At 46.3% G+C, this 57,671-nt stretch carries 56 protein-coding genes (2 of these 56 cut by a window edge); 2 read left to right on the top strand and 54 right to left on the bottom strand.

All coding sequences use genetic code 11. The features are described from left to right. From rnhA to K401_RS0124170, 13 genes are all read right to left on the bottom strand, one after another. Positions 1-367, bottom strand: the 5' portion of a protein-coding gene (gene rnhA, locus K401_RS0124230) for a ribonuclease HI (RefSeq protein WP_024295374.1). Its footprint begins 110 nt before the window's first position; 367 of the gene's 477 nt are visible here — the first part of the coding sequence; its start codon is at positions 365-367; the stop codon falls past the left edge of the window. Positions 368-382: 15 nt separating this feature from the next. Beyond that, positions 383-1,984, bottom strand: coding sequence for an MBL fold metallo-hydrolase RNA specificity domain-containing protein (locus K401_RS0124225; RefSeq protein WP_024295373.1), 1,602 nt, complete (start codon positions 1,982-1,984; stop codon positions 383-385). Between the two features lie 44 nt (positions 1,985-2,028). Continuing rightward, a complete protein-coding gene (spoIVA, locus tag K401_RS0124220) occupies positions 2,029-3,504 on the bottom strand; it encodes a stage IV sporulation protein A (protein WP_024295372.1) in 1,476 nt (491 codons plus the stop codon). Between the two features lie 250 nt (positions 3,505-3,754). After that, complete coding sequence (locus K401_RS0124215) at positions 3,755-5,392, bottom strand: xylulokinase (protein ID WP_024295371.1); 1,638 nt, start codon at positions 5,390-5,392, stop codon at positions 3,755-3,757. Positions 5,393-5,407: 15 nt separating this feature from the next. Continuing rightward, positions 5,408-6,916 carry an FGGY-family carbohydrate kinase gene (locus K401_RS0124210; protein WP_024295370.1) on the bottom strand — a complete coding sequence of 503 codons (1,509 nt, stop codon included), beginning with the start codon at positions 6,914-6,916 and terminating at the stop codon, positions 5,408-5,410. 1 nt (position 6,917) lies between these two features. Then, positions 6,918-7,772, bottom strand: a complete 855-nt coding sequence (locus K401_RS0124205; RefSeq protein ID WP_024295369.1) for an L-ribulose-5-phosphate 3-epimerase — start codon at positions 7,770-7,772, stop codon at positions 6,918-6,920. A 53-nt stretch (positions 7,773-7,825) separates the two neighbouring features. Then, positions 7,826-8,899 carry an alcohol dehydrogenase catalytic domain-containing protein gene (locus tag K401_RS0124200; RefSeq protein WP_024295368.1) on the bottom strand — a complete coding sequence of 358 codons (1,074 nt, stop codon included), beginning with the start codon at positions 8,897-8,899 and terminating at the stop codon, positions 7,826-7,828. A 22-nt stretch (positions 8,900-8,921) separates the two neighbouring features. Further along, on the bottom strand, positions 8,922-10,034 hold the full coding sequence (locus K401_RS0124195) for an ABC transporter ATP-binding protein (RefSeq protein ID WP_024295367.1): 1,113 nt from the start codon (positions 10,032-10,034) through the stop codon (positions 8,922-8,924). 1 nt (position 10,035) lies between these two features. Continuing rightward, positions 10,036-11,187, bottom strand: a complete 1,152-nt coding sequence (locus K401_RS0124190; RefSeq protein WP_024295366.1) for an ABC transporter ATP-binding protein — start codon at positions 11,185-11,187, stop codon at positions 10,036-10,038. Between the two features lie 13 nt (positions 11,188-11,200). Further along, on the bottom strand, positions 11,201-12,055 hold the full coding sequence (locus tag K401_RS0124185; protein ID WP_024295365.1) for a carbohydrate ABC transporter permease: 855 nt from the start codon (positions 12,053-12,055) through the stop codon (positions 11,201-11,203). Positions 12,056-12,074: 19 nt separating this feature from the next. Further along, entirely contained in the window at positions 12,075-12,992 is a 918-nt protein-coding gene (locus K401_RS0124180; RefSeq protein ID WP_024295364.1) for a carbohydrate ABC transporter permease, read from the bottom strand. Between the two features lie 32 nt (positions 12,993-13,024). Continuing rightward, entirely contained in the window at positions 13,025-14,512 is a 1,488-nt protein-coding gene (locus K401_RS0124175; protein ID WP_024295363.1) for an ABC transporter substrate-binding protein, read from the bottom strand. Positions 14,513-14,742: 230 nt separating this feature from the next. Continuing rightward, entirely contained in the window at positions 14,743-16,290 is a 1,548-nt protein-coding gene (locus K401_RS0124170; protein WP_024295362.1) for a response regulator transcription factor, read from the bottom strand. A gap of 88 nt (positions 16,291-16,378) precedes the next feature. On the opposite strand from K401_RS0124170, the gene K401_RS0124165 reads away from it, so the two are divergent. Further along, the gene (locus tag K401_RS0124165; RefSeq protein ID WP_024295361.1) at positions 16,379-18,142 is read left to right on the top strand and encodes a cache domain-containing sensor histidine kinase; all 1,764 of its coding nucleotides are present in this window, start codon (positions 16,379-16,381) and stop codon (positions 18,140-18,142) included. Positions 18,143-18,226: 84 nt separating this feature from the next. Here the strand turns inward: K401_RS0124165 and K401_RS0124160 are convergent, their stop codons facing one another. The 9 genes from K401_RS0124160 to K401_RS0124120 form a co-directional block, all read right to left on the bottom strand. After that, positions 18,227-18,937 (bottom strand): ABC transporter ATP-binding protein, encoded by a 711-nt coding sequence (locus tag K401_RS0124160; RefSeq protein ID WP_024295360.1) that lies wholly within the window; start codon positions 18,935-18,937, stop codon positions 18,227-18,229. A gap of 13 nt (positions 18,938-18,950) precedes the next feature. Further along, positions 18,951-19,709, bottom strand: a complete 759-nt coding sequence (locus K401_RS0124155) for an ABC transporter ATP-binding protein (protein ID WP_024295359.1) — start codon at positions 19,707-19,709, stop codon at positions 18,951-18,953. Positions 19,710-19,711: 2 nt separating this feature from the next. Then, the gene (locus K401_RS0124150) at positions 19,712-20,788 is read right to left on the bottom strand and encodes a branched-chain amino acid ABC transporter permease (RefSeq protein WP_024295358.1); all 1,077 of its coding nucleotides are present in this window, start codon (positions 20,786-20,788) and stop codon (positions 19,712-19,714) included. A gap of 9 nt (positions 20,789-20,797) precedes the next feature. Continuing rightward, positions 20,798-21,679 (bottom strand): branched-chain amino acid ABC transporter permease, encoded by an 882-nt coding sequence (locus K401_RS0124145; RefSeq protein ID WP_024295357.1) that lies wholly within the window; start codon positions 21,677-21,679, stop codon positions 20,798-20,800. Positions 21,680-21,779: 100 nt separating this feature from the next. Further along, positions 21,780-23,003, bottom strand: coding sequence for an ABC transporter substrate-binding protein (locus tag K401_RS0124140; protein WP_024295356.1), 1,224 nt, complete (start codon positions 23,001-23,003; stop codon positions 21,780-21,782). Positions 23,004-23,222: 219 nt separating this feature from the next. Continuing rightward, positions 23,223-24,233: an NAD(P)H-dependent glycerol-3-phosphate dehydrogenase gene (locus K401_RS0124135; protein ID WP_024295355.1), complete on the bottom strand. Its 1,011-nt coding sequence runs from the start codon at positions 24,231-24,233 to the stop codon at positions 23,223-23,225. Positions 24,234-24,248: 15 nt separating this feature from the next. Continuing rightward, a complete protein-coding gene (gene plsY, locus K401_RS0124130; RefSeq protein ID WP_024295354.1) occupies positions 24,249-24,890 on the bottom strand; it encodes a glycerol-3-phosphate 1-O-acyltransferase PlsY in 642 nt (213 codons plus the stop codon). 1 nt (position 24,891) lies between these two features. Next, the gene (gene der / locus K401_RS0124125; protein ID WP_024295353.1) at positions 24,892-26,220 is read right to left on the bottom strand and encodes a ribosome biogenesis GTPase Der; all 1,329 of its coding nucleotides are present in this window, start codon (positions 26,218-26,220) and stop codon (positions 24,892-24,894) included. A gap of 100 nt (positions 26,221-26,320) precedes the next feature. Next, positions 26,321-27,706: a DUF512 domain-containing protein gene (locus tag K401_RS0124120; RefSeq protein WP_024295352.1), complete on the bottom strand. Its 1,386-nt coding sequence runs from the start codon at positions 27,704-27,706 to the stop codon at positions 26,321-26,323. Between the two features lie 204 nt (positions 27,707-27,910). Here K401_RS0124120 and K401_RS0124115 point away from each other — a divergent pair, with 204 nt between their 5' ends. After that, the gene (locus K401_RS0124115; RefSeq protein ID WP_024295351.1) at positions 27,911-29,092 is read left to right on the top strand and encodes a ribose-phosphate pyrophosphokinase; all 1,182 of its coding nucleotides are present in this window, start codon (positions 27,911-27,913) and stop codon (positions 29,090-29,092) included. Positions 29,093-29,177: 85 nt separating this feature from the next. Here K401_RS0124115 and pgeF read toward each other — a convergent pair whose 3' ends face one another. The 32 genes from pgeF to K401_RS0123945 form a co-directional block, all read right to left on the bottom strand. Beyond that, on the bottom strand, positions 29,178-30,035 hold the full coding sequence (gene pgeF / locus K401_RS0124110; RefSeq protein ID WP_024295350.1) for a peptidoglycan editing factor PgeF: 858 nt from the start codon (positions 30,033-30,035) through the stop codon (positions 29,178-29,180). 11 nt (positions 30,036-30,046) lie between these two features. After that, on the bottom strand, positions 30,047-30,397 hold the full coding sequence (locus K401_RS0124105; RefSeq protein ID WP_029695223.1) for a YraN family protein: 351 nt from the start codon (positions 30,395-30,397) through the stop codon (positions 30,047-30,049). A gap of 13 nt (positions 30,398-30,410) precedes the next feature. Continuing rightward, on the bottom strand, positions 30,411-31,052 hold the full coding sequence (gene rnhB, locus K401_RS0124100; protein WP_024295348.1) for a ribonuclease HII: 642 nt from the start codon (positions 31,050-31,052) through the stop codon (positions 30,411-30,413). Between the two features lie 75 nt (positions 31,053-31,127). Continuing rightward, the gene (gene ylqF, locus K401_RS0124095; protein WP_024295347.1) at positions 31,128-31,970 is read right to left on the bottom strand and encodes a ribosome biogenesis GTPase YlqF; all 843 of its coding nucleotides are present in this window, start codon (positions 31,968-31,970) and stop codon (positions 31,128-31,130) included. Between the two features lie 9 nt (positions 31,971-31,979). Further along, the gene (lepB, locus tag K401_RS0124090; RefSeq protein WP_024295346.1) at positions 31,980-32,531 is read right to left on the bottom strand and encodes a signal peptidase I; all 552 of its coding nucleotides are present in this window, start codon (positions 32,529-32,531) and stop codon (positions 31,980-31,982) included. Between the two features lie 77 nt (positions 32,532-32,608). Beyond that, positions 32,609-32,956, bottom strand: a complete 348-nt coding sequence (gene rplS / locus K401_RS0124085; protein ID WP_024295345.1) for a 50S ribosomal protein L19 — start codon at positions 32,954-32,956, stop codon at positions 32,609-32,611. A gap of 139 nt (positions 32,957-33,095) precedes the next feature. Then, a complete protein-coding gene (gene trmD / locus K401_RS0124080) occupies positions 33,096-33,842 on the bottom strand; it encodes a tRNA (guanosine(37)-N1)-methyltransferase TrmD (protein ID WP_024295344.1) in 747 nt (248 codons plus the stop codon). Positions 33,843-33,864: 22 nt separating this feature from the next. Continuing rightward, positions 33,865-34,374, bottom strand: coding sequence for a ribosome maturation factor RimM (gene rimM, locus K401_RS0124075; protein ID WP_024295343.1), 510 nt, complete (start codon positions 34,372-34,374; stop codon positions 33,865-33,867). 72 nt (positions 34,375-34,446) lie between these two features. Beyond that, positions 34,447-34,674 (bottom strand): KH domain-containing protein, encoded by a 228-nt coding sequence (locus K401_RS0124070; RefSeq protein WP_024295342.1) that lies wholly within the window; start codon positions 34,672-34,674, stop codon positions 34,447-34,449. A 15-nt stretch (positions 34,675-34,689) separates the two neighbouring features. Beyond that, on the bottom strand, positions 34,690-34,932 hold the full coding sequence (rpsP, locus tag K401_RS0124065; RefSeq protein ID WP_013272775.1) for a 30S ribosomal protein S16: 243 nt from the start codon (positions 34,930-34,932) through the stop codon (positions 34,690-34,692). Positions 34,933-35,012: 80 nt separating this feature from the next. Beyond that, positions 35,013-36,362, bottom strand: coding sequence for a signal recognition particle protein (ffh, locus tag K401_RS0124060; protein WP_024295341.1), 1,350 nt, complete (start codon positions 36,360-36,362; stop codon positions 35,013-35,015). Positions 36,363-36,373: 11 nt separating this feature from the next. Then, positions 36,374-36,724, bottom strand: a complete 351-nt coding sequence (gene ylxM, locus K401_RS0124055) for a YlxM family DNA-binding protein (RefSeq protein WP_024295340.1) — start codon at positions 36,722-36,724, stop codon at positions 36,374-36,376. A gap of 55 nt (positions 36,725-36,779) precedes the next feature. Continuing rightward, positions 36,780-37,481 carry an alpha/beta fold hydrolase gene (locus K401_RS0124050; protein WP_024295339.1) on the bottom strand — a complete coding sequence of 234 codons (702 nt, stop codon included), beginning with the start codon at positions 37,479-37,481 and terminating at the stop codon, positions 36,780-36,782. 9 nt (positions 37,482-37,490) lie between these two features. Beyond that, on the bottom strand, positions 37,491-37,856 hold the full coding sequence (locus K401_RS0124045) for a VOC family protein (RefSeq protein ID WP_024295338.1): 366 nt from the start codon (positions 37,854-37,856) through the stop codon (positions 37,491-37,493). Next, complete coding sequence (locus K401_RS33275; protein ID WP_166435293.1) at positions 37,853-38,005, bottom strand: hypothetical protein; 153 nt, start codon at positions 38,003-38,005, stop codon at positions 37,853-37,855. The genes K401_RS0124045 and K401_RS33275 overlap by 4 nt, the downstream gene beginning before the upstream one ends. Positions 38,006-38,153: 148 nt before the next feature. Next, positions 38,154-39,443 (bottom strand): serine--tRNA ligase, encoded by a 1,290-nt coding sequence (serS, locus tag K401_RS0124035; protein WP_024295337.1) that lies wholly within the window; start codon positions 39,441-39,443, stop codon positions 38,154-38,156. 155 nt (positions 39,444-39,598) lie between these two features. Continuing rightward, positions 39,599-40,438: a pyridoxamine kinase gene (locus tag K401_RS0124025; protein ID WP_024295336.1), complete on the bottom strand. Its 840-nt coding sequence runs from the start codon at positions 40,436-40,438 to the stop codon at positions 39,599-39,601. A gap of 8 nt (positions 40,439-40,446) precedes the next feature. Continuing rightward, the gene (locus K401_RS0124020) at positions 40,447-41,034 is read right to left on the bottom strand and encodes an ECF transporter S component (RefSeq protein WP_024295335.1); all 588 of its coding nucleotides are present in this window, start codon (positions 41,032-41,034) and stop codon (positions 40,447-40,449) included. A 93-nt stretch (positions 41,035-41,127) separates the two neighbouring features. Further along, entirely contained in the window at positions 41,128-41,796 is a 669-nt protein-coding gene (locus tag K401_RS0124015) for a thiamine diphosphokinase (protein ID WP_029695221.1), read from the bottom strand. Positions 41,797-41,837: 41 nt separating this feature from the next. Beyond that, a complete protein-coding gene (gene rpe, locus K401_RS0124010) occupies positions 41,838-42,500 on the bottom strand; it encodes a ribulose-phosphate 3-epimerase (RefSeq protein WP_024295333.1) in 663 nt (220 codons plus the stop codon). Between the two features lies 1 nt (position 42,501). Next, positions 42,502-43,380, bottom strand: coding sequence for a ribosome small subunit-dependent GTPase A (gene rsgA, locus K401_RS0124005; RefSeq protein ID WP_024295332.1), 879 nt, complete (start codon positions 43,378-43,380; stop codon positions 42,502-42,504). Between the two features lie 10 nt (positions 43,381-43,390). After that, on the bottom strand, positions 43,391-45,550 hold the full coding sequence (gene pknB, locus K401_RS0124000) for a Stk1 family PASTA domain-containing Ser/Thr kinase (RefSeq protein ID WP_034620136.1): 2,160 nt from the start codon (positions 45,548-45,550) through the stop codon (positions 43,391-43,393). Beyond that, positions 45,547-46,290 carry a Stp1/IreP family PP2C-type Ser/Thr phosphatase gene (locus K401_RS0123995; RefSeq protein WP_024295330.1) on the bottom strand — a complete coding sequence of 248 codons (744 nt, stop codon included), beginning with the start codon at positions 46,288-46,290 and terminating at the stop codon, positions 45,547-45,549. The genes pknB and K401_RS0123995 overlap by 4 nt, the downstream gene beginning before the upstream one ends. Before the next feature lie 145 nt (positions 46,291-46,435). Beyond that, complete coding sequence (rlmN, locus tag K401_RS0123990; RefSeq protein ID WP_024295329.1) at positions 46,436-47,509, bottom strand: dual-specificity RNA methyltransferase RlmN; 1,074 nt, start codon at positions 47,507-47,509, stop codon at positions 46,436-46,438. A gap of 96 nt (positions 47,510-47,605) precedes the next feature. Next, on the bottom strand, positions 47,606-48,949 hold the full coding sequence (gene rsmB, locus K401_RS0123985) for a 16S rRNA (cytosine(967)-C(5))-methyltransferase RsmB (RefSeq protein WP_156945315.1): 1,344 nt from the start codon (positions 48,947-48,949) through the stop codon (positions 47,606-47,608). Continuing rightward, on the bottom strand, positions 48,939-49,655 hold the full coding sequence (locus K401_RS0123980; protein ID WP_029695219.1) for a zinc metallopeptidase: 717 nt from the start codon (positions 49,653-49,655) through the stop codon (positions 48,939-48,941). The genes rsmB and K401_RS0123980 overlap by 11 nt, the downstream gene beginning before the upstream one ends. Before the next feature lie 2 nt (positions 49,656-49,657). Next, positions 49,658-50,647: a methionyl-tRNA formyltransferase gene (gene fmt / locus K401_RS0123975; RefSeq protein WP_024295326.1), complete on the bottom strand. Its 990-nt coding sequence runs from the start codon at positions 50,645-50,647 to the stop codon at positions 49,658-49,660. A 2-nt stretch (positions 50,648-50,649) separates the two neighbouring features. Then, positions 50,650-51,147: a peptide deformylase gene (gene def / locus K401_RS0123970; RefSeq protein WP_024295325.1), complete on the bottom strand. Its 498-nt coding sequence runs from the start codon at positions 51,145-51,147 to the stop codon at positions 50,650-50,652. Positions 51,148-51,269: 122 nt separating this feature from the next. Beyond that, positions 51,270-53,498, bottom strand: a complete 2,229-nt coding sequence (gene priA, locus K401_RS0123960) for a replication restart helicase PriA (protein WP_024295324.1) — start codon at positions 53,496-53,498, stop codon at positions 51,270-51,272. 54 nt (positions 53,499-53,552) lie between these two features. After that, positions 53,553-54,923 (bottom strand): UDP-N-acetylmuramoyl-tripeptide--D-alanyl-D-alanine ligase, encoded by a 1,371-nt coding sequence (locus K401_RS0123955; protein WP_024295323.1) that lies wholly within the window; start codon positions 54,921-54,923, stop codon positions 53,553-53,555. A 125-nt stretch (positions 54,924-55,048) separates the two neighbouring features. Continuing rightward, positions 55,049-56,524 carry a UDP-N-acetylmuramoyl-L-alanyl-D-glutamate--2,6-diaminopimelate ligase gene (locus tag K401_RS0123950; RefSeq protein WP_024295322.1) on the bottom strand — a complete coding sequence of 492 codons (1,476 nt, stop codon included), beginning with the start codon at positions 56,522-56,524 and terminating at the stop codon, positions 55,049-55,051. 12 nt (positions 56,525-56,536) lie between these two features. Further along, positions 56,537-57,671: the 3' portion of a formate--tetrahydrofolate ligase gene (locus K401_RS0123945; RefSeq protein WP_024295321.1), read on the bottom strand. It continues 536 nt past the right edge of the window; only the last 1,135 of its 1,671 coding nucleotides appear in the window; the start codon falls outside the window, past its right edge — the gene reads right to left on this strand; its stop codon occupies positions 56,537-56,539.

Genomic DNA, 57,671 nt, shown 5'->3' with positions numbered 1-57,671 from the left:
TCACCTGATGGGGTTCCATGGCTTTTAACAGCCTTTCCCACAGATCAATGTTCTTTACAGGACCGCTTTTGCCCCTCTTCCAGTTGTTTTTTATCCAGTTTTCGATCCAATGCTGGTTAAACGCGTCCGTCACATATTTGGAATCAGAGTATAGTTCCACCTGGCAGGGCCTGGTAAGAGCTTCCAGACCCGCAATGGCTGCCATGAGTTCCATACGGTTATTGGTGGTTTTTACATATCCTGCTGACATGGTTTTTTCGTGGAGCTGCCCTTTGGAATCCGTAAACTGCAAAACCGCGCCATAGCCTCCAGGCCCGTCAGGATTTCCTCTTGCAGCTCCGTCGGTAAATAATAGTACTTTCGTCACTTTCTGTTGTTCTCCTTATCTATCCCATTTATCACATAATGAATTAATCTGATCTGCAAATTTGGCAAGATCTTTATTGGCCCCGCCTTCATTATGACGGATAACCTGCAAAAGCCTTTCGCCGGCAGCAAAAAGCCTTCCATAGACTCCCACCGGCCTTTTTGAGATCTCCGGTGCCTTGGCTACTGCAACGCCCTCTGTTTCATTCAGCCATCTGCCAGCGGAAAGGTCATAAACAGATCCTGAGTGAGGAGCTTTTACCTTATATCCGTAATCCTTTTCAAGGAGCTGCTCAAAGGAGTTGCAAACCAGATCATCGCCGTGGACCAGAAATACTTGTTGCGGTTTTTCTTCAAATGCGTTCAACCAGGCAATCAGTCCTTCCCTATCTGCGTGGGCACTCATCCCATCCATCTGTTCTATATGGGCCTCCACCTGAATGGTTTCGCCAAACAGCCTTACTTCGCTGCTGCCCTCGATCAGGCTTCTTCCCAAGGTCCCTATGGACTGGTACCCGGTAAAAACGATGGTGCATGACCGTTTCCATAAATTATGCTTTAAGTGATGCCGGATACGGCCGGCATCGCACATGCCTGCCGCTGATATGATCACTTTTGGTTTTGAATTAAAATTAATGTTCTTGGACTCTTCGCTGGTAACCGACAGTTTAAGGCCTGGAAAGGATATGGGGTTAATGCCTTTCATTACCAGTTCCTTTGTCTCTTCATCATAGCAGTCTACCAGGTTATCTTTGAAAACCTGAGTTGCTTCCACCGCCAGAGGGCTGTCGACATAAACCTCAAACCCGTCATGCCCGGTAATCAGCTTTTCCGCCTTGATACGGCGGAACATATAAAGGAGTTCCTGGGTCCTTCCCACTGCAAAAGCAGGTATCACCACGTTTCCGCCTCTGTCCAGGGTCTCCTGGACAATGCCTGCAAGAATGGAAACATGGTCCGGGATCACACCGTGAAGCCTGTCGCCGTAGGTGCATTCCATGACCGCATAATCCGCTTCCTTTATGTACTGAGGATCGCGGATCAGGGGTTTATTCTTGTTGCCGATATCACCGGAAAATACGATTTTTCTGGAAACTTTTCCTTCTGTGATCCAGATTTCAATAGAGGCGGAACCAAGAAGATGGCCTACGTCTGTAAAACGGATTGTAAAGCCCTCTTCCAGTTCCACCTTTTCATTGTAATTGTAGGAATGAAACAGCTCCAATACGCCCATGGCATCATTGATCCCATACAGGGGTTCTTCTTCCGGGAGGCCTGCCCGTCTGGCTTTTCTGTTTTTCCATTCGGTTTCAGCCTCCTGAATGTGAGCGCTGTCCTTCAGCATAATGCCGCAAAGGTCGGCAGTTGCAACGGTAGAAATCACCCGACCCCGAAAGCCTCTTGCATAAATAAAAGGAAGCATCCCTGCATGATCGATGTGGGCATGGGTCAGAAGAACGTAATCGATTTCCGCAAAGCTGACCGGCAGATCCACATTTTCAAATTTATCAATCCCCTGCTCCATACCGCAGTCCACAAGGATTTTAAAACCGGCAGCTTCCAAATAATGACAGCTCCCGGTTACCTCGCGGGCTGCGCCGATGAACATTAATTTCATATAAGCCCTCCTTTTGTACCTGTTTTTTCTATTATACCATTAATTTAGATAATAATGCAAATCATACCGCCATTACTATCATTAATAATTTTTTGGAGGGTGTCCTGAAGTTTTATTTGACAGTCTTCCGTAAGCTGGGAGACTTTAGCCTGAATGCCGTCTTCCACGATCTGTTCAATGGATTTTCCGAAAATATTGGTATTCCATATTCCTTCTTCGCTTTCTCTTGCATTTTCTTTGATATAGGCGATCAAGTCCTCTGCCTGCTGTTCGCTTCCCACAATAGGAGCGATCTCCGTCTGGATATGAGCCTTGATGAGATTGATGGAAGGAGCCTCTGCACGCATTTTTACGCCGTATTTATTTCCGTGCTTGATCACTTCCGGTTCATCCAGGATGATCTCGGACCGTTCCGGAGTCACAATTCCATACCCTTTAAAGCGTACCTGACTCATGGCCTGATTGACCTTTTCATATTCTGCCTTCATTTTTGCAAGCTCGCTTAAGGTCTGCATTAACTGATATTCTCCCTCAATGGGAAGCCCTACGTAATCGCTTAAAATCTGATAATAATAACTGTCATCCACATCCATTGCAACGGAAACGCTTCCATCCGCCATATTCATGTTCTGAACCTTGATGGACCGGACACTGTCCGCTGATCCGTCAAATAATTCGGAGGATACGTCCTTCATATGGGAGACTTTTTTAACCATATCCTTTGCGGCCTGGATGACCTGGGCTTTCAGCCAATGGGTTGCAGGGAGGATTTCAAGCCATTTTGGAATGAAGAAATCCATCTCTGTCACGGGGAATTCCTTTAACACCCGTTCCAGGATGTTGTTCACGTCATCTTTTTTCAGCTGTTCACAGTTAATGGGCATGACCGTCACCCCATATTTCTGACTGATATCCTTTGAGAGGGCTGTGGTTTCATCAGAATATGGCTTGGAAGAATTAAGCAGGATGATAAACGGTTTTCCCAGATTTTTCAGTTCCTGAACGGTGCGTTCTTCCGCTGCTATGTAGTTGGGACGCTTCAATTCCCCGATGGAACCGTCTGTAGTGATGACCACACCAATGGTGGAATGGTCATTGATGACCTTTCTGGTTCCGATTTCCGCTGCTTTTGTAAAAGGAATCTCATAATCAAACCAGGGAGTTTTTACAAGCCGCTCTTCGTCGTTTTCAATGTGGCCGGCAGCACCGTCTACCATAAAGCCGACGCAGTCGATTAAGCGGACTTTTGTTTCGATCTCATCTCCCAGGCGGATAACGGCAGCTTCCTTTGGGATGAATTTTGGTTCCGTGGTCATGATGGTTTTTCCTGCCGCGCTCTGGGGCAGTTCGTCCCTTGTCTGAGTTTTCTGGTGTTCATCCTCCATGCCCGGCAGAACCATTAATTCCATAAAACGCTTGATAAAAGTCGATTTTCCTGTTCTTACCGGCCCCACAACTCCAATGTAGATTTCTCCGTTGGTTCGGGCTTTGATATCATTGTATACGTTATAATTGTCCATAAAGATTCCCCCTTCTGTGCTGTTATACTATATGCATGGGAGAAAGGATTATTCCCTTTTCTTTTTCACCCAGCTTCCTGGATAGATCCATATGATTCCTGCTCCCTTCTGCTATTCTGTTTAGACCGGCAATAATGGAAAAAAGTAAGGATGGCAAAGCCGTTTTTACACTTCTTTTGCCATCCTTTATAATCTTGTTGTGCTGATTTTTATGGTTCTCTTTTCATGCTTTTTGCATTTGAAATGGAACTTACCTGATTCGGTTAAACTCATTGGAAAAAGGCTTCATCACTTCTACAGCTGCCCGTTCTATGGCCAATCCTCCGGTATAACGCTCCATAAATATCTCAAATCCGGCTGTATCCTCAGGATCCGGCATTACCTGGTTTCCGCTCTCGCCGGAAAATACCCGGTTTTCAAGATAATGCTCCAATGTTTCTCCTTCTTCCCTGTGAATCATATAGGAAGCCAGCAGAGCAATTCCCCAGGCTCCCCCTTCCCCGGCTGTGTCCATAACGGAAACCGGCACATTCATCGCCGCTGCCATCACGCTTTGCCCCACGCCTTTTGTCTTAAACAGGCCTCCGTGACCAAACACCAGGTCCAGTTTTACCCCCTCCTTCTTAAAGAGGATATCCATCCCTGTTTTTAATGCACCTAAAGAGGTAAACAGATGGACCCTGATAAAATTAGCCAGGTTAAACCGGCTGTCAGGCATGCGTACAAACAAGGGCCTTCCTTCGTCAAATCCGGTGATATGCTCTCCCGCTAAGTAACCGTAGGATAAAAGTCCACCGCAGTCCTTATCTCCTGTCAATGCCAGATTATATAACACGGAAAACACATATCCGGTCTCCGCCTTATAACCCATTTCATCCAGAAATTCTCCAAATAAAGATATCCATGCGTTTAAATCTGAAGTACAGTTGTTGCAATGTACCATTGCCACCAGATCACCGGCAGGGGTGGTGACTAAGTCAATTTCCTCATAAACATGGGCCAGCTCCTTTTCCAGTACGATCATGGAAAATACACTGGTGCCTGCGGACACATTGCCGGTCCTTGGTCTCACACTGTTGGTGGCCGCCATTCCTGTTCCCGCATCACCTTCCGGAGGGCAAAGGGGAACGCCGTACTTTAGCTGACCGGAAGGATCCAGAAGTCCGGCGCCTTCCGGAGACAGGACGCCGGCATTTTCCCCTGCTGATAATACCTTTGGAAGTATATCATGAAGCTTCCAGGAATATCCCGTGTCTGCAGCCAACCGGTCAAACTGATCCAGCATACGGCTGTTAAAATCCCTGGTTTGGATATCTATGGGAAACATCCCGGAGGCATCTCCTACTCCCAAAACTTTTTGTCCCGTAAGAAGCCAGTGAACATAACCGGATAAAGTCGTCATAAAACCCATATCCTTCACATGGTCCTCCTGGTTCAGCATGGACTGATACAAATGGGCAATGCTCCATCTCTGAGGAATGGGATAAGCAAAAATTTCCGTCAGCCTGGCAGAGGCCTCTCCGGTTATGGTATTACGCCAGGTCCGGAAGGGAGCAAGCTGCCTGCCATACTTGTCAAACACCAGATACCCATGCATCATGCCGCTGATTCCAAGAGAACCTAATACCTTCAGCTCCACACCGTATGTTTTCTTTACATCCTCTGCCAGATTCCTGTAGCAGCCGGTAAGGCCCCTTTTCACTTCCTCCAGGCTGTACGTCCAGACCCGGTCCTCAAACCGGTTTTCCCAGTCATAGCCTCCGCAAGCAAGAGGAATATGATTTTCCCCGATGAGCACAGCCTTGATTCTGGTAGAACCAAGTTCAATCCCCAAAGAAGCTCTTCCGTTTTCAATGGCTTCCCTGATTGCAGAAACATCCAAATCCATAAGCCGTCCTCCCCCTTACACAGTAAACAACGGCCAGACCATGTCAAGAGCTTCTTTGACTGCCGTATACTTTTTAAATTTTTTTAAATAAATTTTGTGTTTTTCCATATCCGGCATTACCTTTTTCTCCACATGAACCATATTCCGGGCCGCCTCTTCATAATCTGTGAATCTTCCGGCAGCCACAGTGGCAGCCATAGCGCAGCCCAATGCTCCCAGTTCCTTTGCTTTGATGGTTTCAATGGGAATCCCCAGAACATCCGCAAACATCTGGACCCATACCGGGGAATTCACAACTCCGCCTGCCATACGGATGGCTTCCGGTTTTTCCCTTACTTTAAGAAGCTTATCGATGTGGGTTTTATGGGAATAGACGACCCCTTCATAAACAGCCCTGATGATGTGGGCATTTTTATGATATGTAGTCAGCCCCACCAGACTTCCCTTGCCCAAGGGATGGGCATTGGAGCTGTATAGGAAGGGCAGGAAATATACGTCGCACTCTTCCGGCAGAACAGACTGAACCTGACGGCTTAAAAAGTCATATTTACTTTCCCCATCCTGCCTCCCGCTGAAATCAATCAGGTTATCCATACACCATTCTAAGTTTCCCGCCGAGGTGGCACTGCACTCTTCCAGGAGATAATACCCTGGTATGGCAAAAAGGGAATTCATGGCAACCGGCCCATGGAGCACCGGTTTTTCCGCAATAAATTCATTGATGCTCCAGGTACCTGCGATGGTGCAAAGCCGTTCCGGCTTTGTAATATCCATTGCAATGGCACAGGCATCAATATCAAACATCCCGCCTGCTACAGGTGTTCCTTCCAAAAGGCCGGTTCTTTCGGCAGCTTCACAAGTCAGCTTCCCGCACAGATCATGGGAATACTTAAGGGGAGCCAGCTTTTCATACACTTCTCCGATCCCATAGCTTTCCAATAGTTCTCTGTCAAATACCTTATCCCGCACATTGAGAAGACCGGAGCCGGATATATCGGTGGCTTCACAATAGGCTTCCCCTGTGAGCCGGAAACGGATATAGTCTTTCACCGAAAACACCCACAGGATCTTGTCATAAACGTCTCTGTTATGATCCTTCAGCCATGCAAGCAGGGCTGCCTGCTGACAGGGCATCAGCTGCTGGCATATCCGCTCATATATATGGTCAAAAACTCCGTTCTTATACCATTTTTCCGTATATTCCCAGGCCCTTGTATCAGTGGATACGATTCCCCTGTAAGCCGGGCGTCCATCCCTGCCCCAGGCGTAAAGGCCCTTGCCGTGCCCGCACACGGATACTCCAATGATATCAGCAGGATTAATACCGGCATGTTCCACTGCCCCCTTCATGCAGATAAGGTTATTCTCCCACAATAGATCCATATCCCGCTCCGTATAACCGGATTTAGGAGTTTCTATCGGCGTACCGGCCGAAAAAGCACTGATCTGATTTCCCTTAAGGTCAAATAAAGCGGCCTTTGTCATAGTACCTCCGTTATCCAGACCCATTACATATTGTTTCATCTCACACCTCCCCTGCGTAAGCAGCATCCAGATGCCCTTTTAAAAACCGGTTGTTTTTTTTAAGGGTATCACGGTAATCCCCTTCACCTGTATACCAGAATTCCGCTACGTACCGGTTGATCCCTAACTGTCTGGTCTTTTGGATGACTTTTTCAAAATCCACCTGACCCTCCCCATAGGGAATCTCCCGGAACTTTCCTGGCAGAGTTTCCTTTAGATGAACCGAACAGATATGGCTGCGCCCGCATTCTAAATCCCGGTATATATCATCGGTCCCATTCCATATATTTCCCACATCAGGGTATACGGAAAGATAGGGCATTTTTGTCTGATCCACGTAATACATGGCTTTTTCAACCGTATTCATAAACTCGTTTTCCATGGTTTCAAATCCAACGGTGACTCCATGGGCAGAGGCATACTCCATGCACAGCATTAAATTACTCAGAAATTCTTTCCTGGTTTCTGCTGAGGATGTCTCCCCATAATAACAATCATACCCCTGTGCCTGTATGATGCGTATTCCCATTTTTACAGCAAAATCCACACACTTTTTAAAAAGCTCCACAGCTGCTTCTGCCGCCCCCTCAAGAAGGCTGCCCAGCGGGAACTTTCGCTGGGCACTAAAGCAGATGGATTCAAACCGGATGCCAGTATCCAGCGAAAGGGATTGAAGCATCAGAATCTTTGCATCGCCAAAATTAAGCCGATTGATTTTTTCTTCGGTTTCATCGATACTCATTTCAATAAAGTCATACCCTGTATCTTTTGCTGCTTTCAGCTTTTCTTCAAAGGATAACTCTCCCGGCATGCTTTTTTCATACAAGCCTAACCGATAAACTCCATGACTAGTCATAATCCTTCCCTTACCTTACTAAGCGGATAATCACAATCCGCTTTGCTGCCTGGTTAAAATTTAATAGCTACCTTAAAGTCGCCGTACTTGCCTCCGGCATATTCAAACGCCTTTTCCCATTCTTCAATGGGGAATGTGTTTCTGATAACACCGTCTGTCTTTAAATTGCCGTTTGTTATGTTTTCAATGACAAAGGGATAGCAATAAGGACTTAAGTGGGCACCTGCAATATCCAATTCCTTCCGGTCGCCGATGATGGACCAGTCCACAGTGGCAGGTTCTGAAAATACGCTGAATTCTACGAAACGTCCCAGCTTTCTGATCATGGAAAGTCCCTGCACCACACTGGAAGGATGGCCGGTGGCCTCGATATAGATATCGCATCCATAACCTTCTGTTAAATCCATGACCGTTTTCACTGCATCCGTTTTCCCTGGATTCAGCACCAGATCGGCACCAAATTCTTTTGCTTTCTGCAGCCTGTCATCCATCATATCAAGGACGATCAGTTTGGCCGGGTTTTTCATGCGGGCATAAGTGACCATCCCAAGTCCCAGAGTTCCGGCCCCTGAGATTACCACAACATCCTCACAGCCGATTTCTCCCCGGTCCACACAATGCTTTGAGCAGGCATAAGGTTCGATTAAAAGCGCATCCTCAAAGGGCATATCTTTTGGGACTTTATGTATTACAGAACCTTTTGGATATCTCACATACTCAGCCATGCCGCCGTTATTGGTGTGCTGGAAACCGAAAATATCATGAGGCTGGCACATCCAGTAGCGGCCGGATTTACAAAACTTACATTCCCCGCAGGGCTTGATCTGGTCGGCAGTCACACGGTCACCGATCTGAAATTCTTTCACATTATCCCCCAGTTCAACAATTTCGCCTAAAAACTCGTGTCCTGGAATAAAGGGCGGTTTTACCCATGAAGGCTGGACCTCATCTCCCCAGAACATGGCTGCTCCATGGCTGCATTTTAAATCTCCTGCACAGATTCCGCAGCCTTCAGTCTTGATGACAATGTCATCCGGACCACATTCCGGTGTTGGATAAGCCGGCTCAAAACGGTAGTCATCTTTGGAATACGCAACAAGTGCCTTCATTGTTTTCGGAATACTCATCTTAAAAATCCTCCATTCTTTTTTATACCCGGATTCGGTCCCCGGTGTTTACATCAAACAGATGGGTCTTTTCTGAATTGAATTTTAAATAGACCTCATCGCCTTTCTCGTAATACACATCATCTGTTGTGGTAATGCTTAACAGGTTGTCACCCACCCGAAGGCTGATTCTGCGCTCATCACCCATATTTTCATATACGGCAACAGGTACCGGTGTGCTGGTGGCCGGATCATGGGAAATCAGAACATCCACAGGACGGACACCCAGAGTCACCTTCAGATCTTCCCTGACCACAGGCTTATAACGGTCAGGCACCAGAACCTTTAATCCGCTGTTTTCAAATGCAAAATAATACCGTTCCCCTTCCGTTTTGATAACCGACGGAATTAAATTCATGGGCGGCTCTCCGATAAATCCGGCTACGAATTCATTGGACGGATCATCGTATACTTCCAGGGGAGTCCCCATTTGCTGAAGTTTCCCCTCCTTCATAATAACAATCTTATCTGCCATGGACATGGCTTCGATCTGATCATGGGTCACAATAATGGTCGTGCATTTGATCTCATGATGCATCCTTTTTATTTCCTGCCTGAGCATCTGCCTCATTTTCCCATCCAGATGGCTTAAAGGCTCATCAAGAAGCAGGAGCCCCGGCCGCCGGATAATAGCCCTGGCAATATTGACCCGTTGCTTCTGGCCGCCTGACAAAGCAGCAGGTTTCATCTGCAATAAATCTTCTACCTTAAGCAAAGGGGCGACCCTGCCGATCTCTTTTCTGATTTCCTCTTCCGTCTTTTTCTTTGCCCGCATATTAAAAGCAAGATTCTCATATACGGTCAGAGGCGGATACAGGGCATAATCCTCAAAGGCCAGGCCGATTCCACGGTCCTTGGGAAGCAGATGATTGATACGTGTTTTTCCGATGTATACATCTCCGGATGTGATCTCCTCCAGACCTGCCAGCATCCTTAAGGTAGTGGATTTTCCGCATCCCGAAGGTCCCAGGATCCCAATGAATTCCCCGTCCTCACATCGAAACGAAAGATCATTGACGGCATACCCGTTTGCCGCTTTTTTTTTCTCTTTATTGTCATACTGCTTATAGATATTTTTAAGTACCAGCTCCGCCATATCATTGACCTCCGTTTAGACTCTTTGCTTCATATTTCTGTCTTCCGGCTCTTGTAATCAATTCCTTTGAGGAATGGTCGAAATAGAGAGCATTTGCCATATTGAATTTTAAATAAACCTCCTGGTCAATAGAAGCCCTGGTATCATTGGGGGCAACCACCTCCAATTTATTTTCACCGGCAAGAACCGTCATGATGACCTTATTTCCAATGGGTTCATTGGCATAAACCGAGGCTCTGATCCAGGTACTGTCCTGTTTTTCAAAGCGAAAGGCGATGTCACTGCCCCGGATACCCACATCAATCTGCTCCCCATCCAGGGAGGCTATACGGTCAATCACATCTGGTGTCACCTCCAGGACAGAGTCTTGTTCAAAGGCAGCAATCAGCCCCTGATTTCCACTGAGCTTAAAAGCGCCTGAAAAAATGTTGATCTCAGGTTCTCCGAACAGTCTTGCGACAAACTCGTTGCGGGGAAGATAATACATTTCAACGGCACTTCCTATCTGCACGATCCTCCCCTCATGAACCACGGCGATCCGGTCTGCCAAGGACATGGCTTCCATGTAATCGTGAGTCACATAGATGGTTGTGGTATTAAAATTGCTTTGCATTTCTTTTAACTCCCGCCGCATAAAATGACGGAGCTTTGCATCCAAATGGGCTAAGGGTTCATCCATAAGGAATACATTGGGTTTTCTCACCAATCCCCGTCCGATGGCCACACGCTGCCGCTGCCCATTGGAAAGCTGACTGGGCTTTCGCTCCAGTAAATGGTTGATCCTCATCATCACAGTGACCCGGTCCACCTCAGATCGGATAAAATCCTCGCTTTGCTTATAAAGCCTGCTTCTCATGGGGGAAGCGATATTATCATAAACACTTAAATGGGGATAAAGGGCATAATTCTCAAATACCATGGAAACGTTCCGGTTCATGGGTTCCACGTGGTTTACGATCTTTCCATCTATCTTCACCAGCCCCTCCTGGGGGAATTCAATTCCTGCGATCACCTTGAGCAAGGAAGTTTTACCTGCTCCGGCCGGACCAAACAGTACAAAGAATTCATTGTCTTTCACAGTCAGGCTGACCCCGTCCACCGCTGTCTTAGATCCGTATTTTTTTGTAACATTAATCAGTTCTATTTCTGCCAATCCCCTGTCCTCCTTATCCTTTAACAGCGCCGAAGCTGAGTCCTCTTACCAAATGCTTCTGAATGAACAGACAGGCGATGATCTCCGGCAGAACGGCTACGGTGGCCGCCACTGCCACCTGCCCGTAATGTACGGTTTCAGATGAAATATACCGAAGGGATGTGATGGTAAGGGTTTGGATCTTAAACCCGCTGAGAATCAGCGGAAATGTAAAACTGTTCCATGCAAAGATAAAGGCCAGAAGCCCTGAGGCAACCAGTCCCGGTTTGATCAGAGGCAGAAGGGTCTTTAAAAACACTTCATACCAGCAGTACCCGTCTAAGGAAGCGGCCTGCTCCACCTCCACGCTGATATCCTCAAAATACCCCCGTACCACCCAGATGAGAAGAGGCATGGTGATCAGCTGGTAAACCCAAATCAAACCAAAATATGTATCATACAGCCCGATCTTTTGAAAGATCAGGAAAATCGGCAGAATCACCATGATCTCCGGCGCAAACTTAAACGATAAAATCTGAAATGCAATATCATCCTTTTTCCGGAAGTCATACCGGGCCAGTGCATATGCCGCAGGCACACCTGCCACTACCGTAAGCAGCACTGCCCCTCCGGAAACAATAATATTTTGAAAAAAAGCCCGGACATAATCCGTTCCCAGCAGAACCGCCTGATAATTGGCAAGTGTTGGCCGGAAGATAAAGACTGTATTATACATTTCCGTATCGCTCTTAAACGTACAGATCAGCATCCAGATAAGAGGGAACAGGGCATACAGGGCGTACAGGGCAAGTCCCAGATTGCGTCCGGTTTCCCTGGCCCCTTCTTTCAGCCTGTTTCTTTGTTTCGCGGTTTCAATGGAATGCTCCATAACTGTCCTCCTTTCTGAATCAATATCCCTGGGCCTGCTTTGCCATTTTACGCTGCCTGTTTACAAGAAAACTGGCTGTAACATTGACAATCACCCAAAGGGTCAGCAAATAGGGAAGTGCATACCCTAACTTCTGGAATTGAAATCCTGTAATATAGCCTGTCAGTGAAATGTTCATAAGCGTATTTCCCGGTCCGCCCTTAGTCAGGGCAAATATAATGCCGAATTCCTGCAGTGCCGCCATCAATCGGAATAAAAGAGCGATGTACATAAACGGCTTAAGCATGGGAAAGGTCAGTGTTTTAAAGATAAACCACGAACTGGCCCCATCCACTTCGGCTGCTTCAAAGGGGGATTTCGGCAGAGACTGAAGCCCTGCCAAAACCAGTAACAGCACGAAGGGGGTATTTACCCAGGTATCTATCAGCACCGCAGTGAACATGGCCGTTTCCTGGGATGCTGCCCACTTAAATCCATACACACCAAACAGGTTTAAAAACTTTTCCAGCACGCCCACCGAATTGGAAGTCATCAGCTGCCAGATGAGCACTGCAATGGCCGGAGCCACCATCAGCGGAAAAGTGAATACCACCTTTAAAACCCTTGTAAATCCGGTATCCTTCCGAAGCAGGATCGCGATTACGGACCCCAGGATCATCTGAGTTCCCGTTGCAAAGAATCCATACTTGATGGTAACCCAAAGGGAATGGTAAAAATCAGGGTCCTGATACACCCGAATCCAGTTGCGCAAAAAGATGAACTTAAAATTTGGATTTTTAAATGAGTAATTTGTCAGCGATAAAAATATCGCTATGGCAAATGGAATCATAATCCCGATCAGGATCAGGAGTCCGGGAGCGATGATATAGTACGGCCGTCTGCGTATATGAGCCGGAATTTCATTATAATTGATTTCCTTCGGTGTTTTTTGTGCCAAACCTGCCCCTCCTTTATAATAATTCACTCAGCTTATTCATAGTCAGAGATGACAATGTCTTCTACTACCTTATCCTGCTTCTCTTTTAAACTGTCCATGCCTTCCTGAACAGTGGCATAATTCCCCGCTACCAGTTCCTGCAGTGTGGTTGCCCACAAAGTGGTCGTCTCAAAGAAATAAGGCTGAGGGGTAAAACGGATGGTCGTTGATCCGATGGTCTTTTCAAACGTATCAATATACCCGTCGTGACTCTCCATCTTTTTTAAGAATTCCGGAGAATTGATTACGGAAGTACGCGCCGGGTCAAGAGCATTTTTCTCAGTCACCGCATAAAGAGCAAAATCCTTGCTGGTAAAATACATCATAAAATACCATGCTGCATCTGCATTCTTTGTATCTGCATTCATTGCCATGGACCATGTCCAGAAGTTTGAATTGGGGGTGTTTCCTTCCTTTGCTAAAGGCATCACTGTCCATGCCAGATTGCCGGCCTCTGCAGAAGCCCCTTCCCAGTCCTGATGAATCCCGGTGTTATCCGCTTCAAACATCATGGCAGCCTTGCCGGCTCCTAAGTCTGCGCCGCACTCATACCACGTATATCTGGACCATGACGGAGATCCGCCTCTCTTGATCATGTCCACCCAGAATTCGGTCATTGCCACTGCCTCCGGTGAATTCACCTTAGATACCAGTCGGTCATCCTCAATGGCAAAATCCTGGGCTCCAAAATTTGCAAATGTGCTCATGTACCCTGGATGAATGGTTCCCCAGTCTCTTGCCCCACGGACGGTCATTGCATAAGAATCCGGTCCGTTCCAGCCCTGAAGCTTGTCACAGGCAACCAGCAGCTCGTCATAGGTCTTAGGAACCTCTATTCCCGCCTGCTGAAAGGCTCTCTTGTTATATGCAAGGCTGTAAATTTCAATGGCCAGCGGAAGACCCAGCTGGGCACCGGAACCTACTGCATGTCCCGGGACTCCGTCCCATTGAAGCGCGGATACTGCACTTGGATATAAATCTGCAAAATCATATCCAGGGGCCACCTTATCCGGCGCGTTTAAAAACTCATTCAAATCATATACATAACCTGCCGCCGAATAATCCCACAGCTGGTAAGCACCTGACATGAATAAATCCGGTTCACCGGTCCTGCTGGCAAGGGCTGTGGATACCTTATCAAAATAATTGGCCTCCGGCGTAATAGAGTGTTCTACCTTGATACCGGTCAATTCCTCAAATTCAGGAATCTTGGTTACAATAGCCTCAGCCACACTGTGCTGTACCATATTTACCTTCAGCGTGGTACCGGCATACTTCTTCCAGTCAAAATCCCCTTCTCCTGTCTGGGACTGGGCTTCCGATCCTGCTGCTGAAGTTTCCTGCGCCGTTCCTGCCTCCTGAGTTGTAGCCGATACCTTAGCCGTACCCGATCCGGAGCTGCTGCACCCCATCAGGGCCCCCGCCGTCATAATGCCTGCCATACCAAAGGATATCCACCTTTTTATATTGCTTTTTTTCACGTTTGTCAAACCTCCTCTTTTTTTATATGTAAATATTACACGAATATGGTTTTTAATGAAATGAATAATTATACTATAATTGACAATTTATTTTGTAGTTTAATTAACAATCTTTCTGACGAGGGCGGTTATGATTTTTTTTAGAAGAATCTTACGAAAATATAAAAAATGTTATTATCGCCGGAACACAAAAAAAGGGCGCCTGTTCTTAAAACGGCGTCCTTCCCATTCTATACACGGTTCTTAAACTCTTTGCAAGTCATCCCTACGATCTCTTTAAACACCTTGCTGAAATAATAGGGACTTCCAAAGCCAACCTGCTCTGCAATTTCATATATTTTCAGATTGGATTTAAGAATCAGCCTTTTTGACATTTCAATCCGGTAATTTGTCAGATACACACTGAAATTGATTCCGGTTTCCTGCTTAAAAATAAACGACAAGTAGCTGCTGCTGATATTCACCGCTGCCGCCGCATTGTCCAAAGTAATATTCTGAGAATAGTTCTCTTCAATAAAACCAATGCACTCCCTGATCAGCCCGCTGTATGGGCTCTTCCTGTTATGTAAAAAGTCCCAGATTGCCATGTACACATCCATTACATACATCTGAACATGATTCATATGGGAGATTGCATAAAGATTGTGATACTCAAACTTTACCGGGTTCAGTCCGGGAATATCCCTGGTATCGTAATTTTCGATCAGGGATTTGGAGATTGAAAGCAGGTCAATAAATACCTCGGTCACCATTCGGTAATCCCCGCCTTCTTTCAGCTTACGGAAAATGGAATTCATATACTCGGCCAACGGATCCTTGTCCTCCTTTTCCATCAGCTCTTTTACTTTCCTGGCACTGACCCGGATATACTCTCCTCTGGACGGATTCAACAGCTCATCGTATGTCCAAACACTGCCGTTATGAAAAAAGCCCTTCAGCCGTGCGCTTTCCGCCTCCTGAAACATCTGAGGGAAACGTTCTTTTGTTCCGGCTCTGCTGATTCCAAGGTTGATGTCCGCATTAAAATACTGAACTGTATTCTTAATAATTGATGCTCCCCTGTCCTCCATCAGCTCTTTTGGATATTCATTCCGTTCATCATGATATATGACCCCAAAACAAAGAAGATCCTTTAAAATTACATACCTGGCAATGCTGTGGCAAAAAAATTTGGAAACCAGATTCATGACTGTTTCAATCAGCATGCTGACTGACCCGTCCGGCAGGGAATTAATGCTGCAGTGGCCTATCATAATCATGTAAGATGCTTCACAAAACATACGGTCAGAATATGGATAATCAGAAACAGTCTCCTGTACACCGGAGAGATTCAGCTTAAGCAGCTGCTCATCCAAATATTTTTCTTCCATCTTCTTTACAGAATGTCCCTTGCGGTATGATGCTTCCGATTCGCCTGATAAATTGACCAGAGATGACAGCAGGCTGTCCGGTGAAATCTCTGACTTTAAAATATACTTTTCCGCCCCCATTTCCATGGCCCGCCGTGCAAAATTAAAATCATCATGATTCGTAAATATAACGGACTGGATGTCCGAATATTTTGTTTTTGCCCTCTCAATTAAATCCAGACCGTTCATCCCCTGCATTTTGATATCAGTCATCAGAATGTCAATCGGTTCACGCTCCATGATCTCCAGAGCTTCTTCTGCACTGCTGGCCTCTGCCGCAATCTCATACCCGTAGGATTTCCAGTCCAGGGTCATCTTAAGTCCCATCCGGACCAAAAATTCATCATCCACAATCAATACCCGTTTCATATTATTTTCCCGCTTCCCTAAAGACAAACAAACATGGTACAATAAGTTGATTTAGTGACTAGTATACCATAAAATCCGGAGGTATGTGATGCATATTAAGAAAATTTCAACAAAAATTTTTATAGGAGTATTCGTTCTCTCTACATTTTTCCTAGTTTTGTCTTTGACCTTTGTCAATTATACTTTTTATAGGGAACTGAAAAAGAACGAGATACAGAACAACCTGCTTGCAAGCAACAAAATCCGTTCACAATTTGATTTAATCATAAATCTGATCCAGGCCACCTCCACCTACCTGTATGAAAATGAAGAGATCCAGGAATACTTATCCGGCCAGAATCCCCAATCAGCCGGCAAAATAAGTGAAAACCTAAATAACATTCTGGAGATGCAGCCTTTTATTTCTCATATCTCCCTGATGAGACCCGACGCAGCCATATTAAGTACAGACTCCGGAACAGAATCAGCTTTGCTGTCAGCGTATTATGGAGATTATATGGAAAAAAAGCAGGTTATCAGCGCGGAAGGACAATGGTTCACCACGCATTTTCAGAATCCCGCCAGGGATTCTGCCGATAAAAAGGTCATCTCCTTTATCAAGCCCCTCATGAACCGGGAACAACAATTCCTTGGACTCCTGATCATGGATTTAAATTACAATTACATACAGGAAATGTTCATGCTCAGCACCATTTTATCCGATGAAAAGACGCTTGTCATCAATTCCGACGGCGAGATTCTGTTTAATTTCCCCTATTACACTTCCTACGAGCCGGTTCTCAGACAGTATCCTCAGCTGTTGGATACCTCGACCAGCTATAGTCTGGAGGGAAAGGTCTTTAATCTGGACAGTACCATTGTATCCAATCCCATCAAGATTGCGGACTGGAGTATTATACGCATCATTCAGACCCAGCATTTGATCAGCAATACGAAAAAAATAACCTATTATGCCGTTATCATTATTATCATTTCCTGTATTACCAGTCTTATTTACGGCCTTTGGCTCACAGGCAAGATCACCCGCCCTATCAAGGTCCTCAGTGATGCCTGCAATAAGATAAAGGGCGGTGATTTTTCTCTCCGTGTGCAAATGGATTCCAGGGATGAGGTGGGAAATCTGGGCGTCACTTTTAATATGATGCTGGACAAGCTGAACAGTTATTTTATTAATGAACTTCAGGAGCAGAAACGCAAATCATCCCTTGAATTTAAAATCCTACAGTCCCAGATCAACCCCCATTTTTTATATAACACCCTGGATTCCATTCGATGGCTGGCCACTATGCAGAATATCACAAATGTGGCTGAAATGACCAGCGACCTTACCAATCTTTTAAAATACAATTTAAAGCAGGATACAACCTCTGCCCTGCTAAAGGATGAAATCGAAAGCATTCGTCGCTATATCGGTATACAGAAATACCGTTATGGAAACTACTTTGAGGTAGAATATCAGATTGCCGAAGACACGCTGGAATGTATTATCATTCCATTTTGCATCCAGCCTCTGATTGAAAATTCTATTATACATGGTTTTGATGATATGGATAAGAACTATAGAATTCGGATCGAAAGCTATGAAGAAAGTGATAAATTATATGTGAAAATCACAGACAACGGAGCCGGCATGGAGGACTCTGTCCTGGAAGAAATCAATTCCTCTAAGGTTAAAAGCAACAAATTCAATCAGATTGGCATTAAAAATATTAAGGAAAGAATCCAGATGCAGTATGGCAAGGAATATGGATTGCTTTATGTAAGTGAACCTGACGCAGGGACAGTGGTTACGATCATCTTTCCCAATAATAAGCGGGATACCATACCGGATTATGAAAGTGAAAATAAATAAAAAGAGAAAAATCCCCTCAACTTACCGTATGCTTTATACGTGAAATTGAGGGGATCTTAAATCCGGCAAAAAAATATTGTATGATTATTCGCTTAGATATGCTTTCTTTACGGAGTCATTGTTCATTAATTCTTTGGCATCACCGCTTAAAACAATGGCGCCCGTTTCCAGAACATAAGCGCGGTTTGCAATGGACAAAGCCTTTTTGGCGTTCTGCTCCACCAATAAAACCGTGGTTCCTGATTTGTTGATTTCCTGTATAATATCGAAAATCTCGTTCACATAAATCGGAGAAAGCCCCATTGACGGCTCATCCAGGACGATCACCTTTGGATGGCTCATCAGTGCCCGGCCCATGGCCAGCATCTGCTGCTCACCTCCGCTTAAGGTTCCTGCAGGCTGGTTCTTTCTCTCCAAGAGTCTGGGGAAACGCTTGTAGATCATTTGTAAGGTTTCTTCTATCTCGTCTTTATCCCGCCTTGTGTAAGCGCCAAGCTTTAAATTTTCATAAACGGTCAGAGCGGCAAAAACACGCCGTCCTTCCGGAACATGAGCCATTCCCATACCTACAATTTTGTCGCCCCGTATTTTTGTAATATCGTGGCCGTCAAACTGTATTCTGCCGGAGGCTGCCTTTATAAGACCGGTTATGGTATGAAGAGTCGTAGTCTTTCCTGCGCCGTTAGCGCCGATTAAGGCTACGATCTCCCCTTCCTTTACTTCAAAGGAAATATCCTTAAGCGCCTTGATGACGCCATAATATACTTCTAAGTTGTTTACTTCAAGTATTGCCATGCCTTAAGCCTCCTTATTCTCCCAGATATGCCTTGATGACTTCCGGATCATTGAGCACATCCGCCGTTTTTCCCTGGGTGAGGACCTGGCCGAAATTTAATACGGTCAGCCTTTCACAAATGCCGGAGACAAGCTTCATATCGTGTTCAATCAACAGGATGGTCATATCAAAATTGTCCCGTACAAAGCGAATGGTGTCCATAAGCTCTGAGGTTTCGTTGGGATTCATGCCGGCCGCCGGCTCGTCAAGAAGCAAAAGCTTAGGGCCTGTTGCAAGGGCGCGGGCGATCTCCAGCTTCCTCTGCTTTCCGTATGGAAGGTTGGAAGCAAGGATATCCTTTTCTCCATCAAGACCAAATACCTTTAAAAGTTCTATGGCCCGCTCATCCATCTCTTTTTCCACTTTAAAGTACTTTGGAAGGCGGAGTATCCCTGTGACCGTGCCATAGGGATAACTGTTGTGAAGGCCGGTCTTAACGTTATCAAGAACGGTCAATTCCTTAAACAGACGGATATTCTGAAAGGTCCTTGCAATTCCGGCCCTGTTGATATCCACTGTTTTTTTTCCTGTAATATTCTCATCACCTAAAAAAATGGTGCCTGCATTCGGTTTATACACACCGGTTAAAAGGTTAAAGATTGTGGTTTTACCGGCTCCGTTAGGGCCAATGAGACCATAAAGCTGCCCTTTTTCAATGGTGATGCTGAAATTATCTACGGCACGCAGGCCGCCAAATGAAATTCCAAGATTCTTGATTTCCAGTAAAGCCATGGTTATACCCTCTCCTTTTCTGCCCTGTTCTTATGGAAATACCGCTTCCTGAAATCAATCAGCTTCGGACTCCAGTTGAAAATCATCATAACGATCAGGATAATGGCGTAAATCAGCATCCGGTAAGTATTTAAACCTCTCAAAAGCTCCGGAAGCAAAGTCAGGATGACCGCAGAGATCATGGAACCGCGGATATTTCCGATTCCGCCGAGAACTACGAATACAAGGATCATAATGGACTGGTTATAACCAAAGTTCTTCTGCGTTGCAGTAAGCGCAGAAAGGTTATGGGAATACAGGACACCGGCCACGCCTGCCAGAGAGGCGGAAATAGTAAAAGCCATTAGTTTGTATTTCGTGATATTGATGCCAATGGATTCTGCCGCAATGCGGTTATCGCGCACTGACATGATGGCACGTCCCGACCTGGAATGAATCAAATTAAGAACAATCACAAGGGTGATCAGAATAAGGATCACACCAATGACAAAGGTAGAGTTTTTAGGCGTTCCGGTAATTCCCTGAGCACCGTTTAAGATTACCTTTCCATCTTTTGCCATATTAAGAGCCATTGCATTTTTCATGGAAAAATGAAGTCCTGCCCCATCTTTTCCAATATAAATCACGTTTACCACGTTTTTTATAATTTCCCCGAATGCCAGGGTTACAATGGCTAAATAATCGCCGCGAAGCCTTAAAACCGGAATTCCGACCACAATACCTGCCAGTGCAGCCGCGGCTGCTCCGATCAAAATGGCAAAAAAGAAACGGATTCCTGTGTTTGGAATGGCTTCCAGCATGGCAATGGAAAACAGGGAACTGGAAAATGCGCCCACACACATGAAGCCTGCATGTCCCAGGCTCAATTCTCCAAGGATGCCTACGGTCAAGTTTAAGGATATTGCCATGATGGTATATATGCAGAGAGGCACCAAAAGGCCTTTCATCAGGCTGCTTACCTGGCCGGCATTCACCAAAAGCTGTACAATTATAAATGCAGCGATCACAATGCCGTAAGTTATCAGATTGCTTCTTAAGGTCTTACTCAGACGAAATTTATTCTTCACACTTTTTTCCATATCATCCACCTATACTTTCTCGTTGATCTTCTTACCCAGGATTCCAGTAGGCTTTACAAGAAGAACAACAATAAGAACTGCAAATACGATGGCATCGGAAAGCTGGGAAGAAATATAAGCCTTGCTTAAGTTTTCAATGACGCCCAATAAAAGTCCGCCGATAAACGCTCCGGGAATAGACCCGATCCCGCCAAATACGGCGGCTACGAATGCCTTAATTCCTGGCATGGAGCCGGTATAGGGAGTAAGAGTGGGATAAGCGGAACAAAGAAGCGCACCTGCCACAGCCGCCAAAGAGGAGCCAATTGCAAACGTAAGGGCAATGGTTCCATCCACATTGATTCCCATGAGCTGGGCAGCACCCTTATCTTCCGATACAGCAAGCATGGCCTGTCCTGCTCTTGTCTTTTTGATGAATGCAGTCAGACCGATCATAATGATAACACAGCTGATAATTGTGACAATGGTCTCACCGGAAATGGTGAGCTTTCCCTGGGAAAGCTTAAGTGCCGGAACTGTCACGACAGAAGTAAAGGATTTTGGATTGGAACCAAAAACGAGCAGTGCGATGTTTTGGAGAAGGTAGCTCACACCGATTGCCGTGATCAGAACTGCAAGAGGACTTGCCATGCGCAGAGGACGGTAAGCAACACCCTCAATGACGACGCCAAGTACTGTGCATAAGATCACTGCAAGGAGTATGCCGGCAACCGGGCCAAGGCCCATTGTGCTGACAACTGTGAACACCACGTATCCTCCGATCATAATTACATCGCCATGAGCAAAGTTAAGCATCTTGGCAATGCCATATACCATGGTATACCCCAGGGCAATGATCGCATAAACGCTGCCCAGGCTTAGACCATTAATAAAATAGGATATGAAACTCATCATATCATCGCACCTCATTCGTTGTTTATTTTAAAAGAAGAGGGTCGTCCTCTGGACGACCCTCCATTGGGTCATTTACCAAATGAATGAAATTCAGTAATTACATTGCAGTGTAAACACCGTTTACGATCTTAACAGCCTTAGGAGCCTTATCCGGTTCTCCGTCTTTAGACCACTTCATGTTCTCGCCTGTTAAGCCGTTCATGGAAATTTCTGTCATAGATATCTTTAAAGCGTCACAGATTGCTGAAGCATCCATGTCTGCTGTGATCCCTGCCTTTTCAGCAGCAGCTTTGATGGCGTAAACCGCATCATAACCGTCGGCAGCAAACTGGTTCGGTATCTCACCGTATTTCTCTTTGAATGTTGCAACAAACTTCTGTGTCAGCTCATCCTGTGCATCAGCGGCAAACGGTGTCAGAAGCATTACATTTTCAGCCAGTGCAGTGTCAAAGTTTTCTACGGTCAAAATTCCGTCAAGTCCGTCACAGCCAAAAAACTGGGGCTCATATCCCATCTGCTTTGCCTGAGCAAGGATCAGGGCAGCCTGGGAATAGTAAATTGGAAGGAATACAAGCTCAGCGCCTGAATCCTGAGCCTTCTGAAGCTGTACGGAGAAGTTGGTATTGTTATCTGCGGTAAATGCCTCATCAGACACAATTTCAATTCCCTGATTAGCTGCTTCGGAAAGGAATTTATCATGGATACCAGATGAATAAACATCGGAGCTGTCATAAATAACGGCAACCTTGGTAGCCAGCTTGTTCTCGCCGATGTACTGTGCGGAAGCTGCTCCCTGGTTTGGATCAGAGAAGCATACACGGAACTGGTTGTCGAATTTTGCACAGTCCACTGCAGAACCGGAAGGAGTGAGCTGGAACATGTTGTCGTTACTGGACTCCGCACCTACTGCAATACATGGAGCGGAGGTAACGGTGCCGACTAACATCTGCATACCCCAGTCCTTTAAGGTATTGTAAGCATTAACTGCCTTTTCCGTATCGTGTTCATCATCCTGGAAGTTGTACTCGATCTGAGCGCCGCCTATTCCGCCGCCTGCGTTGATCTCGTCAATGGCCAGTTCTGCACCGCGCATAACAGCCTGTCCATAAATGGCTGCTCCGCCGGTAATCGGTCCGATACCTCCGATTTTAAAGGAGCCTTCTCCAGAGGCCTTTGCTGCTTCTGTAGTCTCTCCTGATGCCGCGTTTGACTCTGCGGCAGTGGTGGTTTCTGAAGTTTTGCCGCCCCCGCATGCAGTTAAAGACGCTGCCAAAGCGACTGCCATGCCAAGACTCAGTAACTTCTTCATAGATTTTTTCATAATCCATTCCTCCTCATACAACGTTTATATATACAGTTCTGTGACATGATTTACTTGATAAAGGCAGGAAATTTAAAGCCGTAACCAAGTAGATACCGGTTCGATTCCCAAAAGACAGATCGAACTTCGTCGACTATACATAGTCTTTATAATAAAATGGCTTTATAAAAATGTCAACTGCTTTTATTTCAATTATGAAAAAATCAACTGAATTCTTAACTATTTATCCCAGGGCAGATCAGAGCTTTCAATGGTTTTATCCCTTAACATTAAATCCTTCACAGCCTCTGATGCGGGTTTGCCGTCAAAGAGGACCGCATTTACCTGTTCCACAATGGGCATGGAAATGCCGTATTTTACCGACAGGGCCAGGGCTGCTTTGGCAGAGTAAATACCTTCCACCACCATCTTTACTTCCTTTGTGGCCTCTTCCATGGTTTTTCCCTGGCCAATGAGGATTCCTGCTCTCCGGTTCCTGCTGTGCATACTTGCACAGGTCACGATCAAATCCCCGATCCCGGACAAACCGCAAAAGGTCTGGAATTTGCCGCCCATAGCCGTTCCCAGCCTGGATATTTCCGCAATGCCTCTTGTGATCAGGGCCGCCTTTGTATTGTCACCGTAGCCCAATCCATCGGCAATTCCGGCAGCAAGGGCGATGACATTTTTAAGGGAAGCTCCCAGCTCGATCCCCTGGATATCAGGGCTTGTATAAACCCGGAAAACTTCGCTCATAAAAATACCCTGGATGTATTCAGCTGTCTTTCTGGTGCGGGCACCTGCCACACAGGTGGTGGGCAGGCCTTTGCTCACCTCTTCCGCATGGCTGGGACCGGAAAGGACTGCCACATCTGCCATTGGAAGCTCCTCTTCCAGAATTTCAGAAAGGGTCATAAGAGAGGACTCTTCGATTCCTTTTGCCACATTAACAACTACCTGGCCATATCTGCAAAACGGATTCATCTTTCTTGCAGTGGAACGGACGTATACGGAAGGAACGGCAGTTACCAGAAGATCCCGTCCTGTCATGGCTTCTTCTAAATCTTCCGTAAAAATCATGTCCCCAGGCAGCTCCAGATCCGGAAGAGTATGATGCCTGTGGGTCGATTTCATCTCCGAAATTTCCTCGGGAAGAGCCGACCAGACAGTCACTTCATGCCCATTATTATATAGAAGGGCTGCCAGCGCAATTCCCCAGCTCCCTGATCCGATCACTCCGATTTTAGCCATTTTCCTCACCTCATTTTATTTTTTTCCAGATCCAATGGAAATTTTATTCTCTCTGCCACGGACAAGCCGTCCGATATTTGCCCGGTGGCGCCAGAACGCTTGACCGCTTATCAGGGCTGCCACTATGTAGAATTCCGGCAACGTTCTTGGGTCAAGACCATAAGCCCCCGTCTTTCCAAAGAGGAACAGCCATACAAATAAAATTGTTGCGACCACCAGAGAGCCCAGAGAAACATATCTTGTAACAGCAACGATCAAAACAAATGCAGCCAGGCATAAGAGTGTCAGTCTTAAATCAACAGCTACGATCAGCCCGGCAGTGGCCGCAATTCCCTTTCCTCCCTTGAAATTTAAGTAGAACGGGTAATTATGCCCCAGAATAACGCCAAAGCCCATATACAATATCAGGAGATAAATCATCTCCGGCTGGGAGCGGAACAGGACCCGCATCAGCAGGCAGGGCAGCAATGACTTTAAAAAATCACCGAAAAAGACGACTGCTCCGGCCTTTGCCCCCATGACCCTTAAAGCGTTGGTGGTTCCGGAATTACCGCTTCCGTAATTGCGGATATCGATTTTATGGACCTTTCCGTAAAAATAGCCGGACTGTATGAGCCCGAATAAATAACCGGCAATAAGACAGATCATTCGCTCCATACTACTGTTCCTTTCCGCTTCTTTCTCTATAAATAAACTTAAGGGAGGTTCCCTTGAAACCGAATGCTTCCCTGATCTTATTCTCTAAGTATCTGGTATAGGAAAAGTGAGTCAGTTCCTTATCATTTACAAAGATCACAAAGGTCGGGGGCTTTACAGCAACCTGGGTGATATAATAAAGCCTTAACCGCTTGCCTTTGTCAGACGGGGGCTGCTGAAGGGCAACGGCTTCTGTCATGATTTCATTTAAAACGCCCGTAGCCACCCGGAGTGTCTGGTTTTCCCGAACCATATCGATCACCTCAAACAGCTTACTCATCCTCAGTCCGGTTTTTGCTGAAATAAATACGAACTCTGCATAAGGCATAAAAGACAGGGTGTTTTTAATCTTGTTGGTATATTCATAGATGGTCTTGTCATTCTTTTCAATGGCATCCCATTTGTTGACCGCAACCACAATGCCCTTTCCCCGCTCATGGGCAATGCCTGCAATTTTTGCATCCTGCTCGGTCACGCCTTCCTCAGCGTCAATGACCACTACCACCACATCGGCCCTTTCAACAGCCGTTACGGTCCTGATGATGCTGTAACGTTCCAGTTCCTCTTTGATCTTGCTTTTCCGTCTCAGGCCGGCTGTATCAATGAACACATATTCCGTATCATTGTGAACGATCTCCGTATCCACCGCATCTCTGGTAGTGCCTGCAATGTCGGAGACAATGACCCGGTTTTCTCCCAGAAGCTGATTTATAATAGAAGATTTGCCCACGTTTGGCTTTCCCACAATTGCAATTCTCGGCCTGTCATCCTCTTCCTCTTCTGTATCTGCAGTGCCAAAATGCTTTGCCACCTCATCAAGGAGATCTCCAAGGCCCAGCCTGGAAGCTGCAGATACCGGAACCGGATCGCCGATTCCCAGGTTATAGAACTCATACACATCATTTCCAAACTTCTGGAAGCTGTCAACCTTATTGACCGCAAGGACGACGGGCTTTTTAGATTTCCGAAGTATATCCGCTACCTTGGAATCCGCATCCACCAGCCCCTGACGAACATCCACGATAAAAATGATGACATCTGCGGTGGCAATGGCAATCTCCGCCTGTTCCCGCATCTGGGACAGGATGATGTCGCTGCTGTCCGGCTCAATACCTCCTGTATCAATCAGGGTAAAATTCATATTCAACCAGGTACAGTCCGCATAGATCCTGTCCCTGGTAACGCCTGGTGTATCCTTTACAATAGAAATGGTATCACCGGCCAAAACATTAAACAACGTAGACTTTCCCACATTGGGGCGGCCTACGATGGCAACTACTGGTTTACTCATAAATATTTCCTTTCTCCTCTTTGCCCATGCTTTTGGGGCATAAAGGTATACCCGAAGGGTATTTCTCCCTCTCGCCCATGTTTTCCGGGCAGGGCCCACCCTACCCTATGGGGTGTAAAGGGATACCCGCTGGGGTGCTTAACTCATAACCTTCATAAGAAGCTCCATTCTCTTCTACCGGCCCGAGAACAGCCTGTACAAAATCCTGACCGCTTGATTTTACAATATCTACCTGTACTTGTAAAGCATTTTGTACATCCTGCCGTGTCAGATCGTCAAGAAATACCTCTTCACCGCTTCGAAACATACATTCCGGAAGCAATAACCGGCTGCCAATCACCTTATCCTTAAGCTGCCCGATCAGATCCTGTCCGGTGATCAAGCCTGCCACCGTGATCTGTTCACCGAAAAAGGCATTGGTAATGGGATAAATGTGAATGATCCGTCCGGGAAACTTTTCCTGGATCAGTTTTGCATGACTTTCAATATAGGGGGCGGCAAGTCTGCCTGTTGCAATTGAAATCTCTTCGGATTTGCTGTCACCCTCCATATTTTCCAGGGCAGCCCTGACTTCTTCTTCCAAAAGCCGGAGCATACCCACTCCGTTTTCCAGCTGGATATACCCGTCATAACGCCCTTCTTCCGGAAGGGACAGTCCGGCCAGGATATAAAGCTCATCGCTGGCGTGAATGAAATGGCTGCCATGGGTCTTATACAGCTTTTTCTGCCACCGTTCTATGATTTCCAGTATCTCTTTTGCATCTTCATTGGTAAAGGGCTGTAAAGGATATAAGCCATCCCGGTATTTTGACATTCCCACAGGAACCGCTGATACGCTTTCCATGTATGGAAGGAAGTTTGACAAATCCTCTATGGTCCTCTCCAGTTCCTTTCCGTCATTGACACCCTTGCACAGCACGATCTGTCCGTTCATGGGGATCTCCGCCTCATACAGCCTTTGGATCTTGTCCAGGGCCTTGCCTGCAAACCGGTTGTGAAGCATCTCACATCTTAAGGAAGGATTGGTGGTGTGAACGGAAATGTTAATAGGCGCCAGTTTAAATTTAATGATGCGGTCGATGTCATGATCGCTCATATTAGTCAGCGTCACGTAGTTTCCCTGTAAAAAGGAAAGCCTGGAATCGTCATCCTTAAAATACAGGGTCTCTCTCATTCCAGGGGGCATCTGGTCGATAAAGCAGAAAATGCATTTGTTCCGGCAGGATTTATATTCGCTCATCAACCCATTTTCAAAGGTGATTCCCAGATCCTCGAATTGATTCTCTATTTCCAGCTCCCATTCTTCCCCGTTTTTCTTTTTTACAGTCATGAAAATGGACTCGCTGTTAATATAATACTCATAATCAAAAATATCTTCCAGCTCATGACCATCTATGGACAGGACCGCATCTCCTGGCTCCAGTTCCAGCTGTTCTGCAATAGAGCCGGGATCGACTGCTTTAATAATATGTCCTCTTTTGCTCATCTTAATTTTTACCTTTCTGCAACTATCCCATATATCATAACAAGATTGTCACTCTTTGTAAAGGAAGCCTTTTTTGTTTTTTTCCTGGAAAAGCAGCAAAGACTATTGACGCATTCTGTCAATCAATGGTATAAAAGGGTGTAAGATTTAAAAAGCAGGCAGTCTTACGGCTGGCTGTTCATTTATTATGGAGGACTCTTTGTCATGGCACATGATTATGTATTTAACGACCAACTACCTGTTGCTCCCTTAAAGATTGCAGCGCTGGAAAGCTGCCGGGAACTGGCCGGAAAAGTAAACGATCACATCGTAGGTTTCCGCAGAAATGATATCCAGGAGCTCATACGCCGGAAAGCCGATCTTCACTACCGCGGGTATGATGTGGACTCCTACCTTCTCAAATGCGAATGCCCGCGTTTTGGAAGCGGAGAAGCAAAAGGCATTATCAAAGAATCTGTCCGGGGAACGGATGTCTTTGTAATGGCAGATGTCACCAATCACAGCATAACCTATTCGGTCAATGGTTATACCAACCACATGTCACCTGATAATCATTTTCAGGATTTAAAAAGGATTATCGGCGCATGCAGCGCAACGGCCCACAGGGTAAATGTCATTATGCCGTTTTTATATGAGAGCCGCCAGCACAAAAGAACAAAAAGGGAGTCCCTGGACTGCGCCATGGCTTTGGAAGAACTGGTTTTTATGGGAGTCAGCAACCTCATCACCTTTGACGCCCATGATCCCCGTGTTCAAAATGCTATTCCTTTAAGCGGCTTTGACAATTTCATGCCTACCTACCAGTTTGTCAAGGCAGTGTTAAAGCAGTATCCGGACTTAAGGATCGATAAGGAGCATTTAATGGTCATCAGCCCGGATGAAGGCGCTATGGACCGTGCTGTGTACCTGGCAAACAACTTAAGCGTGGATATGGGTATGTTCTATAAGAGACGGGACTACTCCAAAGTGGTGGACGGACGCAACCCTATCGTTGCCCACGAGTTCTTAGGTTCCTCCGTAGAAGGCAAAACAGTGCTGATTGTAGACGATATGATCTCTTCCGGAGAGAGCATGCTGGATACTGCAAAGGAATTAAAAGATCGAAAGGCGGACAAGGTAATCGTATGCTGTACCTTCGGCCTCTTCACCAACGGACTGACCAAATTCGACGAGTATTACAACCGCGGCTACATTGACTGTGTCGTTACCACCAATCTAAACCACCGTCCCAAGGAATTACTGGAAAGAGAATGGTATGTGGAGGCGGACATCAGTAAATACATTGCGGCAATTGTGAATTCCTTAAATCATGACGTGCCTATAAGCAGAGCCCTTTCTTCTACAGAAAAGATACAGAATTTATTAAAAAAATATGTTTTAGTTTAAAACAGGTAAAGAACAATAATGAATGGCTTAAATACCGCGGTATTTAAGCCATTTTATAATTAGACCGGCCTGGTCATCAAACTTTTTATTTCTCCGCAAGCCCTAAAAATGCCGCCAGATTCCCTCTCTCATTTCCAGTCGTCCGATGGGAAAATAAATAGTCTGAATTACAATGGGTACAGATATCCGTGACCTGGATATTTTCCTGCTTCACTCCTGTTTCCAACAGGATAATCTCATTTGCCCTCCAAAGATCAAGCAAATACTTCTCATCTTCCTTTTCAGCTAATATCCCTTCCCAATGTCTTTTATCAAATCCCTTCCTAAACTCCTGGGCGACCTCGCTTCCTACCTCATAGCAATCCCTGCAGATGCTGGGGCCAATGCAGGCGATCACCTCCTCTGCCCTTGTTCCAAAAGCTTCTCTCATTTTCTCTAGGGTGATTTTCCCCATACGGTTCACAGTCCCTCTCCAGCCGGAATGGCTGAGCCCAATGGCCCGATGGACAGGATCCAGAAAATAAAGGGGCACACAATCCGCATAAAAAGTCACCAGGGTAATTCCCGGGACATTGGTGATTAATCCATCCACATTTTCATAATCCCGTTCCTTTATGATCCCTTTCCCTGCGTCCTCTTCCGTCACCAGCCGGACATTGGTGGTATGAGTCTGATAGGACAGGACCATCCGTTCCACATCAACTCCCAGGGCCTTTCCCATTCTGCTATAGTTTTCCAGGACATGGGCCCGGTTATCTCCCCTGGTAAATGTAAAATTCATGGTAGCAAACTTTCCCTGACTGACTCCTCCCAGCTTCGTTGAAAAACCCTGCTTTACAAGCCCTGTTTTTTCTAAAATCGGAAAAGATAAATAAGGTACCTTTTCTACTGTTTTATAATCCATTCTCATTTCCTGAACTCTTCGTTTCCACATATCTTTCATCACACCTTTGTTTAAAATGCGTCCTTAATCAGCCGGATTTCCTCTCCCAGGATCGCCACCACATCAAACCGGCAGGGAATATCCTCTCCCAGACGGTGTCGGTATAAATACCCTTTTGCAGCATTCCTGATTTTTCTCTGTTTCAAAAGATGAACAGCTTCCGCCGGATCACCCTTCTCCAGAGTCCGCCGGTATTTTACTTCCACAAAGACTAATTCTATCCCATTCTTTGCGATAATATCAATCTCACCCAGGCGGTCCCGATAATTCCGTTCCAATATTACATATCCATTTTTTTCCAAATATGCGGCAGCCGCATCCTCAAACTCATTTCCGACTTCCCGATGATTTTTCAAATACATCCCCCATTTTTCGTCAATCCACAAAGTTCTTTATAAAGCTGCGCCTGTGAATGGGGCATGGGCCAATTTCCTTTAATGCCTTTATATGGGCAGCCGTCCCATACCCTTTGTGCTTGGCAAAACCATATTCCGGAAACAATTTGTCATACTCTTCCATCATATGATCCCTGGTAACTTTTGCTAAAATGCTTGCAGCAGCAATGGACACACTTTTGGAATCTCCCTTAATAATGGGCACCTGGGAAGCAGCAATGCCCGGAATCGTAACTGCATCGTTTAAAAAAACTTCCGGCTCTGCATCCAATTTGCTTATAGCCTGCCTCATAGCCTCATAGGTTGCCTGCAGGATATTTATTTCGTCAATCCTGTCCGCTCCCACGACACCCACTGCAAAAGAGGAGGCTTTTTCCATAATCTCTGTAAACAGAGCTTCTCTCCGTTTCTCAGACAGCTTTTTTGAATCATTCAAATAAAGGATCTCACAGTCCCTTGGAAGGATCGCCGCACCTGCCACCACCGGTCCTGCCAGCGGCCCCCTGCCAGCTTCATCTATGCCGCAAACCAGTACATGATCTCCATACCGGCGTTCAAACTCTTTCATTTTCTCCAGGCGTTCCCGTTCTTCCTGAAGCTTTTCTTCTGTTAATTTTCTCATTTTTGTCTCCAGTTCTCATTTCACGATTGAAAAAACAGGGTCTTGCTCTTTTTCAAAAAGCAAAACCCTATTGCTCTATTCCGCAGGACGCTCCAGAGTCATCCGCCCCAGCCTTCCGTTCCTGAAATCATCAATCAGAAGGTTGGAAGCCTTCATTAAATCCAGCTCCCCGCCCTTTGCAAGACAGGCTCTGACCCGAGCCACCTGTTTTAATCCCTCCAGCACATCTTCTGATTTTATGCCATATTTCTCAGAAAGAACATGGGGATATTCTCTTGTCAGGAAACGGATGAGTTCCATGGCAAGTTCATCCTTATTCAGTATCTCGTCATTGACGGATCCAATGAGAGCGAGCTTAAGTCCTACCTGCTGGTCCTCAAATTTCGGCCACAGGATTCCGGGAGTATCAAGGAGCTCCAGGCTTTTATTCAGCCTGATCCATTGGTTTCCTTTTGTCACGCCTGGCCTGTTTCCTGTTTTCGCACACGCTTTTCCTGCAAAGGAGTTGATAAAGGTAGATTTTCCCACGTTGGGGATTCCTACCACCATTGCCCGCACCGGGCGGTTTAAAATCCCTCTTCTGCGGTCACGCTCAATTTTCTCTTTGCAAGCCTCCTGAACAACACCATTGATCTGCTTAAGACCTGCTCCGCTTTTTGAATTCACCTTAACAACGTGGCAGCCTTTTGCTTCAAAATAAGACTCCCATGCGCTGTTGCAGCGTTCATCTGCAAGATCGGATTTATTAAGCAGAACCATGCGCGCCTTTCCGGCTCCTAATTCATCAATATCAGGATTCCGGCTGCTTAAAGGGACTCTTGCATCCACCAGCTCTATTATCAGATCAATTAATTTAATATCTTCTTTCATAGCCCTTTTGGCTTTGGTCATATGACCTGGATACCATTGTATATTCATAACATTCCTCTACTTCGAACGAATTAGTTCCATTTTTACAAACGGCAGAATCCGGAACCATACCTTTCCCTGGATCTGGCCTCTGCTTACATTTCCGATATTGGCAAAGCGGCTGTCTTCACTGCTGTCTCTGTTGTCACCCAGCAGGAAATATTCATCATCTCCAAGCTTGACCGGCTTTTCCGCAAGCCCTGCCAGGGAAATGCGGCCAGGACCTGCAGGTTCCTTAAGCTTTTCGCCGTCAATATAGATTTCATCGTTTTTTATCTGCACGGTTTCCCCAGGCAGGCCGATGACCCGCTTTACGTTCATTTTCTGGTCTTCTCTTTGAAATACTACCACATCAAACCGGTTGGGATGGCTAAAATCATAGACCAGACGGTCCATTAAAACCACATCATCCGAGGTAAGAAGAGGGAGCATGGAATGACCTGCAATCGGGATCTGTGTTCCATAAGCATAGACCAGAAACCATGCAAATGCGATCACCACAACAATGTCAACGATCCAGTTGACTACATGCCGGAGCTTATTATTATCTTCACTGTGATAGAAATCCATGTATGAAACACCCCATCTATAAGTAACTCATGTCAAGAAAGGGACAATTTGCATTGTCCCCCTCATCTGATCCGGAATTATTTAACTGATTCTTTAACCTTGGCGGCCTTACCAACTCTGTCTCTTAAGTAATACAGTTTTGCTCTTCTTACTTTACCCTTTCTTACAACTTCAATGTTGTCTACGGAAGGGGAATGTAATGGCCAGGTCTTCTCAACACCAATGCCGTTAGAATTCTTTCTTACGGTAAATGTCTCTCTGGCGCCGCCATTCTGTCTTTTAATAACGGTTCCTTCGAAAATCTGAATTCTTTCGCGGGTTCCCTCTTTGATCTTGTTGTATACCTTAACGGTATCGCCAACGCAGAACTGCGGAACTGCCTGCTTTAACTGTGCTGCTTCAATATTCTTAATAATTTCGTTCATTGTGTGAACCTCCTTGATATTATTTGATGTTCTTAATACTTTGCAATTGGAATCCGTAACAGAGGAACATCGCCTTTTCATCACAACGTTATATATTTTATCATAAAGGACCTTAGAATGCAAGTCCTTTCTTTCCTAATCATTCCCGTTTTTCCATCTCATTTTCAAGTTTTTTTAAATATTCTGCCTCTTTTTTTGACAGGCTGGCATCAGCCAGAAGGTCCGGCCTGCGTTCCAGGGTCCGTTTTATGGACTGTTCTCTCCGCCAGATATCAATATTCTTATGATGCCCGGATAAAAGGATTTCAGGAACCCGAAGTCCCCTGTACTCTTCCGGTCTGGTGTACTGGGGATATTCCAGAAGATTATCATGGAAGGATTCAAATTCAGCAGAAGTCTCGTTGTTTAAGACGCCGGGAATCAGTCTGGAAATGCAGTCGATCATGACCATGGCCGGAAGCTCGCCTCCTGTGAGTACATAGTCACCAATGGAAAGATAATCCGTGGCAATCAGCTCCAAAGCTCTCTCATCGATACCTTCATAATGTCCGCATAGGAAAACAAGGTCCTCTTCCTTTGCCAGTTCCTCCGCGATCTTCTGATTAAAAACCCTTCCCTGGGGAGTCATATAAATGGCCCTGGGCTTTTTTCCGATCTTCTCACACAAGTCATCATATGCCTCACAGATGGGCATGGGCTGCATGACCATTCCGGCTCCTCCGCCATAAGGATAATCATCCACATGACGGTGCTTGTCCGTGGAATATTCCCGGATATCAATGGCTTCAATGGATAAGAGGCCCTTTTCCGCCGCTCTCCCGATGATGCTGGTATGAAGGCCGTTTTGAACCATCTCAGGAAACAGGGTTAATATGTGATAATTCATTGTTTATTTCCACTCCTCTATCTTAATCCAGAAGCCCGTCCATGATGTGAACCGTAACAAGACCTTCTGTCAAATCCACATTCAGCACACATTCCCTGATTGCCGGAAGCAGGACTTCCTTCCCTTCTGTCGTTTTTACTTCGTAAACGTCATTGGCTCCGGTCTTAATCACATCGGTCAGGATTCCAAAGTCCTTCCCATCCTCGGTGACTACACGAAGCCCGATCAGATCAACAATGAAATTTTCATCCGGTCCCAGCTCTACGGCCTGATCCCTGGTAATAAGCAGGTCTTTTCCCTTGTATTTTTCAATGTCATCAATGGAATCATATCCTTTAAATTTAAGGATTACCATATTCTTAAAAAATTTTACGCCCTGGATTTCCAGTTCCATACGTTCCCGTCCGGCATCCAGGATCACATTCTTTAAGTCTTTAAAACGGTTTACATCATCTGTAGTTGGATAAACCTTTACTTCTCCTCTCACCCCATGGGTGGATGAAATTACGCCAACTCTTAACAAATTCTCCATCTGTCTCTCCATAATATTTGCGGCTGAATACCAAAAGGACCGTCGTCCCGACAGGCCGGCGGTCTTTTCCGGTTACTGGATATCTACAGTAACCTTTTTGTCTTCTTTGGAAGCTGCTGCTTTTACAACAGAGCGGATGGCCTTTGCGATCCTGCCCTGCTTGCCGATTACCTTACCCATATCGGAAGGTGCTACCGTAAGTTCAAGGATGATTTCATCCTCTTTTACGGTTTCAGTAACAGCAACCTGATCCGGATTATCAACCAGTGCTCTTGCAATTACTTCTACTAATTCCTTCATATGCTTCACCTCTCACTACTGGATACCGGCGATCTTTAAAAGCTTGCTTACAACTTCGGTTGGCTGAGCACCTGCTGTTAACCACTTCTTAGCGTTCTCCTCATTAAACTTGATTACGCTTGGTTCTGTGGTAGGATCATAGTAACCAACCTCTTCGATGAATCTGCCATCTCTTGGAGATCTGGAATCTGCAACTACAATTCTATAGAAAGGAGCCTTTTTCTGACCCATTCTTTTTAATCTCATTTTTACTGCCATTGTGAAATTCACCTCCTTAAATCTTGAATTCTAAAACTAATTTATAGCGAATGCAGAAAACTGCCTTGCTAACTTTAAAATTAAAACGGTAATTTCAGTTTGCCCAATAATCCGCCGTGACGTTTTCCGCCGCCCATCATGCCGGGAAGCTGCTTCATCATTTTTTTCATCTGGTCAAACTGCTTTACAATGCGGTTTACCTCGCTGATGTCCACGCCGGCACCTTTTGCAACACGCTGTTTTCTGGAAGCGTTCTTCATAAGCTCCGGATTCAACCGTTCTTTGCTGGTCATGGAAAGAATAATAGCTTCCACCCGATCCATGGCTTTTTCATCAAAATCCATGTCCTTCATCTGTCCCATGCCTGGCATCATGCCAAGGATACTTGCCATGCCGCCCATTTTCTTTATCTGGTTCATCTGGTCTAAGAAATCGTTGTAATCAAATTCTGCCTTGCGAAGCTTTTGGGATAATTCCTTTGCTTTTTCTTCGTCAACCTGAAGTTCCGCTTTTTCAATAAGTGAAAGAATGTCTCCCATACCAAGGATTCTGGAAGCCATACGGTCCGGATAAAACTGTTCTAAATCCGAAAGCTTTTCCCCCATGCCCACATAAAGGACCGGCTTTCCGGTCACTGCACGGATGGAAAGTGCCGCACCGCCTCTTGTATCGCCGTCCAGCTTGGTAATAATAACGCCGTCAATGCCGATCTTATCATTAAACATTCCTGCCACATTGACCGCATCCTGGCCTGTCATGGCATCTACAACCAGAATGGTCTGATGAACCTCCACCGTCTCTTTGATTTCAATCAGCTCGTTCATCATGTCTTCATCAATATGAAGACGGCCTGCCGTATCCAGAATGATTACATTCTGGTCATTTTTTGCCGCATAAGCCACAGCGGCCTTTGCAATATCTGCCGGTTTATGGTTTTCTCCCATGGAGAACACGGGAACCCCCTGCTTTTCACCGTTGATCTGCAGCTGCTTGATGGCAGCCGGACGGTAAACGTCACAGGCAACGAGAAGAGGCTTTCTGCCCTTTGCCTTAAGTTTTCCGGCAATCTTGGCAGTGGTGGTGGTTTTACCGGCACCCTGAAGGCCGGCCATCAGGATGATGGTCATATCGCTGGCAGGCTTTAACTGAATCTCAGTAGTCTCAGAACCCATCAGCTTTATCAGCTCTTCATTTACGATCTTTATTACCATCTGTCCGGGAGTCAGGCTGTTCTGGACATCCTGTCCAATGGCCCGCTCCTGTACAGCACTTATAAACTGTTTAACAACCTTAAAGCTTACGTCGGCTTCCAGTAAAGCCATCTTCACTTCTTTAAGGGCTGCTTTTACATCGGCTTCAGACAAGCGTCCTTTGCCACGTAAGCTCTTAAATACATTCTGTAATTTATCGGATAAGCTCTCAAAAGCCATATAACGCCCTCCTAATGAGCTTCCAGCTCGATGATTTCGCCCGATATCTCCTCGATGCGACGGATCAGATTCATGTCTGACCTGTCGGCAAACTCTTTTGTCAAACTCTGAATCTCTCTGGCCAGTTTTTTTGTCTGTTCAAACTTTTTTACCAGATGAAGCTTTTCTTCATAACCTTCCAGGATCTTATCACACCGTTTAATGAGGTCATGAACACCCTGACGGCTGATTCCCTGTTCTTCTGCGATCTCACTTAAAGAAAGGTCATAGAAAACCACATCTTCATAAATATGCCTTTGATGCTCCGTTAAAAGAGCGCCGTAGAAATCATATAGTAAGCCTTGTCTTGCAATCCTTTCCATATCATCACCTGGGATATCATACAATACTTTTCATAAGGTGTCAAGTGTTTTTTCTTTACACCCTTGCTTTATTTAAATCATTTTTTTCTCTTTGAAGAGGTTTTTCAAGAAACTTTTTCATGAAATAATAAAGTTTCCTGCTATGGATGATGTAGCTGCCATGATCCTCTCCCGGAAGGATCCGGAGACAGCTGCCTTTTATCTTTGAGGCAAGGTAATTGGTATGTGATTCACGGACCATATCTCTTTCTCCTGCCAGCAGAAGTACCGGAACGCAGATGGTCTCCAGGTCTTTTCCTGTGATCCTGGGTTCTTTCAGCATCATCAGAAGCTTTGGATCATGATTTAAAGTTTCCATGACAGTAAATAATTTGAGCCAGTACCATTTTAAGCCCTGGGGATAAGCATTCGCGCCGCAGAGCACCAGCTTTGAAAAGAGCTCCGGGTATCGGACGGCAGCAAGGATCCCGATGATCCCGCCGTCGCTGAAGCCGCAGAAATAAGGCCTTTTAAGGTTCATTATTTTGACAAATTCCGCCACATCCTCAGCCATCTCATCATAGCCCAGAGTCTTTACCCGGGAACTTTTTCCATGATCCCTGGAATCCAGGGCGTAAACGGTATAATCTTTGCGTAAAAGCTCCGCTGTTTCATCAAAGATCCTGTGATCCTCCCCGTTTCCATGAACAAGGACAATGGCCGGACCGGAGCCTGACACTTCATAAAACAATTTGATTCCATTTACATCAATATACACGGCTTCTCCTTATTTTGGGGGAATGATCTCGATCCAGTAGCCGTCGGGATCGCTGATGAAATAAATTCCCATGGCCGGGTTTTCAAAGCAGATAATCCCCATTTCCTTATGCTTTTTATAGCAGCTTTCGTAATCATCAGCCTGAAATGCCAGATGAAATTCACATTCTCCCAGGTTATAAGGCTCTTTTCGTTCTGTTAAATAGGTCAGTTCCAGAGTGAAATCACTTTTTCCATCGCCTAAAAACACCAGCCGGAAGGAACCGTCTGCCGCTGTTTTTTCCCTCACAGGGGTAAGCCCCAGCGCATCCTTATAGAATTTTAAGCTCTTTTCCAGATCAAGTACATTAAAATTAAAGTGGTTAAATGTAATCATACCGCCGTCACTCCTTTTCTTTTTATACCAGATACGTTTTCCATTTTCGGATTGCACATCTGTCTTTGTCTATCCATCATACCATACTCCTTATGCCACTTGTCAACTGCAACCGCGCATCTTACCCAGGGAATAGGAAAAAAACTCATTCCGGATTCTCCGGTATTCTTCTTTAAAGGAAACACCCTTCGGGTATACCTTAACACCCGATAAAGCGGGGTGGGCACTGCCCAAAAAGCATGGGCCGGAATAAGGAAAGGCCCAGCCTTTCAAAAAAAGCCGGACCCCAGTCAATTCTTATTTCTTCGGCACAAGCGCTTTCATGCCGCCCATATAGGGCTGTAAAGCTTCCGGAATCTTTACGGTTCCGTCTGCCTGTAAATTGTTTTCCAGGAAAGCGATCAGCATTCTTGGAGGAGCAACTACTGTATTGTTTAAGGTGTGGGCAAAATACTTCTTTCCGTCGTCTCCTGCAACGCGGATTTTCAGCCTTCTTGCCTGGGCATCGCCTAAGTTAGAACAGCTTCCCACTTCAAAATACTTTTTCTGTCTTGGAGACCATGCTTCCACATCTACGGATTTCACCTTTAAATCTGCCAGATCTCCGGAGCAGCATTCCAGGGTTCTTACGGGAATATCCAGAGTGCGGAATAAATCAACGGTATTCTGCCATAACTTTTCATACCAATCCATGCTCTCTTCCGGCTTGCAGACAACGATCATTTCCTGCTTTTCAAACTGATGGATCCGGTACACCCCTCGTTCCTCCAGGCCATGAGCGCCTTTCTCCTTACGGAAGCAGGGGGAATAGCTGGTCAGAGTCTGAGGAAGCTTGCCTTCCGGAAGAATGGTATCAATAAATTTTCCGATCATGGAATGCTCGCTGGTACCGATCAGGTATAGATCCTCTCCTTCGATCTTATACATCATGGCATCCATTTCAGCAAAGCTCATAACGCCGGTCACCACTTCACTGCGGATCATGAATGGCGGAATACAGTAGGTAAATCCCCTGTTTATCATAAAATCTCTTGCATAGGAAATCACGGAAGAATGAAGCCTTGCAATATCGCCCATTAGATAATAAAAGCCGTTGCCTGCTACCTTTCTTGCACTGTCAAGGTCAATGCCGTCAAAGCTTTCCATAATTTCCGTATGGTACGGAATATCAAACTCAGGCACAACAGGCTCACCGTAACGCTCTACCTCTACGTTCTCGCTGTCATCCTTACCGATAGGTACGCTGGGATCAATGATATTTGGAATGGTCATCATGATCTTTTTGATTCTTTCTTCCAGTTCATGTTCTGTTTCTTCCAACTTGGCCAGATGTTCGGAAGCGTCAGTCACTTTCTTCTTCATTTCCTCCGCTTCTTCCTTCTTTCCCTGTCCCATTAAGGCACCGATCTGTTTGGAAAGTTTGTTGCGTTCAGCCCGTAAGGCATCCCCTTCCTGCTTTGCCGCACGGTTCTTCTCATCAAGTTCAACGACTTCGTCAACTAACGGCAGCTTGCTGTCCTGGAATTTATTCTTAATATTTTCCTTTACAATTTCAGGATTTTCTCTTACAAACTTTAAATCTAACATGGTATTCCTCCTGGTTTCTCCTCAATATTCTCTGCGAAAGTTGTCCCGCATAATAATCTGCCGTTGATTATACTACAAAAAAAGGGCAAAGAAAAGCCCCTTTCCTAAAATTCCCCTTTTCTGCCCGCGCTTTTTAAGCATTTCCCTCTCCATTCTCATCTCCCAATGAGCAAAGAAAGGATTTCTTCAAAGCACACTCCGTTTTTCACCGGAACATGAAGCTCATCGGATTTCAAAATGCTGGCCTTTACAAAACGGGCCGCTTTTTTCACTGCTTCTGTCAATGGAATGCCTTTTACGGTCTCAGCAGCCAGGATACTGGAAAACACATCACCCGTCCCCGGCCGTTCGCTTCCCACATGAAGAGAACGCAGGAAATGCGGCTCCCGGCCCTTTTCCGCCACCACGTTGGTCACGTAGCCACCCTCCCTTATGCCTGTGATCACCACGGAATCCGGTCCCATATCCCATATCTCAGCCGCCATGGAAAGAAGCTCCCGGCGCTTCCAGCCCGAACTCCGGTATTCTCTTCCGGTGAGGATGCAGGCTTCCGTCAGATTCGGTGTAACAATGTCTCCAAATCCCACCAGTTCCCTCATGCGGCTGCACATCCGTTCCGTATAGGTCTGGTAGGCCTTTCCGTGATCTCCCATAATGGGGTCCACGATAACCTTTGTATCCGGTGTGCTGAAATCCCTGATCATGTCAACCACAATACCGATCTGTTCCTCAGAGCCTAAGAATCCGCTGTAAATCCCGTCAAAGGATAGGTCCAGTTTTTTCCACTGTTCCACATACAAAGGCATTTTCTTTGTATAGTCATCAAAAAAGTAAGTGGGAAATCCGGTATGGTTGGATAAAATGGAAGTGGGGACAGGACAGCACTGGACCTTTAATGCTGAAAGAATGGGGAGGGCCACTGTTAAAGAACAGCGGCCATATCCCGATAAATCATTGATGACAGCAATTTTTTTCTGATGTTTTTCTGGTGTCATAAAAGCTCCTAATAAATTTTTGATAACAGTCCGGATCTGACCAAGCCATCCCGAAGGGGCATGTAAATGATGACGGACACAATGGTGGAAGTCACGGCATTAATGGAGGTTGATAAAACGTTCCATGCCAGCGCCAGCTCTGCCGCCGGTTTTCCCAGAATCAGAAGCTTATAATAGTAACCGATCAGGGGATCAAAAATCACATTGAACAAAAGACCTCCTGCTGCGGCTGCAATGGTCCAGGTCAGGATATGCTTTTTATCAGTGGATTCCTGAATCCTGCCGATTTTATGAGCCAAAAATCCGGTAATCAGGCCGATGCAAAGCTTAAGGATAAAGGTCTTCGGTGCATATACCACATAAACCGGGTCAAAGAGATCTCCTATGGTCATGCCGATGGCGCCGCCTAAACCGCCGTATAACCCGCCGATCAAAAGCGCTCCCAGAACGCAGACCGCATTCCCCAGATGAATGGAGGTGGCATCTCCTCCCGGAAGCGTGATCTTAAATTGCAGGAATGTAAATACTACATAAGACATGGCTGCAAACAGTCCTGTCAGCGCAACTTTATAAATCCTGTCATTTGTTTTACTCATTGGTAATTCCTCCCTGCTGCTTTTATTTTTTTATCTTAGCACGCAAGTGGAATGATATAAATATCCAGTTTAGATATATTAAACCATACCAGTTTAATCGTGGGACTGGATACAAATCAGGATCCCGGATTCAAAGTCAATGGTGCCTTCCGGACCGGTCAGTTCATTGCTGATGCATAAACTGGTTCCTAAGTCAATGTCCTTTTCATAAAGAGGATATTTGAATCCGGTCAGTGTGATCTTTTTCACCTCTCCGCTCAAGGGGAGGAAAGAAATGTATTTCCCCCATAATCTTTCAGCCTGAAAGGTCCTTCCCTTATCAATCACTGTGATCCAGTTTTTTTCATCAACAATGGCGGCTTCCACACCTTTTTTCAGGCAGGCATAAAGAAGATGGAGATTGCCGATAAAATGGTCCATCCTTCCGCCTGTGGCCCCCAGCAGAACCAGCCTGGAGCAGCCAAGACCTATGGCAGTATTAAGAGCCAGTTCCGTATCGGTCTCATCCTTTTCCGGTTTATGAATCTCCCAGGTGATCCTGTCCGGGCTGTTTTTGTATTCTGCCAGAACATCTTCTGACACCGTATCAAAGTCTCCAACAATGGCATCAGGCTTTAACCGGAGTTTAGAAAGGGCCGCCAGCCCTCCGTCTACTGCGATGATTTTATCAAACCTTCTGTTTTCCAAAAATCTTCCGGCAAATCCATAATCCATGGTGCCGCCGGTAACCACCAGGCCGGTAATTTCCTTATTCTTGTCCATGTCTTTTGGACATAACGGTATGCCTGTAAGACGTTCTTTCTTCACCCTTCATATTCCTCAAATATTTTTAAGAATGCCTTTGTATTGGCGGCGGCATCACCTTTAAATACGGCTGAACCGGCAACAAATACATTGGCGCCTGCTTCAATCAGTTCCCTCACATTTTCACAGGTCACACCTCCGTCCACCTGGATATCTGTCTCAAGATGACTTTCCCTGCAAATCTGTCTTAAAGCCCTCACTTTATCCAGTGTATATGGAATAAACTTCTGTCCGCCAAAGCCCGGATTTACCGTCATAATCAAAACCATATCCAATTCAGGCAGAATGAAGTCCAGGACCGATAAGGGCGTTGCCGGATTAAGAGCCACTCCGGCCTTTAGCCCTGCTTCCTTGATCTGATTAACGGTGCGGTCCAAATGGGTACAGGCTTCCGCATGGACACAGATGAGATCGGCTCCTGCTTCTTTCATATCATTTATATACCTTCCAGGTTCCTCCACCATCATGTGAACATCAAATACCCGGTCTGTGCAGCCCTTAAGGCTTCCGATCACCGGCATCCCAAATGAAATGCTGGGCACAAATGCTCCATCCATCACATCCAGATGGATGTACTGGGCTCCTGCTTCCGCTACCTCTGTTACCTGCTGTCCAAGAATTTTAAAGTCCGCCGCTAATATGGAAGGGGCAAGTTTAAGCATATTAATATCTCCTTTTCTCCTTTAGTTCCTGATATAAAAGCCGGTAATTTTCATATCGGCTCCTGTTTATTTTGCCTTCTTTCACAGCATCCTTTACGCCGCAGGTCTTTTCTCCAATGTGCACACAGCCCAGAAAACGGCAGCCGTCTTCATAAGGCTCAAACTCAGGAAAATAATCCTTCAGCCGGTTGCATTCCATATCTTCCATGTACATGGAGCTAAATCCCGGCGTATCCATCAAGTACGTATCCCCTCCCATGCCAAAAATCTCCGAATGCCTGGTGGTGTGCTTTCCTCTCTGGATCTTCTCGCTGATCGTTGCAGTCTCCATATCAGCCTGAGGATAAAGAAGGTTGGTTAAGGAGGACTTTCCAACTCCGGAAGGTCCTGCCAGAACCGTGGTTCTCCCATGCACCAGCTCCTTGATTTCCTGGATTCCCTGATTGTCATAGGTGCTGGTAAAATAAACGGGATAACCGGCTGCCTCATAGATATCTCTAAGAGCCAGCCTTTTTTCATTTTCAGTTAAATCGATTTTGTTGAAACAGATTTTTACGGGAAGCTCCTGAACCTCCATCATGACCAGAAAACGGTCCAGCAGATTTAAGTTAGGCTCCGGATGGGTAATGGCAAACAGTACCAGCGCCTGATCCACATTGGCTACGGCAGGGCGGACCAGGGCATTTTTCCTCGGCAGGATTCGTTCGATGTTCCCCTTCTTTTCCACGCTGTCCAGAACGGAAAATTCCACATTATCTCCAACCAGAGGCTTCACGTTTTTATTACGGAAAATACCCTTTGCCTTGCATTCATAGATGGTTTCGTCCCCACCGTGGACATAGTAAAAGCCTGCAATTCCTTTCAAAATTTTTCCTGTCATATATTGTTCCTTATGATTGGGGGACCGGAATAAATGTGACGGAGTATGAATTGATCACATCGCCTGTCTCCACATTCACGATCTCTACGGTTCCGCTGTTAACACCGTAAGCACCTTCTATATTCTTAAATGATACGGGAAGCATCTGGTCTCCTGTCATGGTAACAGGTCCCATAAGCTCTCTGATTTCGTCTTTTCCATTGACCGACTGCCTCAGCTGTATCTTCAAGGTAAGCTGTGTGCTGCCGGAGCCGGGCCCGATGATGTTCTGCAGGGAATAAGATTTATCAATGGAAGCCAGATATTTAACCTTGGACTGCTGGGCTGTTCCGCTGCTGACCACAAAGTCCACGCTGGTTCCTGCTTCTACCTGACTGTCTGCCGTTAAGGACTGGCTGATGACACTTCCCCAGGGAACTGTCTCGGAGGCAGCTTCTGTCACTGTTCCCGCAACCAGTCCCACGTCAGCCAGCATTTCCAAGGCCACTTCATGGGTCTGACCGGCAATATTGGGAACGGTTACAGGGTTTACAAGAGCCGGGCCGGTACTTACAACCAGGGTCACGGTCTCCCCTTCCTTTGCCTCGGAGGGGCTGTAGCTGATCACATATCCTGTTGTAACAGTATCATGATTCTTCTGCTCCACATTGACGATCAGGCCGTTTCCTTCCAGTGCTGCTTTTGCAGAAACGCCATCCATTTTGTCAAGGCCAAGCTTTGTTAAGTCAATGGCAACGTGTTCCGGACCCTTGCTGACCACAACATAGACAGCAGAGTACTTATCAATGACTGTGCCCTCTGCCGGGTCCTGAGACACAATATCCCCTTTGTCAATGGTATCGTGAAATACGTAATCACTTACCTTCATATACAGTCCGCCGTTGTCCTTTAACTTCTGTTCCGCAATATCCGTTGCCAGACCTACAACGCTGGTCATTTTCACCTTTTTGTCGCTTAAGGTTTCTTCCGTAGAAATCTCTGCTGTTGATTCGGTCTCCTTAGGGGAACCGGAACGGAATAAACCGCTCACTTTGGAAAATACAATTATCAGCACGATCACGATGAGTATGGCCACAACAATACCTGCCGCTGTCAGAAGCCGTTCGATTTTAGGATTGATATCATCCTCGGAATCCTGTTTTCTGTTTCTGCCGTTGCCCGGCTGCTGGCCTGCATTTTTTTCCATGCGTCGTTCCGGCCTCTGCTCCTGATTCCTGCTGACATTGCGGCTGGCCGCCGGATCTGCCTGTACCTTACGGCCGGACCGGATCTGCTCCAGCTCCGGTTTTCCGATGATGACCGTCTGGGAATCATCCACCTGGGAATTGTACTGGACAAAATCCCCATCAGGATTGACAAGTGCTTTCCGTAAATCGGATATGACCTCATGCATGCTTCCATAACGGTATTCCGGTTTTTTCTCGGTGCACTTTAAAATAATGTTTTCCAGTCCTACCGGTATGTTCTCATTATAGAAACTGGGCGGTGTTATGGGGTCTTCCAAATGGGCCAGGGCAACGGTCACCGTATTATCTCCCTGAAACGGAACACGTCCGGCCACCATTTCATACATGGTAATTCCCAGAGAATAGATATCGCTCCTGACATCGCTGTAACCGCCTCTTGCCTGTTCCGGCGATATGTAATGGACAGAGCCTACCGCAGTAGCGCTTAAGGTCTGGGAAGAGGCAGCCCGGGCTATACCGAAATCAGCTACCTTTACCTTTCCATCTCTGGCAATGATGATATTCTGAGGCTTGATATCCCGGTGTATGATGCCCTGTTCGTGGGCAGCCGCGATTCCCTGTGCAACAGAAATTGCCACACCGATGGCTTCCTTAACATCAAGGCAGCCTTTTTTTGAAATATAATTTTTTAATGTAATTCCTTCGATCAGTTCCATAACAATATAATGGAGGGTTCCTTCGTCCACTACATCATAAATGTTTACGATGTTGGGATGAGAAAGACAGGCAGCCGCCTGAGCCTCCATTTTAAACTTACCGACAAAGCCGCTGTCTGAACTGAACTCTTCCTTTAATACCTTTATGGCGACAGGGCGGTTTAATTTATGGCACAGGGCCTTATACACATCTGACATCCCGCCGGAACCAATCTGGTCCAGTATTTCATATCTGTCCTGTAAAAATGTCCCCGGTCTCAAGATCATAAGCTTACCTCCCTGCCAATTTCGGGTTCAATCAAAACAACAGCTATATTGTCCTTCCCCCCATTGTCATTGGCTACTGTAATTAATTTTTCTGCCTTTTCCGGCAGCTCCAGTTCTGAGCAGATAATTTCTTCCATCTCAGCGTCCTCAAGCATATTGCTGAGTCCATCGGAACACATGAGCACATAGTCTCCCGGCTCCAGGCTGACTTCAAAAAAATCAATCTCCAGCTTATCCTCTGTACCAACCGCTCTTGTTATAATATTCTTTTTTTCCCGGTAATCCCGGCTTCCCCGTTCCAGCTGGCCTAATGACACCAGCTCTTCCACGTAGGAATGATCCTTTGTGATCTGCTGCAGCCGGTTCCTCACCAAATACAGGCGGCTGTCTCCAACATTAGCCACATACATGGTAGAATCCTCAATCACTGCTGCCACCAGGGTCGTTCCCATGCCGTTTAATTCCGTATTCTTCATGGATTCCTGGTAAAGCATTCCGTTGACTTTTAAGATCCCCTCCCGAAGAAGCGGAACAATCCCCGGCGAATCCGCCTGTTTTAAGTGGTCCACCAGATTTTCGGCAATATATCTGGAGGCAAAATCCCCGGCCTGATGACCGCCCATGCCGTCAGCAACCAAAAAAAGATTGGGCAGTGTGCCCAAAGGCTCTGCCTGGGCATAGACATAATCCTGATTGGCCGTGCGGACTCTTCCGGTATCCGTCATAGCGCAAGCCTTCATCGTTTCATTCTCACTTCCTCTTTACTCCTGATGTCAGGCGGATATTAGCAATCCGCTCCGCTACTTGCTCATAATCAAATAGCAGCTATTGCTGCTTATCAGGCAGAACCAATGCTCCATCTGATACAAGTAAGTCCCCTCCCCACTAATTAATTCTCTTCGCATTTGAAGCGGGGGACTTCCCTGATTCGGTTAAAAAGCTTTTTCTCAACTGCCCGCAGGCACCGTTAATATCCCTTCCCATTTCTCTTCTTATAGTAACATTTATTCCGTTTTTTTCAAGAAGATTTTTAAATGCCTCTATGGCTTTCCGGTCTGACTGCACGTAATTGCGTTCTTTAATAGGGTTCACCGGAATCAGATTCACATGGCCGTGCTGGCCTTTTAACAGGGCTGCCAAAGCGGAAGCTTCTTTTAAATTATCGTTGACACCGCTTACCAGGCTGTATTCAAAGGTGAGCCTTCGCCCTGTTTTTTCAAAATACGCCTGACAGGCATCCAGCACATCCTTTAGAGGGAAACGGTTCGCCACAGGCATCAGGGTTTTTCTGACCTCATCGTTTGGCGCATGAAGGGACAAAGCCAGGGTGATCTGTAAATCCTCATCAGCCAATCGAAGGATTCCGGGCACAATGCCGCAGGTAGAAACCGTTATGTTGCGCTGGCTGATATTAAGTCCGTTTTCATCTGTAAGAAGACGGATGAACTGAATCAGATAATCAAAGTTGTCTAAAGGTTCTCCGGAACCCATAACGACCACATTGGAAACCCGTTCCCCGGTGATCTTCTGGATCCGGTATATCTGATCAAGCATTTCCGACGGGCTTAAGTTTCTTTCCAGGCCGTCAAGGGTAGAGGCACAGAACCGGCAGCCCATGCGGCAGCCTACCTGGGATGAAATACAGACGGAGTTTCCATGCTTGTATTTCATCAAAACGCTTTCAATCACATTCCCATCAGAAAGAGCGAATAAGTATTTTCTTGTACCATCTATTTTTGAGATCTTTTCCTCCACAACGGTAAGGGAGGTAAGCTCTGTCAGCTGCAGCAGCTTCTCCTTCATGGAGTTAGGAAGATTTGTCATTTCATTAAAATCAGCCGCCAGTTTCCGGTGCATCCACTCATAGAGCTGCTTTGCACGGAATGGTTTTTCTCCGATTGACACCAAAAAGGCTGTCAGTTTCTCCATATCCAGAGATTTTATATCTATCTTATCCATTCTACATTTCCTCTATTCCGCCCATGTTTTTGGGCATAAAGGTATGCCCGCAGGGCGTTCCTCTATTCCGCCCATGTTTTCGGGTGTAAAGGCTGCCTACCTTTTCTGAAATGCCGCAATAAAGAATCCGTCACATGGATGGATTCCCGGCAGAAGCTGTATATATTCCTGTTTTGCGGCGGCTGAAGCCAGCTTATCTCCCAGTTTTCCTTTCAGATCGATGCAGTCAAAGGGAAAATGATCAATGAACCACTGGGCATTTTCTTCATTTTCTTTTCTGTTAATGGTACATGTGCTGAAAATCAGCCGTCCTCCCGGCTTTACATAAGCCTGGACAACCGACAATATTTCCCGCTGAAGAGCTGCCAGGGATTCTAAGTCTTCCGGCGTCATGCGGTATTTGATATCAGGCTTTCGTCCAATGATCCCAAGCCCGGAACAGGGCAGATCAGCAATGACAATATCCGCCTTATCCATGGAATCAGGGTCAAGAACAAGGGCATCCTGGACCTTTGTCCTGATATTTGAAAATCCGCACCGTTTTATATTTTCCTGGACCATGTCTATTTTGGAGAGGGTTAAATCCCGGACCTCCACCATACCAGTCCCGTCAAGCTTATCTGCGATATGGATGCTCTTTCCTCCCGGCGCACCGCAGACATCAATGACATAATCGTCTTTTTTCGGATCTGCGATTTCGCCCACAAAACTTGAGCTTAGATCCTGAACCTGGATAAATCCCTTTTGGAATGCCTCCAAGCCTTCCAGATAATCATATTTTTCAATGCAAAGCACAGCTTCTGAAATTCCGGACTCACTCACTTCTGCTCCCTGGTTTCTAAGGCTCTGCAGAATTTCTTCTTTGGAAGCTTTTGCATAATTACAGCGGACAATTGTCTTTTTATTCTTTAAAAAGGATTCCATCATGGTGACTGCCGTCTCCCTGCCATAGGTTTCCTCCCACATAGATGTGATCCAGGAAGGCATGGAATAGCGGATGGAGTCATCAGGCCAGGTAATGCCCTCTTTATTTCTGGAAATATTTCTCAGCACGCCGTTGACAAAGCCTTTTAATCCTGTAAATTTACGCTTTACGGCAAGCTTTACCGCTTCATTGCACACGGCTGAATCAGGAACACGGTCCATATAAAGAAGCTGGTATACCGACATGCGGAGAATGGTGCGTATCACCGGCTTCATTTTCTGTACTTTTGTATTGGAAAAGGAATTGATGATATAATCGATCTGAAGCAGGTATTCCACGGTTCCTTCTGCTATTCTGGAAATGAAGGCCCGTTCCGGTTTATTTAAGTACTGATACTTATTCAGGGCCTGGCGCAGGATGATATGGCTGTAGCCTCCCCGCTCCAGGATCTCAAGGAGGATATCCAGCGCAATTTCTCTGCTATCGCCCACGCTGCCGGTCTCCTTAGTCATCATTCCTTCTTCCTCCGAACAGGATCACCAGCCTTAAAAGCTGCAGTACGGTGGCTGCAAGGGCCGCCACATAGGTCAGGGCCGCTGCGCCCAGCACTTTTCTGGTATAGCCTAATTCCTGATCTCCTAAGATCCCTACCTGGCCGAGAAGAGTGACTGCCCGGCTGGATGCATTGAATTCCACAGGCAAAGTGACCAGCTGGAAAATAACAGCCAGAGAAAACAGGATCAGCCCGATATTAACAAGGGGAGAACCGATTCCTCCAATGATAACTCCAAGAATGATCAGGGGCAGCGCTGCCTTGGAACCGATATTGGCTGCAGGAACAATGGCCCCCCGAAGCTTTAAGGGAATGTAGCCTGTATGGTCCTGCATAACATGACCGCATTCATGTGCAGCAACGCCGATTGCAGCAACTGAGGTAGAACCGTAAACAGAATCAGACAAGTTCACGGTCTTGGTCCTGGGGTCATAATGATCCGTAAGCTGCCCGCCTACGGACCTTACCTGAACATCATAAATGCCCTGGGAAGTCAGAAGGCGCTTTGCCGCTTCCGCACCGGTCATTCCAGACATACTTCTCACCTTTGAATATTTGTTAAATGTACTGTTTACCCTTGCAGATGCCACCATGGACAAAACTGCTCCGATGATAACAAGGATCCAGGTGGGATCCATATAATATCCCATCATTCCGCCATAATACATAATCAGACTCTCCTTTCTTCTTTCCTGCCCAAGCTTTCCGGGCTTGAAGGTATACCGGCAAGCCGTTCTAAAACAGCGCCTTCCCCAATGTGGTATCCGCGGAGAAATGCATCAATATCCATACATTTTTTTCCCTGCAGCTGCAGCTTGCGGATGGACAAGCCGCCTTTTCCGGTCTTTATGACCAGAGAGTCACGGCCTGCTTCTGCCACCTGGCCGCAGACGCCCTCATACTCTTTATCCACAACTTCTGCTTCCCACAGTTTTATCACTTTTCCGTTCCAGGCGGTATAAGCGCTGGGCCATGGGTTTAATCCTCTGATCAGGCGTTCAATGGATACTGCATCCATTGACCAGTCAATATCTCCCATGGACTTTTTTATCAGGCCTACATAGCAGGTCCCGGAATCATCCTGGGGAATGCGGATGGCAGTCCCTTCTTTCAGCTTTTCAATGGTTTTTAAAATAAGTCTGCCTCCCATCGCGCTCAGCTTATCGTGAAGGCTGCCAAAGGTTTCCTTTTCTTCCAAAGCAACGGTTTCCTGATCCAGCATATCTCCCGTATCCAGGGATTCAGCCATCATCATGGTCGTAACTCCGCTTTCCTTTTCTCCGTTAATGACCGCATACTGTATGGGAGATGCTCCGCGGTACTTGGGAAGCAGGGACGCATGGATATTTACACAGCCGTATTTTGGAATATCCAGAATGGATTTCGGCAGGAGCTGTCCAAAAGCGATTACTACGATCAATTCCGGATCCATATCTGATAAGATTTTAACAAACTCCGGATCCCTTGCCTTGACCGGCTGATAAACAGGGATCTGGTATTCCAGCGCTTTCTCCTTTACAGGAGTCATCTGGACTTCCTTACCTCTTCCCTTTGGTTTATCCGGCTGGGTAACTACTGCAAGAATTTCATGCCCGGCCTCCTTTAACGCCACAAGGGCTGGAACGGAAAAATCAGGCGTTCCCATAAATATGATACGCATAATTATTCTTCAACCTCTCCTTCTTCTTCCTCCTCGTCAGGGGTGACATCCTCCAGCTCGCCTTCCACCTTGTCTACGTATAAATCACCGTTTAGATGATCGCATTCATGACAGATCGCCCTGGCTAAAAGTCCTTCCCCCTCCAGTTCATAAGGCTCCATGGCATCATCATAAGCCTTTATTTTTACGTATTCCGGCCTTGTAACGATTCCTGATTTTCCAGGTACGCTAAGACAGCCCTCTGGCCCGGTCTGGCTTCCCCTTGTCTCCAGGATTTCCGGATTAATGAGAACATACTGGTTGCCATCCTCAACATCCAATACAACGATTTGTTTTAAAACCCCCACCTGAGAAGCCGCAAGGCCGACTCCGTTGGAATCATACATGGTTTCAAACATATCCCCAATCAGCTCTGTAATCCTTGGTGTGATCTCTTTTACAGGCTTACAGTGTTTTCTTAAAATTTCATCTCCAATGGTTCTGATCTTTCTAATTGCCATTTTCCTTTATCCTCTTTCTTGCCCATTCTTTCCGGGCATAAAGGTATGCCCGAAGGGTGTATCCTCTTTCTTGCCCGTGCTTTATGGGCATAAAGGTATACCCATAGGGTGTATCCTCTCATTTATGAAAAATCATATTGGACCATTACCTGGTCAAACAGTGACCGGTGATCTTCTGAAAAAACGTCGATCTGATCCCTGATTTTTATTAGTATATCATAGTTTTCCTGTTTCAAGTATAAAATTTTTCTATAGATATCATTAATTTTGTAAACCGACGCCTCCACAGGGCCGATAACCTGTACCCTTTCCTGGTCCGCCAAAGAAGCGATGAATCCGGCTGCTGCTGCCGCGGCTTCGCTTAACAGGCTTTCCTGCCGGGAAGAAAACTGGACGGTTAAAAGACCGCTTGCCGGAGGGTATTTCATCAGGCGGCGGTATGCCATTTCCTGCCGGTAGAAGGCTTCGTAGTCCTGATTTGCAGCAGTTACAATGCTGTAATGCTCCGGGCTGTAGGTCTGGATGACCACATCACCGCTTCGGAAATCACGTCCGGCCCTTCCTGCCGCCTGAGTCAGCAGCTGGAAAGTCCGCTCTGCGGAGCGGTAGTCCGGGGTATTTAAAGATAAGTCCGCAGCCAATACCCCTACCAGGGTCACATTGGGAAAATCATGGCCTTTCACGATCATCTGGGTGCCGATGAGGATGTCTGCCTCTCCCTCTGAAAAGGCGGTGAGAATCTCTTCATGGCCCCCTTTTTTTGAAGTGGTATCCAGATCCATCCGCAGGACTCTGGCAGCCGGGAACATTTTTTTAGTCATCTGTTCAATTTTCTGAGTCCCCACACCGAAATTAGCGATGTATGGAGAGCTGCAGGACGGACAGCGGTCCGGCATTGATATGGAATATCCGCAGTAATGGCATACAAGGCGGCTGTTATTATGGAGTGTCAGGGTCACATCACAGTGGGGGCAGCGAATGGCTTCCCCGCAGGAACGGCAGGATACAAAGTTCGCATAGCCGCGCCTGTTGATAAACAGCATGATTTGTTCCCGCTTTTCCAGCCGGTCTTCCATCAAAGCCTTTAAATTTCGGCTGAAAATGGACTTGTTGCCTTCCTTAAGCTCCTGCCTTAAGTCCACTACAGATACGTCTGCAAGACGGCTGTCTTTTTTTGCCCGTTCTGTCAGGCAAAAAAGCCGGTATTCTCCCTGAAGGGCTTTTGTATAAGCCTCCAGGGAAGGGGTTGCCGAGCCTAAAACCAGGGATGCCCCCTGCATGGAAGCCCTTTTTACAGCCACCTCCCTGGCATGGTATCTTGGGGATACTTCGCTTTTGTAAGCCCCTTCATGCTCTTCATCTATGAGAATCAGGCCGAGGCGGGAAAAGGGGGTAAACAGGGCCGAGCGGGGGCCGATCATGATATCAATATCCCCGTTTCTTGCCCGTTCAAACTGGTCATACCGTTCTCCTGCCGATAATCTTGAATTAATGATGGACACGCGGTTTCCAAATCTTCCGTAAAAACGAAGGACAGTCTGGTAGGTCAGGGCGATCTCCGGAATGAGGACGATCACCTGCTTTCCATCCTTTATGACCCTTTGGATCAATTCCATATAAACCTCCGTCTTACCGCTTCCCGTGATGCCGTGAATCAAATAGGTCTTTCTTATATTTTGAGAGTAATCCAGACAAAAGCTGTCTACAATGGTTTGCTGCCCCTCATTTAAAAGCACACTGCGCCCTTCTTTTGCCTCTGCCTTAACAGGATTTCTGTAAACCTCCTCACGGTCAAGGCTTACGTATCCCTTTTCAATAACCGGTTTTAAGGTAGCTGCAGATAGGTTCATCTGATTGACTGCAATTTCATAGGGAATGACGGAATTTTTCAAAAGTGCCTGAAAAAGCCGTGCCCTGGCCTTATAGCTCTTTTTTTCCGCCTCCTCTAAGGCTTTTAAAAGCTGAGAATGGTCCAAAAGGCTTCTAAGCACCTTTTTTTCCCTTGGTCTCACCTTTTGCTTCACAGGAAGCACGGTTTTTAATGCCTGGTTCATGGTGGACCCATACTGCTCTTTCAGCCACCATGCCAGGGAGATGAGCAGGGACTCCGCTGATACGCCATCCGTCACGATCCCTGCTATTTCCTTAATCTTATCCGAATCATAATCAGCATGACCGGCAATTCCGACCACATATCCTTTCCGCATGGAATTCCCTTTTCCAAAAGGGATCAAAACCAGGGACCCAACAGCAACCTCCTCAAGAAGCTCTGCCGGAATCCGGTAATCAAAGGTTCTGTCAACCTTTTCATGGGAAATATCAATAATAATCCGGGCAAATCGTTCTGCCATTGGTTTCCTCTTTTCTGCCCATGTCCTTTGGGCATAACAGGCTCCAAAAGACTCTCAGTTCAAGTAAAACTCCTCCGCCACCGGACTGAGCTTCATGCTGTTGGAGCCTTTAAACAGCACGCAGTCCCCTTCCTTTAATTCCGCTTTTAAATAAGACACCAGCCCATCCGGTTCCATGAATTCCTTTACCAGAATCTGAGGAGCATGCTCCTTTACGGCTCTGGCAATTTCCCCTGCCAGCTCTCCTAAGGTCACCACCTCATATACCGGATGCTCTGCAATGTATTCTCCGATTTCATAATGGTATTCGGGAGATTTTTCTCCCAGCTCCTTCATATCGGCCAGTACAGCGATCCTTCGTTCCGCTTTTGTGATGGAACCCAGAACCTCCAGTCCCGCTTTCATGGAAACAGGACTTGCGTTATATGTATCGTCAATAATGGTCATGCCTCCCACGTAATAAATCTGCTGCCGGTTCTTAAAACCGGTAAATTCCTGAAGACATTTGGCAGCTTCCTCCATGGGAATACCACACTCGGATGCCACCGCAAGAGATACCATGGCATTCAGCACATTATGACTTCCCATTACTGTCAGGCGCACAGGGACCCTATTGGGGCCGAAAGCTGCAGTAAAGGCCGGAAAGCCCTCTTCCAAATGAACATCCAAAGCCCTGTAATCGCAATTTTCCCCGGTTCCGTAATAGATGGTCTTACAGCCTTCTTTTGCCTCTGTTGCCTTTAAAAGCCGGTCATCCCCGTTTAAAAAAAGGATTCCGCCTTTTTCCAACCCATCCTGAATGGTCAGCTTTTCCCTGTAAATGTTTTCCTGGGAACCAAGCTGCTCAATATGAGTCACTCCGATGTTGGTGATCACAGCCATCTGGATCTTTGCAATCTTTGCAATAACAGTCAGTTCTCGCGGCTCACTCATCCCCAGCTCAATGACTCCGATTTCATCCTCTGGAGATATTTCCGATATGGTGATGGGTACTCCTACCTGGCTGTTATGATTTCCAGGGGTCTTATAGACAGAATAACGTGCAGACAAAGCGCAGGCCACCATCTCTCTTGTGGTGGTCTTTCCCACGCTTCCTGTAATGCCGACCAGGGGAAGGCTCAGACGGTCTCTGTAATAGCTGCCAATGGCCTGAAGAGCCTTTTTCGTATCTTCCACTCTGATCCACGGTCTGGCCGAGTCCATGGCATCATGCCGGCTGGTAAGGACCGCAGCAGCCCCGTTATCAAAAGCCTGCTCAATAAAACGGTGGGCATCCTGTCTTTCCCCGATGATGGGGACAAACAGATCATTCCCCTTCATTGTCCTGGAATCAATGCTAATATGTTCCAGAACCGTATCCTCACTTCCGCAAAGAAGTCTTCCGCCTGTGGCTGAAAGTATTTCCTTTACCCTCATATTCACCATTACTTCCTCCGTTCCATGTTCGCCTCCGGCGTACATTCCTTTCATCTGTCATCTACCGTGGAAATGCCGAAAGCCGCATTTTCTTACGGCTTCCGGCATTTTCTTTATGATCGCTGCCTTCCTTTTTAAGCTTCCTTTGAAAGCTGGGAATCCACCGCTTTTAAAACCTCTTCCCTGTCTGAAAAGTGGTAGCGGACCCCGTTCATTTCCTGGTAATCCTCATGTCCCTTTCCAATGATGGCAATCATATCGCCTGGCTGGGCATGAGTGATGCTGTAGCAGATCGCTTCTCTCCGGTCCGGAATTTCCATGAATTTCCCTCCGGTCTTTTCAAGACTTCCCCTGATATCTGCGATGATATCTTCTGTTTTTTCGTACCTGGAATTATCCGCAGTGATGATGGTAAAATCCGCCAGACGTCCCGCGCTGTCTCCCATGGAAATGCGCCGGTCTTTGGAACGGTTTCCGCCGCAGCCAAATACACAGACAAGGCGTTTGGGGTGATAATCCCTGAGAGTTGAAAGCAGGCTTTCCATGCTGACGGCATTATGGGCATAATCCACGATCACCGTGCATTTTTCAGAAGCATATACGATTTCCATACGCCCGTTTACATTTAAATGTTCCAGACCATGGCAGATATTCTCCTTGGGCAGCCCTAAAAAGCTTAAAACGCTGACTGCAGCCAGGGCATTGGCAACATTAAACCGGCCCGGAATATTCACCCGTACAGAAAGCTCGCAGATCCCTTTGATGTCAAATTCCAGTCCGACAAAATCCGGCTGGGCGATATATCGGATAGCCTCTGCCTTAAAATCTGTATCCTTTTTCTCCATGGAAAAGGAATAGAGCCTGCAGGAGGCATCCTTTATTACTTCCTCCCAATGGTCATCATCGCCGTTCATGATTCCCACTTTACAGCAGGAAAAGATACGGGATTTATAATAAAGATATTCTTCAAAATCCTTATGCTCATCCGGCCCGATATGATCAGGAGAAATATTGGTAAACAGTCCATAATCAAAACGGATCCCGTCTACCCGGTGCATCTTAAAGGCCTGGGAGGAAACTTCCATCACCATGTATTCACAGCCGGCCTCTGCCATACGGCTGAAAGCCTGGTGAAGCTCATAAGACTCGGGGGTGGTATTCACCGTAGGCGTTACTTCCTGGCCGATGACAATACCTGTGGTTCCGATCATTCCCACTTTCTTTCCGCAGGCCTCCAGAATCGTTTTGATCATGTGGGTGGTGGTGGTCTTTCCCTTGGTTCCTGTCACGCCGATGGTCACCATCTTTTCTGCAGGATAACCGAATCTGGCTGCCGCAAGAAGAGCCAGGGCTTCTCTTGCATTATGTACAAGGACAGCGGTTACGCCATCCGGGATCTCTGTCCTTCGTTCTAATACAAGGATCTCCGTCCCTGCAGCCACCACGTCCGGGATAAAATCATGGGAGTCGGTTCTTGTACCCTTCATACAGACGAATACAACTCCCTTCCGGGCTTTTCTGGAGTCATAAATCACATCCTCTGCGTCTACGTCAAGGCTTCCCTGTATTACCTCATATGTTAAGTCTTTTAGCCATTCTTTAAACTTCATAAAACCTCCCAATCAGAATAATCCGGTGATTACTCCATCTTCATTTACGTCAATATTATCTGCGGCCGGCTTCTTTGGAAGGCCTGGCATGGTCATGATGGCTCCGGTTAAAATGACCACAAAGCCGGCTCCTGCGGATACGTAAGCATCCCGCACGGTAATGTCAAAGCCTTCCGGCCGTCCAAGCTTTGTCTGGTCATCGGATAAGGAATACTGGGTCTTTGCCATGCAGACAGGAAGGCTGCCAAAGCCCATTTCTTCAAATTTTCTGATGGCTTTTAAAGCCGCCGGAGCATAGGACACCCCATTTGCACCGTAGATTTCCCTTGCAACTGCGGCCACCTTATCTTCCAGTCCCATTTCATCAGGATAAAGGGGAGCAAAGCTGCTTTCCTTATTTTCCAGGGTATAAAGAACTTTCTCCGCCAGCTCTGTACCGCCCTCTCCGCCTTTTTCCCACACCTGGGATAAGGCGAATTCACAGCCTCTCTCTTCGCAGAACTTCTTTACAAACCGGTATTCTGCCTCTGTGTCGGTGATAAAGGAATTCAGGGTAACGATGACCGGAACTCCGTATTTCGTCATATTTTCAATGTGCTTTTCCAGATTGACAATACCTTTTTCAAGGGCATCTAAGTTCTCTTCCTTTAACTGGTCCTTTGGCACTCCGCCGTTGTATTTAAGAGCCCTCACCGTTGCAACCAGCACAATGGCATCCGGCTTTAATCCTGCCTTCCTGCATTTGATATCCAGGAATTTTTCTGCGCCTAAGTCAGCGCCAAACCCTGCCTCCGTCACAACGATATCGGCCAGCTTTAAGGCCGTCTTTGTGGCACGTACGCTGTTGCAGCCGTGGGCAATGTTTGCAAAGGGGCCGCCGTGAACGATTGCGCCGGTATGTTCCAGAGTCTGTATCAGATTTGGCTTTAAGGCATCCTTTAATAAAGCAGCCATAGCTCCTACTGCATTTAACTGGGAGGCAGTCACAGGCTCCCCAGCATAATTATATGCTACAATAATTCTTCCCAGCCGTTCTTTTAAATCTTCCATGTCATTTGCAAGACAAAGGATCGCCATGATCTCCGATGCCACCGTGATCACGAAATGATCTTCCCTCACAAAACCTTCCGCCTTGGAACCAAGGCCG

The organism is Lacrimispora indolis DSM 755, from assembly GCF_000526995.1.
Lineage (GTDB): Bacteria > Bacillota > Clostridia > Lachnospirales > Lachnospiraceae > Lacrimispora > Lacrimispora indolis.
This window is presented reverse-complemented; position numbering and strand designations above follow the sequence as displayed.

Bases quoted from the DNA above. Each gene is read 5' to 3' on its own strand.
- lepB (WP_024295346.1), bottom strand. From the start codon at position 32,531: ATGGATTTCTATCACAGTGAAGATAATAATAAGCTCCGGCATGTAGTC.
- ffh (WP_024295341.1), bottom strand. From the start codon at position 36,362: ATGGCTTTTGAGAGCTTATCCGATAAATTACAGAATGTATTTAAGAGC.
- K401_RS0124155 (WP_024295359.1), bottom strand. From the start codon at position 19,709: ATGGCTTTACTGGAAATCAAGAATCTTGGAATTTCATTTGGCGGCCTG.
- serS (WP_024295337.1), bottom strand. From the start codon at position 39,443: ATGTTAGATTTAAAGTTTGTAAGAGAAAATCCTGAAATTGTAAAGGAA.
- K401_RS0123980 (WP_029695219.1), bottom strand. From the start codon at position 49,655: ATGTATTATGGCGGAATGATGGGATATTATATGGATCCCACCTGGATC.
- K401_RS0124145 (WP_024295357.1), bottom strand. From the start codon at position 21,679: ATGAGTTTCATATCCTATTTTATTAATGGTCTAAGCCTGGGCAGCGTT.
- K401_RS0124135 (WP_024295355.1), bottom strand. From the start codon at position 24,233: ATGGCTAAAATCGGAGTGATCGGATCAGGGAGCTGGGGAATTGCGCTG.
- K401_RS0124070 (WP_024295342.1), bottom strand. From the start codon at position 34,674: ATGAAGGAATTAGTAGAAGTAATTGCAAGAGCACTGGTTGATAATCCG.
- der (WP_024295353.1), bottom strand. From the start codon at position 26,220: ATGAGTAAACCAGTAGTTGCCATCGTAGGCCGCCCCAATGTGGGAAAG.
- K401_RS0124165 (WP_024295361.1), top strand. From the start codon at position 16,379: ATGCATATTAAGAAAATTTCAACAAAAATTTTTATAGGAGTATTCGTT.
- K401_RS0124160 (WP_024295360.1), bottom strand. From the start codon at position 18,937: ATGGCAATACTTGAAGTAAACAACTTAGAAGTATATTATGGCGTCATC.
- K401_RS0124195 (WP_024295367.1), bottom strand. From the start codon at position 10,034: ATGGCGGAGCTGGTACTTAAAAATATCTATAAGCAGTATGACAATAAA.
- K401_RS0124200 (WP_024295368.1), bottom strand. From the start codon at position 8,899: ATGAGTATTCCGAAAACAATGAAGGCACTTGTTGCGTATTCCAAAGAT.
- K401_RS0124170 (WP_024295362.1), bottom strand. From the start codon at position 16,290: ATGAAACGGGTATTGATTGTGGATGATGAATTTTTGGTCCGGATGGGA.
- K401_RS0124210 (WP_024295370.1), bottom strand. From the start codon at position 6,916: ATGAAACAATATGTAATGGGTCTGGATAACGGAGGTACTATGACAAAG.
- rimM (WP_024295343.1), bottom strand. From the start codon at position 34,374: ATGGAGAATTTGTTAAGAGTTGGCGTAATTTCATCCACCCATGGGGTG.
- K401_RS0123995 (WP_024295330.1), bottom strand. From the start codon at position 46,290: ATGAAGGCTTGCGCTATGACGGATACCGGAAGAGTCCGCACGGCCAAT.
- K401_RS0124115 (WP_024295351.1), top strand. From the start codon at position 27,911: ATGGCACATGATTATGTATTTAACGACCAACTACCTGTTGCTCCCTTA.
- rsmB (WP_156945315.1), bottom strand. From the start codon at position 48,949: ATGATGACTAAGGAGACCGGCAGCGTGGGCGATAGCAGAGAAATTGCG.
- K401_RS0124020 (WP_024295335.1), bottom strand. From the start codon at position 41,034: ATGAGTAAAACAAATGACAGGATTTATAAAGTTGCGCTGACAGGACTG.
- K401_RS0124185 (WP_024295365.1), bottom strand. From the start codon at position 12,055: ATGGAGCATTCCATTGAAACCGCGAAACAAAGAAACAGGCTGAAAGAA.
- fmt (WP_024295326.1), bottom strand. From the start codon at position 50,647: ATGCGTATCATATTTATGGGAACGCCTGATTTTTCCGTTCCAGCCCTT.
- trmD (WP_024295344.1), bottom strand. From the start codon at position 33,842: ATGAATTATCACATATTAACCCTGTTTCCTGAGATGGTTCAAAACGGC.
- rnhB (WP_024295348.1), bottom strand. From the start codon at position 31,052: ATGAGAAAATTAACAGAAGAAAAGCTTCAGGAAGAACGGGAACGCCTG.
- K401_RS0124025 (WP_024295336.1), bottom strand. From the start codon at position 40,438: ATGACACCAGAAAAACATCAGAAAAAAATTGCTGTCATCAATGATTTA.
- pgeF (WP_024295350.1), bottom strand. From the start codon at position 30,035: ATGAAAGATATGTGGAAACGAAGAGTTCAGGAAATGAGAATGGATTAT.
- K401_RS0124215 (WP_024295371.1), bottom strand. From the start codon at position 5,392: ATGGATTTGGATGTTTCTGCAATCAGGGAAGCCATTGAAAACGGAAGA.
- rsgA (WP_024295332.1), bottom strand. From the start codon at position 43,380: ATGACAGGAAAAATTTTGAAAGGAATTGCAGGCTTTTACTATGTCCAC.
- pknB (WP_034620136.1), bottom strand. From the start codon at position 45,550: ATGATCTTGAGACCGGGGACATTTTTACAGGACAGATATGAAATACTG.
- K401_RS0124120 (WP_024295352.1), bottom strand. From the start codon at position 27,706: ATGAGCAAAAGAGGACATATTATTAAAGCAGTCGATCCCGGCTCTATT.
- rplS (WP_024295345.1), bottom strand. From the start codon at position 32,956: ATGAACGAAATTATTAAGAATATTGAAGCAGCACAGTTAAAGCAGGCA.
- K401_RS0124105 (WP_029695223.1), bottom strand. From the start codon at position 30,397: ATGTATTTGAAAAATCATCGGGAAGTCGGAAATGAGTTTGAGGATGCG.
- K401_RS0124045 (WP_024295338.1), bottom strand. From the start codon at position 37,856: ATGATTACATTTAACCACTTTAATTTTAATGTACTTGATCTGGAAAAG.
- rpe (WP_024295333.1), bottom strand. From the start codon at position 42,500: ATGCTTAAACTTGCCCCTTCCATATTAGCGGCGGACTTTAAAATTCTT.
- def (WP_024295325.1), bottom strand. From the start codon at position 51,147: ATGGCAATTAGAAAGATCAGAACCATTGGAGATGAAATTTTAAGAAAA.
- ylqF (WP_024295347.1), bottom strand. From the start codon at position 31,970: ATGAATATACAATGGTATCCAGGTCATATGACCAAAGCCAAAAGGGCT.
- ylxM (WP_024295340.1), bottom strand. From the start codon at position 36,724: ATGGAAAGGATTGCAAGACAAGGCTTACTATATGATTTCTACGGCGCT.
- K401_RS0124225 (WP_024295373.1), bottom strand. From the start codon at position 1,984: ATGAAATTAATGTTCATCGGCGCAGCCCGCGAGGTAACCGGGAGCTGT.
- rlmN (WP_024295329.1), bottom strand. From the start codon at position 47,509: ATGGATAAGATAGATATAAAATCTCTGGATATGGAGAAACTGACAGCC.
- K401_RS0123950 (WP_024295322.1), bottom strand. From the start codon at position 56,524: ATGAAGTTTAAAGAATGGCTAAAAGACTTAACATATGAGGTAATACAG.
- K401_RS0124150 (WP_024295358.1), bottom strand. From the start codon at position 20,788: ATGGAAAAAAGTGTGAAGAATAAATTTCGTCTGAGTAAGACCTTAAGA.
- K401_RS0124140 (WP_024295356.1), bottom strand. From the start codon at position 23,003: ATGAAAAAATCTATGAAGAAGTTACTGAGTCTTGGCATGGCAGTCGCT.
- K401_RS0123955 (WP_024295323.1), bottom strand. From the start codon at position 54,923: ATGGTGAATATGAGGGTAAAGGAAATACTTTCAGCCACAGGCGGAAGA.
- K401_RS33275 (WP_166435293.1), bottom strand. From the start codon at position 38,005: ATGAGTTTTTTTCCTATTCCCTGGGTAAGATGCGCGGTTGCAGTTGAC.
- priA (WP_024295324.1), bottom strand. From the start codon at position 53,498: ATGGCAGAACGATTTGCCCGGATTATTATTGATATTTCCCATGAAAAG.
- rpsP (WP_013272775.1), bottom strand. From the start codon at position 34,932: ATGGCAGTAAAAATGAGATTAAAAAGAATGGGTCAGAAAAAGGCTCCT.
- plsY (WP_024295354.1), bottom strand. From the start codon at position 24,890: ATGGAGCGAATGATCTGTCTTATTGCCGGTTATTTATTCGGGCTCATA.
- K401_RS0124015 (WP_029695221.1), bottom strand. From the start codon at position 41,796: ATGGACAAGAATAAGGAAATTACCGGCCTGGTGGTTACCGGCGGCACC.
- K401_RS0124205 (WP_024295369.1), bottom strand. From the start codon at position 7,772: ATGACTAGTCATGGAGTTTATCGGTTAGGCTTGTATGAAAAAAGCATG.
- spoIVA (WP_024295372.1), bottom strand. From the start codon at position 3,504: ATGGACAATTATAACGTATACAATGATATCAAAGCCCGAACCAACGGA.